The sequence below is a fragment of the Pseudoxanthomonas suwonensis genome, assembly GCF_010093235.1.
Taxonomy (GTDB): Bacteria; Pseudomonadota; Gammaproteobacteria; order Xanthomonadales; family Xanthomonadaceae; genus Pseudoxanthomonas; species Pseudoxanthomonas suwonensis.
The window spans coordinates 1-41,215 of record NZ_PDWP01000029.1 but is presented as its reverse complement, the minus strand read 5'-3'; the positions used below and the strand labels follow the sequence as shown (position 1 = coordinate 41,215).

34 protein-coding genes and 2 tRNA genes are annotated in these 41,215 nt (G+C 69.9%); 4 read left to right on the top strand and 32 right to left on the bottom strand.

Translation table 11 applies throughout. The features are described from left to right. Nucleotides 1-420 precede the first annotated feature (420 nt). Entirely contained in the window at nucleotides 421-1,317 is an 897-nt protein-coding gene (locus CSC68_RS13450; RefSeq protein WP_162204102.1) for a ribose-phosphate pyrophosphokinase, read from the top strand. 48 nt (nucleotides 1,318-1,365) lie between these two features. Further along, on the top strand, nucleotides 1,366-2,886 hold the full coding sequence (locus CSC68_RS13445; protein ID WP_162204101.1) for a thymidine phosphorylase family protein: 1,521 nt from the start codon (nucleotides 1,366-1,368) through the stop codon (nucleotides 2,884-2,886). A gap of 36 nt (nucleotides 2,887-2,922) precedes the next feature. On the opposite strand, the gene CSC68_RS13440 is transcribed toward CSC68_RS13445, so the two are convergent. Next, nucleotides 2,923-4,815, bottom strand: coding sequence for an HAL/PAL/TAL family ammonia-lyase (locus CSC68_RS13440; protein WP_162204099.1), 1,893 nt, complete (start codon nucleotides 4,813-4,815; stop codon nucleotides 2,923-2,925). A gap of 92 nt (nucleotides 4,816-4,907) precedes the next feature. After that, nucleotides 4,908-6,320, bottom strand: a complete 1,413-nt coding sequence (gene hisS, locus CSC68_RS13435; RefSeq protein WP_162204097.1) for a histidine--tRNA ligase — start codon at nucleotides 6,318-6,320, stop codon at nucleotides 4,908-4,910. A gap of 125 nt (nucleotides 6,321-6,445) precedes the next feature. Between hisS and CSC68_RS13430 the strand changes: the two genes are divergently transcribed. Beyond that, nucleotides 6,446-7,189, top strand: a complete 744-nt coding sequence (locus CSC68_RS13430; RefSeq protein WP_425501257.1) for a Crp/Fnr family transcriptional regulator — start codon at nucleotides 6,446-6,448, stop codon at nucleotides 7,187-7,189. Between the two features lie 22 nt (nucleotides 7,190-7,211). Here CSC68_RS13430 and cydC read toward each other — a convergent pair whose 3' ends face one another. The 30 genes from cydC to accD form a co-directional block, all read right to left on the bottom strand. Beyond that, nucleotides 7,212-8,873 carry a thiol reductant ABC exporter subunit CydC gene (cydC, locus tag CSC68_RS13425; protein ID WP_162204094.1) on the bottom strand — a complete coding sequence of 554 codons (1,662 nt, stop codon included), beginning with the start codon at nucleotides 8,871-8,873 and terminating at the stop codon, nucleotides 7,212-7,214. Continuing rightward, nucleotides 8,870-10,654, bottom strand: coding sequence for a thiol reductant ABC exporter subunit CydD (gene cydD, locus CSC68_RS13420; RefSeq protein WP_162204092.1), 1,785 nt, complete (start codon nucleotides 10,652-10,654; stop codon nucleotides 8,870-8,872). Before cydD ends, cydC begins: the two co-directional genes overlap by 4 nt. Before the next feature lie 114 nt (nucleotides 10,655-10,768). Then, nucleotides 10,769-12,874: a polyribonucleotide nucleotidyltransferase gene (gene pnp, locus CSC68_RS13415; RefSeq protein WP_162204090.1), complete on the bottom strand. Its 2,106-nt coding sequence runs from the start codon at nucleotides 12,872-12,874 to the stop codon at nucleotides 10,769-10,771. A gap of 183 nt (nucleotides 12,875-13,057) precedes the next feature. Further along, nucleotides 13,058-13,318 carry a 30S ribosomal protein S15 gene (gene rpsO / locus CSC68_RS13410; RefSeq protein WP_162204088.1) on the bottom strand — a complete coding sequence of 87 codons (261 nt, stop codon included), beginning with the start codon at nucleotides 13,316-13,318 and terminating at the stop codon, nucleotides 13,058-13,060. Between the two features lie 188 nt (nucleotides 13,319-13,506). Beyond that, nucleotides 13,507-14,433 (bottom strand): tRNA pseudouridine(55) synthase TruB, encoded by a 927-nt coding sequence (gene truB / locus CSC68_RS13405; protein WP_162204087.1) that lies wholly within the window; start codon nucleotides 14,431-14,433, stop codon nucleotides 13,507-13,509. A gap of 91 nt (nucleotides 14,434-14,524) precedes the next feature. After that, a complete protein-coding gene (rbfA, locus tag CSC68_RS13400; protein WP_162204085.1) occupies nucleotides 14,525-14,887 on the bottom strand; it encodes a 30S ribosome-binding factor RbfA in 363 nt (120 codons plus the stop codon). 156 nt (nucleotides 14,888-15,043) lie between these two features. Then, nucleotides 15,044-17,656, bottom strand: a complete 2,613-nt coding sequence (gene infB, locus CSC68_RS13395; RefSeq protein ID WP_162204083.1) for a translation initiation factor IF-2 — start codon at nucleotides 17,654-17,656, stop codon at nucleotides 15,044-15,046. Nucleotides 17,657-17,789: 133 nt separating this feature from the next. Next, on the bottom strand, nucleotides 17,790-19,301 hold the full coding sequence (gene nusA, locus CSC68_RS13390) for a transcription termination factor NusA (protein ID WP_162204082.1): 1,512 nt from the start codon (nucleotides 19,299-19,301) through the stop codon (nucleotides 17,790-17,792). Between the two features lie 3 nt (nucleotides 19,302-19,304). Continuing rightward, the gene (rimP, locus tag CSC68_RS13385; protein ID WP_162204080.1) at nucleotides 19,305-19,883 is read right to left on the bottom strand and encodes a ribosome maturation factor RimP; all 579 of its coding nucleotides are present in this window, start codon (nucleotides 19,881-19,883) and stop codon (nucleotides 19,305-19,307) included. Nucleotides 19,884-20,101: 218 nt separating this feature from the next. Next, a tRNA-Met gene (locus tag CSC68_RS13380) sits at nucleotides 20,102-20,178 on the bottom strand. A gap of 253 nt (nucleotides 20,179-20,431) precedes the next feature. Next, entirely contained in the window at nucleotides 20,432-21,880 is a 1,449-nt protein-coding gene (gene nuoN, locus CSC68_RS13375; protein WP_162204078.1) for an NADH-quinone oxidoreductase subunit NuoN, read from the bottom strand. A gap of 13 nt (nucleotides 21,881-21,893) precedes the next feature. Continuing rightward, complete coding sequence (locus tag CSC68_RS13370) at nucleotides 21,894-23,399, bottom strand: NADH-quinone oxidoreductase subunit M (RefSeq protein WP_162204077.1); 1,506 nt, start codon at nucleotides 23,397-23,399, stop codon at nucleotides 21,894-21,896. Between the two features lie 24 nt (nucleotides 23,400-23,423). Next, complete coding sequence (gene nuoL, locus CSC68_RS13365) at nucleotides 23,424-25,571, bottom strand: NADH-quinone oxidoreductase subunit L (protein WP_162204075.1); 2,148 nt, start codon at nucleotides 25,569-25,571, stop codon at nucleotides 23,424-23,426. Between the two features lie 223 nt (nucleotides 25,572-25,794). Further along, nucleotides 25,795-26,100: an NADH-quinone oxidoreductase subunit NuoK gene (nuoK, locus tag CSC68_RS13360; protein ID WP_162204074.1), complete on the bottom strand. Its 306-nt coding sequence runs from the start codon at nucleotides 26,098-26,100 to the stop codon at nucleotides 25,795-25,797. Then, nucleotides 26,097-26,744: an NADH-quinone oxidoreductase subunit J gene (locus CSC68_RS13355; RefSeq protein ID WP_162204072.1), complete on the bottom strand. Its 648-nt coding sequence runs from the start codon at nucleotides 26,742-26,744 to the stop codon at nucleotides 26,097-26,099. Before CSC68_RS13355 ends, nuoK begins: the two co-directional genes overlap by 4 nt. A gap of 7 nt (nucleotides 26,745-26,751) precedes the next feature. Continuing rightward, on the bottom strand, nucleotides 26,752-27,240 hold the full coding sequence (gene nuoI / locus CSC68_RS13350; RefSeq protein ID WP_162204071.1) for an NADH-quinone oxidoreductase subunit NuoI: 489 nt from the start codon (nucleotides 27,238-27,240) through the stop codon (nucleotides 26,752-26,754). Between the two features lie 4 nt (nucleotides 27,241-27,244). After that, complete coding sequence (nuoH, locus tag CSC68_RS13345) at nucleotides 27,245-28,336, bottom strand: NADH-quinone oxidoreductase subunit NuoH (protein WP_162204069.1); 1,092 nt, start codon at nucleotides 28,334-28,336, stop codon at nucleotides 27,245-27,247. Continuing rightward, nucleotides 28,333-30,576 carry an NADH-quinone oxidoreductase subunit NuoG gene (gene nuoG / locus CSC68_RS13340; RefSeq protein ID WP_162204067.1) on the bottom strand — a complete coding sequence of 748 codons (2,244 nt, stop codon included), beginning with the start codon at nucleotides 30,574-30,576 and terminating at the stop codon, nucleotides 28,333-28,335. Before nuoG ends, nuoH begins: the two co-directional genes overlap by 4 nt. Further along, nucleotides 30,573-31,943 carry an NADH-quinone oxidoreductase subunit NuoF gene (nuoF, locus tag CSC68_RS13335; RefSeq protein ID WP_162204066.1) on the bottom strand — a complete coding sequence of 457 codons (1,371 nt, stop codon included), beginning with the start codon at nucleotides 31,941-31,943 and terminating at the stop codon, nucleotides 30,573-30,575. Before nuoF ends, nuoG begins: the two co-directional genes overlap by 4 nt. A gap of 11 nt (nucleotides 31,944-31,954) precedes the next feature. Then, entirely contained in the window at nucleotides 31,955-32,482 is a 528-nt protein-coding gene (gene nuoE / locus CSC68_RS13330; protein WP_162204064.1) for an NADH-quinone oxidoreductase subunit NuoE, read from the bottom strand. Beyond that, on the bottom strand, nucleotides 32,479-33,789 hold the full coding sequence (locus CSC68_RS13325; RefSeq protein ID WP_162204104.1) for an NADH-quinone oxidoreductase subunit D: 1,311 nt from the start codon (nucleotides 33,787-33,789) through the stop codon (nucleotides 32,479-32,481). The genes nuoE and CSC68_RS13325 overlap by 4 nt, the downstream gene beginning before the upstream one ends. Before the next feature lie 8 nt (nucleotides 33,790-33,797). Then, nucleotides 33,798-34,550, bottom strand: a complete 753-nt coding sequence (locus tag CSC68_RS13320; RefSeq protein WP_162204062.1) for an NADH-quinone oxidoreductase subunit C — start codon at nucleotides 34,548-34,550, stop codon at nucleotides 33,798-33,800. Nucleotides 34,551-34,610: 60 nt separating this feature from the next. Then, entirely contained in the window at nucleotides 34,611-35,189 is a 579-nt protein-coding gene (locus CSC68_RS13315) for a NuoB/complex I 20 kDa subunit family protein (protein WP_162204060.1), read from the bottom strand. After that, nucleotides 35,180-35,536, bottom strand: coding sequence for an NADH-quinone oxidoreductase subunit A (locus CSC68_RS13310; RefSeq protein ID WP_162204059.1), 357 nt, complete (start codon nucleotides 35,534-35,536; stop codon nucleotides 35,180-35,182). The genes CSC68_RS13315 and CSC68_RS13310 overlap by 10 nt, the downstream gene beginning before the upstream one ends. 293 nt (nucleotides 35,537-35,829) lie before the next feature. Beyond that, a tRNA-Leu gene (locus CSC68_RS13305) sits at nucleotides 35,830-35,914 on the bottom strand. A 43-nt stretch (nucleotides 35,915-35,957) separates the two neighbouring features. Next, nucleotides 35,958-36,386, bottom strand: a complete 429-nt coding sequence (gene secG, locus CSC68_RS13300) for a preprotein translocase subunit SecG (protein ID WP_162204057.1) — start codon at nucleotides 36,384-36,386, stop codon at nucleotides 35,958-35,960. Between the two features lie 14 nt (nucleotides 36,387-36,400). After that, nucleotides 36,401-37,159 carry a triose-phosphate isomerase gene (gene tpiA, locus CSC68_RS13295; protein WP_162204055.1) on the bottom strand — a complete coding sequence of 253 codons (759 nt, stop codon included), beginning with the start codon at nucleotides 37,157-37,159 and terminating at the stop codon, nucleotides 36,401-36,403. Nucleotides 37,160-37,256: 97 nt separating this feature from the next. Continuing rightward, on the bottom strand, nucleotides 37,257-38,195 hold the full coding sequence (locus tag CSC68_RS13290; RefSeq protein WP_162204053.1) for an isopenicillin N synthase family dioxygenase: 939 nt from the start codon (nucleotides 38,193-38,195) through the stop codon (nucleotides 37,257-37,259). A 65-nt stretch (nucleotides 38,196-38,260) separates the two neighbouring features. After that, on the bottom strand, nucleotides 38,261-39,616 hold the full coding sequence (gene glmM, locus CSC68_RS13285) for a phosphoglucosamine mutase (protein WP_162204052.1): 1,356 nt from the start codon (nucleotides 39,614-39,616) through the stop codon (nucleotides 38,261-38,263). Then, nucleotides 39,613-40,500, bottom strand: coding sequence for an acetyl-CoA carboxylase, carboxyltransferase subunit beta (accD, locus tag CSC68_RS13280; RefSeq protein WP_162204051.1), 888 nt, complete (start codon nucleotides 40,498-40,500; stop codon nucleotides 39,613-39,615). Before accD ends, glmM begins: the two co-directional genes overlap by 4 nt. Nucleotides 40,501-40,647: 147 nt before the next feature. Between accD and CSC68_RS13275 the strand changes: the two genes are divergently transcribed. Continuing rightward, nucleotides 40,648-41,115: a DUF4442 domain-containing protein gene (locus CSC68_RS13275; RefSeq protein ID WP_162204050.1), complete on the top strand. Its 468-nt coding sequence runs from the start codon at nucleotides 40,648-40,650 to the stop codon at nucleotides 41,113-41,115. Nucleotides 41,116-41,215: the final 100 nt, after the last annotated feature.

Here is a 41,215-nt window from a genome sequence, read left to right as displayed (position 1 = left end):
TTTAATGCCCCTCCCTCCCACCATTTCTATATATTATAGCTCGTCGGCCGCGTCAGATGATTCTCATAGACAGTCACGTATCAATGTATTAGCGTGCTAATACATTACGCCGCGACGCAGCATTGGTCAATCATCCGGGCCGGTGCCGGAAGGGCAGCATCGCAGATCGTTCAGCGTGGGCCGCCAGGCCTGGAAGACACCATGGGCGGGTTCCGGAAGACGGATCGGCCAACCGGGACCGCGGCCGCACCTTCATCCGGACCGGGCACCCGGCCGGGCCAGCTGGCGCCCGCTCCTACCCACCCGTCCTGCGCGCAGCGTGCTGCTCCGTCACCGCTCCGGCCCGTTTCCAGCGCACCATTGGCCGGACGGCCTGTCGCCCTTCCCGCGAACACCGAAAACACGTACCCGGATACCTGGATGCAACGCCTGATCATCGCCCTGCCCGGCAACGAAGCCTTCGCCGACCAGCTCGCCGCGGCCTGCGGCGCCGAACGCGGACACCTGGAGACGCGCCGTTTCCCCGATGGCGAGAGCTACGTCCGCCTGCACTCCGACGTCGCCGGCCGGGCGGTGGACCTGGTGTGCACCCTGGCCCGGCCCGACGAACAGCTGGCCATGCTGCTGTTCACCGCCGACTGCGCGCGCGAACTGGGCGCGACCGAGGTCAACCTGGTCGCGCCGTACCTGGCCTACATGCGCCAGGACCAGCGCTTCAATCCGGGCGAGGCGGTCAGTTCGCTCACCTTCGCCAGGGTGCTGTCGGCCCACTTCGACGCGCTGCTGACCGTGGACCCGCACCTCCACCGCTACCCCGCCCTGTCCTCGCTCTACACCATCCCAACCGCCACCCTGCACTCGGCACCGCTGCTGGCCGACTGGATCGCCGCCAATGTCGAGCGCCCGCTGGTGGTCGGCCCCGACGGGGAAAGCGAGCAATGGGCTTCAGCGATCGCCAGCCGCATCGGCGCGCCCTGCGCGGTGCTGCGCAAGACCCGCCACGGTGACCGCGAGGTGGAGATCGAGCAGACCGACCTGGGCGGCTACCGTGACCACACCCCGGTGCTGGTCGACGACATCGCCTCTTCCGGGCGCACCCTGCTGGTCGCGGCACGGCAGATGCTCGCCCAGGGCCTGAGGCGGCCGGAATGCGTGGTGGTCCATGCGCTGCTCGCCGACGAGGCCCATGCAGCGCTGCGGCAGGCATTCGCCCGCGTCACCTCCACCGATGCGGTGGCCCACCCCAGCAACCGCATCGCCCTGGCGCCGCTGTTCGCGCAGGCACTGCTCGAAGGCCGCCGCGATCCGGCGGCCTGACTCGTCCCCTGAAGGCATCCACTGCATGCCATACCGGAGTTGCCCACCTTGAGCGCCACCACGCCCGCGGCCCGGCCGCCTGCCCTTCGTGCCGTCCGCCTCAGGCTGCATGCGCAGCACCAGTCGGTCGCCGTGCTGCGCACCGACTCCCATGTCTGCCGCGCCGAGGGCCTGGCCCCGCGCAGCCAGGTGCTGGTCACCGCCAATGGGCGCGAAATCCACGCCCTCCTGTACCAGACCGACGATCCGCGCGCGCCGATCGACCAGGTGGCGCTGTCCGAGGCGGCGTGGGAGGCGCTGGACATCGAGGAAGGCACCGAGGTCCAGGTCCACCACGCGCCGATGCCGGAATCGCTGGGCGCGGTACGCAAGCGCATCCACGGCCATCGCCTGGATGCCGCCGATTTCCCGGCCATCGTCGGTGACGCGGTGCGCGGCCGCTACAGCGATGTCCAGCTGTCGGCCTTCCTCACCGCCACCGCCACCTTGCCACTGGACGTGGAGGAGACCATCCACCTGACCCGGGCGATGGTGGAGGCCGGCAGGCGGCTGTCGTGGAACTCCGGCGTGGTGGTCGACAAGCATTGCGTCGGCGGCCTGCCGGGCAACCGCACCACGCCGATCGTCGTTGCCATCGCCGCGGCGAACGGACTGGTCATGCCGAAGACGTCCTCGCGCGCGATCACCTCGCCCGCCGGCACCGCCGACACCATGGAAACGCTCGCGCCGGTCGAGCTGGACACCGGGACCCTGCATCGCGTCGTCGGCGAGCACGGCGCCTGCCTGGCCTGGGGCGGCGCCATGCAGCTGTCGCCAGCCGACGACCTGTTCGTACGCATCGAGCGCGAGCTGGACATCGACACCGAAGGGCAGATGATCGCCTCGATCCTGTCCAAGAAGATCGCCGCCGGCGCGACCCACGTGGTCATCGACATCCCGGTCGGACCGACCGCCAAGGTGCGCAGCGACGACGAGGCCCGGCACCTGGCAGGGCGCATGGAACAGGTCGCCGGCGACTTCGGCCTGAAGCTGCGCTGCCTGTTCACCGATGGCACGCAGCCGGTCGGTCGCGGCATCGGTCCGGCGCTGGAAGCCTGGGACGTGCTGGCCGTGCTGCAGGGTGCCGTCGATGCGCCCGACGACCTGCGCGAGCGCGCCATCCTGGTGGCCGGGGCCGTGCTGGAGATCGGCGGCGTCGCACCCGCCGGACAGGGCCAGGAACTCGCCCGCCGCACGCTGGACGACGGCCGCGCATGGACCCGTTTCCGGGCGATCTGCGAGGCCCAGGGCGGCCTGCGCAGGCCACCGCGTGCCGGTCCCGTGCAGGCCGTGGTCGCGCTCGCGGCCGGCACTGTCACCGCCATCGACAACCGCAAGCTGTCGCGGCTGGCCAAGCTGGCGGGCGCGCCGCAGAGCCCGGCGGCGGGCGTCTACCTGCAGGTGCGGCTCGGCGACGTGGTCGAGGCCGGGCAGCCGCTGCTGCAGCTGCATGCGCAGAGCCCCGGCGAACTGGCCTACGCCATGGAGTATTTCCACGGGGCCGGGCCAATCATCAGCGTGGCCAGCTGAGGCCGCGCCCACGTCCCGCGCGGAACGCGGCCGCGATCAGGCCTGCGGCAGCGCTTCCAGCAGGGCGCCGGAGGCGACCAGCTGAACCATGGTGGCGACCTCGCCGTCCATCGCGCGGTCACGGTCCAGGAACGGCACCGCCTCACGGATGCGTGCATGGGCACGCGCCACCGCCTCGCCGGGATGGAACGCATCCGCCTCGGCCAGCTGCGCGCGCAGCTCCTCGACCTCGGCCAGGAAACGCTCGCGCACGGGCGCATCCGGCGCCGGACCGCCCTGCACCTTGCCCGCCAGCGCCTGCGCATCGGCGCGTCGCGCAAGTGCGCGGGCGGCGTTGATCATGTCGCGGCGCAGGTCCAGTGCCTGGGCGGCGGTGTAGAGCTCCAGCGCCAGCACCTTGCCCAGGTCCTCGACCATGGCCAGCACATGGCGCGCCTCGTTGGCGCCCATGGACACGTGGTCCTCGGCATTGGCGCTGGTCGGCACCGAATACACCGAGGCCGGATGCGCGCGGCTGGCCAGGTCGTTGACGATGGCCGCGGCGGTGTACTGCACGATCATGTGGCCGGACTCGGTGCCGTCCTCGTTGCCGATCAGGAACGCCGGCAGGCCGTCGTTGGTGGCCGGATCGACCAGCTTGTTGAGCCGGCGCTCGGAGATCGAGGCAAGGGTCGGGATCGCCGCCTTGAGGTAGCTGAGCGCCAGCGCCAGCGGCATGCCGTGGAAGTGGCCGGCGGAGATCACCTGCTCTTCCACGTGCGCCGCGTCGGCCTTGTCCGGGAACACCAGCGGGTTGTCGGTCACCGCGTTGAGCTCGATCTCCAGCACCCGCGCCGCCTGCGCCGCGGCATCGCGCACCGCGCCGTGGACCTGCGGGATGCAGCGCAGCGAATAGCTGTCCTGCGGCTGGTGCTTCTTGCCGCCACGGAACGGCAGGAAGCGCTGGTAGAACTTCTCGCGGCCATGGCGCTGGTCGGCCGGCACCCAGTCCCAGCCGATGTCGAAGCGCAGCCCGCGCGACTCTTCCGTGTCCCAGCTCGACGGCAGCCACGGCCGGAACCGCGGCACCAGGTGGTACGGGATATCGGCCAGCGTGGAGCCCGACAGAAGCCGGCGCAGGTTGGCGGCGACCTGGACCTGGCCCGGATGCGGACGCAGCGCATGCACTTCCTCGGCGAACGCGCCCAGGCGTCCGGCGAAGGCGTCGATGGTCATGGCCGCGGCCAGGTCGGCCGTGTCCAGCATCTGTTCCAGCCGGTGCAGCGCGAGCACGCCCATGGCCAGCATCTGCGCGGTGCCGTTGTTCAGCGCCAGGCCTTCCTTGTACGACAGCGATACCGGCTCGAGCCCCGCCCGACGCAGGGCTTCGGCGCCCGGCATGCGCTGGCCGTCGACGAAGGCTTCGCCGCCGCCCAGCAGGACGATGGCCAGATGCGACAGCGGCGCCAGGTCGCCGGAGGCGCCGACCGATCCCAGCTGCGGCACCACCGGCACGATGCCGGCGTTGAGCATGGCGGCCATCGCCTCCAGGGTCTGCACGCGGATGCCGGAATGGCCCTTGAGCAGGGTGTTGAGGCGGATGCACAGCATCGCCCGCACCACGTCGGCGGCCATCGGCTCGCCCACGCACACGGCGTGGGTCACGATCAGGTTGCGCTGCAGCTCCTCGTGCAGCGAACGCCCGGAAGGCGCCGCGCCTGGCAGCTCGTCGCGCAGCGGATGCGCGCCCAGCAGCTTGTCGGCGTTGCTGCCGAAGCCGGTGGATACGCCGTAGATCGGCTCCTCGCGGCGGACCTGCTCGGCGAGGAATTCCGCCGCCCGCGCCACCGCCTGCAGCGCCCCGGGGTCCTGCGCGACCTTCGCGCCCTTGGCCACGGCGACCAGCTGGTCGCGCGTCAGGGATTGCCCGTCGAGACGGATCGTCGTCATGCGCCTGCCTGTTGCGTTATGCGATGGAAGGCGCCGGCGTGCCCCGGCGCCGGGATGCGCCGGCCCGCCTCGTGGCGGGCCGGACGGATAGCTCAGCGCCCCGCCAGGGCGCGGGCCTGCTCCAGCTCGACCTTGAGGGTCTCGGCCAGTTCGCCGCGCGGCACGTCGAACTGCTGCTCGCGCACCAGGTCCTTGACCGCGACCACGCCACGGGCCTGCTCGTCCGGGCCGGCCAGCACCACGAAGCGGATGCCGGCACGCGAGGCGTACTGGAACTGCTTGCCGATCTTGCGCGGCTCCATCTGCACCTCGGTGTTGATGCCGCCCAGGCGCAGGTGGCGGGCGATGTCCAGCGCGTCGGCCAGCTGGCTCTCGTCCATCAGCGCGACCATGGCCTGCACGCTGCTCTCGGCGATGCCCTCGATCAGGCCGGCCTCGCGCAGCTGCCAGAACAGGCGGGTCAGGCCGATGGAGATGCCCACGCCCGGCAGCTTCGACTTGGTGTAGTGGCTGGCCAGGTCCTCGTAGCGGCCGCCGGAGCAGATCGAACCGATGCCCGGGTGGTCGACCAGCTGGGTCTCGTAGACGGTGCCGGTGTAGTAGTCCAGGCCACGGGCGATGGAGAAGTTGAGGCAGTAGGCCGATTCCGGCACGCCCAGGGCGCGGACCAGCTCCAGTACCTCGCGCAGCTCGGCGGCGCCGGCGCGCAGCACGTCGCTGGCGCCCTCGCCGGCCTCGGCCAGCACCGCGTCGATCCTGGCCAGCGCATCCGCATGCGATTCCGAACGCACCTCGACGAAGGCCAGGATCCGGTCCACGGCCGCGGCCGGCAGGCCGAAGTCCGGTCCGGTCAGGGTCTCGCGCACGTATTCGGGGCCGCGCTTGTCGAGCTTGTCGACCTCGCGCAGGACCAGCGCCTGCTGCTGCGGGTCGGCCACGCCCTGGGCCTCGAAGAAGCCGCGCATCAGCTTGCGGTTGTTGAGCTGCACGCGGAACGCGCCGATGCCCAGCTCGGAGAACACCGAGTGGATCACCGCCAGCACCTCGGCGTCGTAACGGATGCTCAGCGCGTCCTTGCCGATGACGTCGATGTCGCACTGGTAGAACTCGCGGAAGCGGCCGCGCTGGGCGCGCTCGCCGCGGTACACGCGCTGCATCTGGTAGCGGCGGAACGGGAAGCTCAGTTCGTGCTCGTGCTCGGCCACGTAGCGCGCCAGCGGCACGGTCAGGTCGAAGCGCAGCGCCATCTCCGGCAGGCCGCCGGCCGCGCCCTCGGCCGCGGCATTGGCCAGCGCGCCGGTGGACTGGACGAAATACACCTGCCGCTCGGTCTCGCCGCCGGACTTGGTCAGCAGCACGTCGGACAGTTCGAATACCGGGGTTTCCACCGGCAGGAAGCCGAAGCGTTCGTAGTTGCGGCGGATGACGTCGAGCATGCGCTGGAAGGCGATCTGCTCGCGCGGCAGCAGCTCCATGACGCCGGCCGGGGTACGGGGCCTGATCAAGCGAAAAAACTCCTGTGCCAGGGGGGCACGGACGGGATGCGGGATTCTAACGTGTGGACGCCGCGCTCCGGCACGTGGTGCGCCGGAGGGGTACAATACGCAGCATCCTGCTCAGTGTGCCCGACATGGCTTGGCCCCCGTTCGACAGTCCCTGCCTGACCCCGCCGCCCGACGAGGCAGGACCGCTGGGGCCCTGTGCACACTGCCAGGTGCGCCATCTGGCCGTCTGCTCGGTGCTGAGCCACGAGGAAATGCACGCCCTGGATGCCGAGGCCAGCAGCCAGCTGCTGGGCCCCGGCGCGGTGCTGGCCCGCCAGGGTGACCCGCGCAGGCACGTCTTCACGGTGGTCCGCGGCGCCCTGCGCATGGTGCGCCTGGCCGCCGACGGCCGCCGCCAGGTGGCCGGCTTCGCCCTGCCGGGCGACTTCGTCGGCCTGAGCGGCTCGCCCAACTACAGCCACGACGTCGAGGCACTGGGCGAAACCGAGCTGTGCCGGTTCGGCATCGATGCCATGCAGCGCCTGGGCGCGCGCTACCCGCAGCTGCGCGACAAGCTGCTGGAACGCGCCTGCGTGGAACTGGACTCGGCCCGCGACCAGATGATGGCCCTGGCGCGCATGAACCCGATCGAGCGCATGGCCGACTTCCTGCTGAAGCTGTCCGCGCGCGAGGCCCGCGCCGGAAACCCGGGGCCGACGGTGGCGCTGCCGATGCCGCGCGCCGATATCGCCGACCACCTGGGCCTCACGGTGGAGACCGTCAGCCGCTGCCTCAGCACCCTGCGCGGCAAGGGCCTGATCGCGGTGCCGGAAACCTACCGAATCGAGATCCTGGACTTCGCCGGGCTCGAGACCCTGCGCGCGGCCTGAGCCGGCCGGCGCGGCGCCGCAGTCAGCCTTCCCGCAACCGCCCCTGCTCCAGCCGCAGTCGCCGCCATGGCAGCGTGGCCGGCACGGGAGCGTGCGATACCAGCAGCAGGCCGCGCGCGCCCAGCGCCTGTTCCAGGTCCAGCAGCAGGGCCTCGGCGGCGTCCACGTCCAGGCCCTCGACCGGCTCGTCCAGCAGCACCAGCGGCGCCGGCCGCAGCAGTGCCCGCGCCAGCGCCAGCCTGCGTGCCTCGCCTGCGGACAGCAGCGCCCCGCCCTCGCCCACCTCGCAGTCCAGGCCGCCCGCGGCACGCACCCGCGCATCCAGGCGCATGGCCTCCAGCACAGCCCACAGGGCCTGGTCGCCGGCGCGCGGGTCGCCCATCGCCAGGTTGGCGCGGACGCTGCCTGCGAACACGGGCGCGTCCTGCGGCAGCCAGGCCAGGCGCGAGTGCCAGCACGCCTGGCCAAGGCGGCGCAGGTCGATGCCGGCCCAGGCGACCCTGCCGGCCTGCGGGTCGAGGATGCGCAGCACCAGCGCCAGCAGGGTGCTCTTGCCGCTGCCGCTGTCGCCGGCCACGACCACGCGCGCGCCCGGCTCCAGGCGCAGGCTTGCGTCCCGCAGCAGCGGCCGCCCTCCGGGATGGGCGAAACGCACGCCCTCCAGCTCCAGCGCCCCCTGGTCCGGCACCGGCAGCGGCTGCGGGGGATCGGTTGCCACCGGCGACCGGGCGAGGATCCCGTGCAACCGCCGCTCCGAGGGACGGGCGGCCAGCAGTGCCTGCCAGGCCAGGCCCACGCCGGCCCAGGCCTCCAGCAGGGCCAGGGTCGCGAAGCACAGCGCGGCGGCCGTGGCCGGCGTGATCCGTGCCAGGTGCGCGGCCTGCAGCGAGAGGGCCACCACGGCGACCAGGGCCGCCGCACCGGCAAGGGAAGCTACCAGGGTCGCGAGCGAGCTCCTCCGCAGCCGCTGGCGGCGGCTGCGCGCGACGCGCGCGGCCGCGGCATCCACCCGCGCCGTCCAGGTCGCGCCGGCATCCAGCGCCGCCAGGTCGGCCGCGCCCTCGATGCCCTCGTGCACCCGCACCCGCAGGCGTTCCTGCAGGCGCGCGTCGCGGGACTCGCGCGCCTTCCCCTTCCACAGCACCGGCAGTGCCGCGGCCGGCGCGATGACCGCCATCGCGGCCGCAAGCACCAGTCCAGCCGGCGGCAAGGCCCAGGCCGTCCAGGCCAGCGCCGCCAGCGAGAGCACGGCCAGGGCGAGCAACGGCCCCAGTCCACGCACCAGGCGCGCTTCCACGCGCTCGATATCGTCGAGCAGCCGCGACATCAGCACGCCCGTGCGCGCCCACCCCAGGCGCCCCGGCGCAAGCGGCAGGGCACGCCGGAAGAACCAGGTCCGCACGTCCCGCGCCAGGCGCAGGGTCGCGTCGTGGGCGGCGATCTTCTCGAAATAGCGCGAGGCGATGCGGGCGAAGGTCAGCGCCCGGATGCCCGCCGAGGGCGAAAAGAAGTTGAAGCCGCTGGCCGTGCCGGCCGCCAGCGCGCAGGCGGTGATGAAGCCGCCGGCCACCCCGAGCAGCGCGGTGCCGGCCAGCAGGGTCGCCGCCATCAGCGCCACCACGGCGGCGAACCGCAGGCGCAGGCCGCGCGGGAACGGCCGCGACGGATCGCCCGGCCCGGTCATGGCCGGACCTCCCCTGCAGGCCGCACCTGTCCCGACGGCAGATCCAGCACCCGCCCCGCCCAGCGCATCACCCGCGGGCTGTGCGTCGCCACCAGCACGGCGCAACCTGCTGCATGCCGCGACAGGGCTTCGAGCAGGGCTGCCTCGGTCTGCGGATCGAGGAAGGCGGTGGGCTCGTCGAGCAGGAGCAACCCGGGCCTGCGCAACAGGGCGCGCGCCAGCGCCACGCGCCGGGCTTCGCCGCCGGACAGGCCGAAACCGCGTTCGCCCACGGCAGCATCCAGGCCGCCGGGAAGCTGCCTGGCGAAGCGCATCACCTGCGCGGCTTCGGCCGCCGCGAGCAGGTCGGCTGGCGGACAGTCGCCGGCCAGGCGCAGGTTGTCCGCCAGCGTCCCCTGGAACAGGTGGGGCCTCTGGCCCGCCAGGCCGATGCGCACGCCGCCGGCGACCACGATCTCTCCAGCCAGCGGCGGCACCCAGCCGGCCACGGCCTCCAGCAGCAGGCTCTTGCCGCTGCCGCTGGGCCCGGTCACCGCAAGGCGCTCGCCCGGATGCAGTTCAAGATCCAGTCCCTCCAGCAGCGGCGACGCGCCCGGCGCGGACGCCAGCGACAGCGCCTGCACGCGCAGCACCGGCTGCCCGCGACCTGGCGATGGGCCTGGCATCGGCTGCACCGCATCCGGGATGCCTCGCGCATCGTCCAGCGACCGCGCCTCCGCCCGCGGCGGCGGGGCGTCCGGCGTCCGCTCCGGCAGCAGGCCCAGCACCGATTCGATCCCCGCCGCGGCGGCCAGCGCTGCGGCGCGGTCGTGGTAGCGCGCGCCCAGCCGCCGCATCGGCGCGAAGAACTCCGGCGCCAGCAGCAGGCAGAACAGGCCGGTACCCAGGTCCGGCGCCACGTCCACGGGGAGCATGCCGAGGTAGCCCAGCCCGAAGTACAGCGCCACCAGCGCCACGCTGGCCGATGCGAAGAACTCCAGTACGGCCGCGGACAGGAAGGCGATGCGCAGTACGCGCATGCTGCGTACGCGCAGCCCCTCGGCGGCAAGGGCAATGCCCTCCAGTTCCGCCTCGCCGCGTCCGTACAGCCGGATCAGTCCGAGCCCGCGCAGCCGGTCGGCGAAGCGCCCGCCCATGCGTGCCAGCTCGCCCAGCTGCGCACGGCTGGCCGATTCCGCGCCCCAGCCCACCAGGACCATGGAAACCGGCAGCAGGGGCGCGGCCAGCAGCAGCAGCAGGCCCGGCACGGGATCGGCGAAGAACATCGCCAGCAGCAGCACGGGGGGCACCCAGGCCGTCTCGATCCGGGCGAGCCGGTAGCCGGCGTGGTAGTCGCCGGCCGCTTCGGCATGGGACAGCGGCAGCTCGGCCAGGGCGCCACTGGCGTGCCGGCGCAACCAGCGTGGACCGCCGGCCTGCAGGGCCCGCCACAGGCGCCCGCGGAGTTCCGCGCGCGCCGCCTCGGACACGTCGCCGGCGGCATCGCGGGCGGACCAGGCCAGCAGGGCCCGGGCGGCCAGGCAGCCCCCCAGCACGAGTAGCGGCAGCAGGTGCCCTTCCAACCCGGCGCCGCGTACGAACACCGCATCCAGCAGGGCCGCCAGGGCCCAGGCCTGCGGCACCAGCAGCCATCCCGCGGCGACGCTGGCGGCCACCGTCACGCGCCAGCGCGATGCCGCCGTCCCCGCCAGGCCCGCCAGCCAGCGCTCGCGGCGGCGACGTTCGTCGCGCTCGCGCTGGAGCGCGGCGTCGTTTCCGGCTGGATCGGCGGTCGCGGCCAACGGCGGTCCCTCGCACCGGGGAATGCCGGCAGTCTAGGCAGGATCGCGTGACCACAAACGCAAAGAGCGGGCCGAAGCCCGCTCTTTGCTGGTTCCAGCGTTGGCCGTGGCGGATTACTCCGTCACGCCCTCGCCTTCCTCGACGGCCTTGATCGACAGGCGGATACGGCCCTGCTTGTCGACCTCCAGCACCTTGACCTTGACCACGTCGCCTTCCTTGAGCTTGTCGGAGACCTTCTCCACGCGCTCGCTGGAGATCTGCGAGACGTGGACCAGGCCGTCCTTGCCCGGCAGGATGGTCACGAACGCGCCGAAGTCCATGATCTTGGCGACCTTGCCCTCGTAGATCCGGCCCGGCTCGACGTCCGAGGTGATCTGCTCGATGCGGGCCTTGGCGGCCTGGGCAGCGGCGGCGTTGACCGAAGCGATGACGATGGTGCCGTCGTCCTGGATGTCGATCTGGGTGCCGGTTTCCTTGGTGATGCCCTGGATGGTGGCGCCACCCTTGCCGATCACCTCGCGGATCTTGTCCGGGTGGATCTTGATGGTCAGCAGGCGCGGGGCGTACTCGGACAGCTCCGCACGCGGGGCGGTCAGGGCCTTGGCCATCTCGCCGAGGATGTGCAGTCGGCCGGCCTTCGCCTGCTCCAGCGCCTGCTTCATGATCTCCTCGGTGATGCCCTCGATCTTGATGTCCATCTGCAGGGCGGACACGCCGTCGGCGGTGCCGGCGACCTTGAAGTCCATGTCGCCCAGGTGGTCTTCGTCACCCAGGATGTCGGACAGGACGACGAAGCGGTCGTCTTCCTTCACCAGGCCCATGGCGATGCCCGCCACCGGGGCCTTCACCGGCACGCCGGCATCCATCAGCGCCAGCGAGCTGCCGCAGACCGAGGCCATGGACGAGGAGCCGTTGGACTCGGTGATCTCCGAGACCACGCGCACGGTATACGGGAACTCCTCGATGCTCGGCATCACCGCCAGCACGCCGCGCTTGGCGAGGCGGCCGTGGCCGATCTCGCGGCGCTTCGGCGCGCCGAAGCGGCCGCACTCGCCCACCGAGTACGGGGGGAAGTTGTAGTGGAACAGGAAGTTTTCCTTGTACTCACCGGAGACGGCATCGATGATCTGGCCGTCGCGGGTGGTGCCCAGGGTGGTGACCACGATGGCCTGGGTCTCGCCGCGGGTGAACATCGCCGAGCCGTGGGTACGCGGCAGCACGCCGGTCTTCACGCTGATCGGGCGGACGGTGTCCAGGGCGCGGCCGTCGATGCGGACCTTGGTCTCCAGCACCGAGTCGCGCATGGTGCGGTACTCGAGCTCGCCGAATTCCTTCGACAGCTCGGCCGGGTTCCAGCCCTCCTCGGCGACGCGGCCGGCCAGCTGCTCGGCCACGTCCTTCTTGATCGCGGCGATGGCGTCGCGGCGCTGCAGCTTGTCGCGGATCTGGAAGGCCTCGGCCAGGCGGTTGCCCACGGCTTCCTTCAGCGCCGCGATCAGGGCCTCGTTCTTCGGCGGCGGCGCCCAGTCGCTCGGCTTGGTGCCGGCTTCGACGGTCAGCTCGTTGATCGCGTTGATGACCTTCTGCATCTCGCGATGGCCGAAGGTGACCGCGCCCAGCATCACTTCCTCGGACAGCAGCTGCGCCTCGGACTCGACCATCAGCACGGCGTTGGCGGTACCGGCGACCACCAGCTCCAGCTTGGACTCGGCCAGCTCGGAGGCGGTCGGGTTGAGGATGTACTGGCCATCCTTGTAACCGACCTTGGCGGCGCCGATCGGGCCCTTGAACGGGGTGCCGGCCAGCGACAGGGCGGCCGAGGCACCGATCAGGGCCGGGATGTCGCCGTCGATTTCGGGGTTCAGCGACATCACCGTGGCGATGATCTGGACCTCGTTCTTGTAGTCCTCCGGGAACAGCGGACGGATCGGACGGTCGATCAGGCGCGAAATCAGCGTTTCCTTCTCGGTCGGGCGGCCCTCGCGCTTGAAGAAGCCGCCGGGGATGCGGCCGCCGGCGTAGAACTTCTCCTGGTAGTCCACGGTGAGCGGGAAGAAGTCCTGGCCCTCACGCGCGCTCTTGGCGGCGACGGCGGTGACCAGCAGTACGGTGTCGTCCATCTTGACGATGACGGAGCCACTGGCCTGGCGGGCGACCTCGCCCGTTTCCAGGGTCACGGTGTGCTTGCCGTACTGGAAGGTTTTGGTGATTTTTGCCACGTCGGTTCCTTGGAATCTGCTTGCGATTGACCGGTGACGGCCCTTGCCGGCAACGGGTGGCCGGAAAAGCCCGGCCGCTTGCGGGTGTTGCGCCCCGGTTACCCGGGGAGGAGCGCCGACGATGGATTGCCGGGGCCCAAATGCAAACCGCGGCGCATTTCTGCGCCGCGGCGGGAGGGTACGTCAGCGACGCAGGCCAAGCTTCTCGATCAGGCTCTTGTAGCGCTCGTTGTCCTTGCGCTTGAGGTAGTCGAGCAGGCTGCGGCGGCGGTTGACCAGCTGCAGCAGGCCGCGGCGGCTGTGGTGGTCCTTCTTGTGGACCTTGAAGTGCTCGGTCAGCTGCTCGATGCGGGCGGTCAGGAGGGCGACCTGGACTTCCGGGGAGCCGGTGTCGTTGGTGCCGCGCGCGTTGTCGGCAATGATCTTCTGGGTGTCGATGGACATGGTTTTTCTCTTGGATGCGAGGCTGGCAGGAACGCGCTGGTGCGCACCGCCTGGCCCGCCGCTTGCGGGAAGCCGCCCGTGGAACCGGCGGAAAGGAATGCCTGGGAAAAAGGCGCGCGAATTGTACCCCCCGCTGCCGGGCCGAACAAGGCGATGCGACGGGCGGATGGCGGCGGCCGGCTGCCCGCTCAGGAAGCCGCCGCGTACCTGAACAACCGTTGCGGCGAGAGCCGCCCGTCGGCATCCACCCGCGCCAACCCCAACGCCCGGCCATCGGGTCCGTGCACCGCCACCGGATCGGCGGCCGCCCAGGGGCCGCGCAGGCGCTGGCCCTGGGCCACCCGGGCCGCCTGCGCGGCATCGAGGTCGATACGCGGGAAAGCGGCCAGTCCCGCCTCCAGCGGCAGCAGGCAGGCATCGAGCGCGGCCTCGCCGCCCTCCCCGGCCAGCGCCTGCAACTGTTCGAGGGTGAACATGGCCGGCTTCGTGAAGGGTTCGACCCATAGCCGCCGCAGGCTGGCGATGTGCGCGCCACAACCCAGCGCCTCGCCCAGGTCGCGGGCCAGGCTGCGGATGTAGGTGCCCGAGCCGCAGGTCACGCGGATGTCCAGCCGCGGCGGCGCCAGCGACAGCAGCTCGATGGCATGGACCCGGACCTCGCGCACGGGGGCCTCGATGGCCTCGCCGCGACGTGCGCGGGCATACAGCGGCTCGCCGCCCTGCTTGAGCGCCGAATACACCGGCGCCCGCTGCTGCAGGGTGCCGGTGAAGCCGGCCAGCGCGGACTCGACCGCGGCGCGGTCCAGCGCCGGTAGCGGGCGCTGCAGCAGTACCTGGCCGTCGGCGTCGTCCGTATCGGTGGTGGTGCCGAGCACGATGCCGGCCTCGTACGCCTTGTCCGAACCCAGCAGCAGGCCGGCCAGCTTGGTCGCCTCGCCGAAGCACAGCGGCAACAGGCCGGTGGCCAGCGGATCCAGGCTGCCGGTATGGCCGCCCTTCTCGGCGCGGAACAGGCGACGCGCCGCCTGCAGGGCGGCGTTGGAACTCATGCCCGCGGGCTTGTCCAGCAGCAGGATGCCGTCGAGCGGGCGGAACTTGGTCTTGGGGCGGCTCATCGGATCGGAAACGTCCAGCGGCTGGCAGTGCAGCCCGCAACGGGAATGCCGGCGCCACCGGCATCCCGGGGACGGTCGCCGGCTGGCGGCGTCAGTCGTCCGAAGGGACCGGCGGGTTCTGCTTCAGCAGGGTCTCGATGCGCTCGCCGCGGTCGACCGAATCGTCGTAATGGAAGTGCAGCTCGGGCACGTGGCGCATCTTGATCCGGCGCGCCAGCTCCATGCGCAGCTGGTAGGCCAGCTCCTTGAGCGCCTTGACCGCCTCGGCGGAGCGCTCCGGCATCAGCGCGGTCACGAACACCTTGGCATGGGCCAGGTCGCGGGTGACCTCCACGTCGGACACGCTGACCGACGGCAGCCCGTGCTCGCGCACGGCCTCGTGCACCAGGGTGCCCAGTTCGCGGCGCAGCTGCGCCGAAACGCGGTCGGTTCGATGGAAGGACTTGGTCGGCATCTGCTGGTTCCTTGCCGGGCCCGGCCCGGTCTTGCTCCGCGGGCCCTGCCCGCCACTACGGGCCGCCGGTGGCGGTCCGGAAACGGCGGGACGGCCGCGCGGGCCGTCCCGTCGTCGCGGGCGCCGGCAGGCCCGGGGCCGCCGGCGCCGCGCAGGTCACAGCGTGCGCTGGACCTCGATGCGCTCGAAGCACTCGATCTGATCGCCCGGCTTGACGTCGTTGTACTCCTTCACGCCAATGCCGCACTCGGTGCCGTTGCGCACTTCGTCCACGTTCTCCTTGAAGCGGCGCAGCGATTCCAGCTCGCCCTCGAAGATGACCGTGTTGTCGCGCAGGACTCGGATCGGCTTGTTCCGCTTGACCACGCCCTCGACGACCATGCAGCCGGCGACCGCGCCGAACTTGGAGCTGCGGAAGACCTCGCGCACCTCGGCGGTACCGATGATCTCCTCGCGGATCTCCACGCCCAGCAGGCCCGAAGCCACCTGCTTCACCTGGTCGATCACGTCATAGATGATCGAGAAGTAGCGCAGGTCGACGCCGTTGGCCTCGATGATCTTGCGGGCCGAGGCGTCGGCACGGACGTTGAAGCCGATCACGGTGGCCTTGGTGGTCACGGCGATGTTGGCGTCGGACTCGGTGATGCCGCCCACGCCGGAGCTGATCACGTTGATCCGGATCTCGTCGTTGGACAGCGCGGTGAGCGACTGCTTGAGCGCCTCCACCGAGCCCTGGACGTCGGCCTTGACCAGCAGGTTGAGGACCTGCTGGCCCTCGCCCTTGCCCATCTGGGCCATGATGTCTTCCATGCGGTTGCCCGCGGCCTGGACCAGGCGCGACTCGCGGCGCTTGGCGTCGCGCTGCTGCGCGACGTCCTTGGCCAGGCGCTCGTCCTTGACCACCACGAAGTCGTCGCCGGCGTCCGGCACGCCGGACAGGCCCAGGACCTGCACCGGGATCGAGGGGCCGGCCGAGTTCGGCTGGCCGCCGGTCTCGTCGAACAGGGCGCGGACGCGGCCGTAGTGCACGCCGCAGACCAGGTAGTCGCCCTTCTTGAGCGTGCCCTGCTGGACCAGCACGGTGGCAACCGGGCCGCGGCCCTTGTCCAGCGCCGACTCGATGACCACGCCGCTGGCGGTGCCTTCCGGCACGGCCTTCAGCTCGAGCACCTCGGACTGCAGGATGATCGCGTCGAGCAGGTCGTCCACGCCCAGGCCGGTCTTGGCCGACAGCTCCACCATCTGGGTGTCGCCGCCGAACTCCTCGGCCACGACCTGCTCGTTGAGCAGCTCGCTCTTGACCCGCGACGGGTCGGCGGTGGACTTGTCGATCTTGTTGATCGCCACGATCAGCGGCACGCCGGCCGCCTTCGCGTGCTGGATCGCTTCCTTGGTCTGCGGCATGACGCCGTCGTCGGCCGCCACCACCAGGACCACGATGTCGGTGATCTTGGCGCCGCGGGCACGCATCGAGGTGAACGCGGCGTGGCCCGGGGTATCCAGGAAGCTGATCACGCCCTTGGGCGTTTCGACGTGGTAGGCGCCGATGTGCTGGGTGATGCCGCCGGCCTCGCCGGTGGCGACCTTGGTGCGGCGGATGTAGTCCAGCAGCGAGGTCTTGCCGTGGTCGACGTGGCCCATGATGGTGACCACCGGCGGACGCGGGGCGAGCTCGCCCTGCGCGCGCTCGACGTGCGCCATCAGCTCGGTCTCGGCGTCGTCGCTCGCGGCGCGCACCGGCTTGTGGCCGAGTTCCTCGGTGACCAGCGCGGCGGTGTCGTGGTCGATGGTCTGGGTGATGGTCGCCATCACGCCCATCTTGAACAGTGCCTTGACCACGTCGCCGCCCTTGAGGGCCAGCTTCTGGGCCAGGTCGGCCACGGTGATCGAATCGCCGATGGCGACCTCGCGCACGACCGGCGCGGTCGGGCGCTCGAAACCACCGACGCCACCGTTGCCGCTGCCGCCACGGGATTCCTGGCGACGCTGCGGCTTGCCGCGGCCGCCACCCGGGCGTGCGCTGGAACGGCGCGCGCGGTCGGCGGCGGACAGGTGCAGCTGGCCGGCGAAACGGCCGGCAGCCTCGTCGTCGTCGGAGGCCATGGAGTGCGAACCACGGGCCTTGTGCTTGGAGGCGCCGCGGCCGTCGTCGGCGGCGCGGGCGGCCGGACGCGCCGGGCGCGGGGCGACCGGCCCGGCCGGGGTCTCCGGCTCGGGCTCGCTGGCGCGGGCGGCCTCCTCGGCGGCCTTGCGCTCATCTTCCTGGCGCTTGCGCTCGGCCTCTTCCTCCTGGCGCTTGCGCTCGGCCTCCTCGGCGCGCTGGCGGTCGATCTCGGCCAGGCGCTGCTGCTCGGCCAGGTTGCGCTGGCGGGACTCCTCCAGCTTGCGCAGCACCTCGGCGCGCTCATCGTCCACCGGGCCGGCGGAGGCCTCGGGGGCCGGCGCGTCGGCCTTGTTGATGTAGGTGCGCTTCTGGCGGACCTCGACGGCGACGGTGGTCTTGCTGCGGCCGCCGCCGACGGTCAGTTCCTGCACCTTGCGCCGCGCCAGGGTGATCTTCTTCGGCGCAGCGATCTCCTCGGCCGGAGCCGTCGAGCCCTTGCCGTGGGTGCGGCGCAGGAAGCCGAGGAGCTTGATCTTCTCGGCACTGGTCACGACCTGGTCAGGGCCACTGAACTTCATGCCGGCCTCGGCCAGCTGCTCCAGCAGCTTCTCGACCGGGGTGTTGACCAGCTCGGCGAGCTTGCGAATGGTGGTTTGCTGCGACATTCGGATCCTATGCTCTGTTTGGCGCCCCCTCGCCAGAAAGAGCAAGGGAAACGCGGATTCTAAGCCCTGGCGGGTGCAGGGCGGTGTTCATCGCCGGCTCATGCCCGGCGCTCCGGAGGGGTGCGCATGGCGATCATCCACCACGCTCCAGGCGGGCGATCTCCTCGGCGCGGGCGGCCAGGATCAGCGCCGCGGCGCGGGCCTCGTCCAGGCCCTCGATGCCGAACTCGGCCACTTCGTCGGCGGCCAGGTCGGACAGGTCCTCGGAGGTACGGACGCCATGGGCCGCCAGCGCGAACGCGGTTTCCTCGTCCATGCCTTCCAGCGCCAGCAGGTCCTCGGCCGGGGCGCCCTCGTCTTCCTGCTCCTCGACCGCCAGGGCGTCGTTGAGCAGGGCGTCGCGGGCGCGGGCGCGCAGCTCCTCGACGATGTCCTCGTCGAAGCCCTCCACCGCCAGCAGCTCGCCGACCGGCACGTAGGCGATTTCCTCGACCGTGCTGAAACCCTCGGACACCAGGATGCCGGCGATCTCCTCGTCGACCTCCAGCTTGTCCATGAACAGCTGGCGGGCCACGGCCTGCTCGGCCTCGGACTTGGCCGCGACCTGGTCCTGGGTCATGACGTTGAGCTGCCAGCCAGTCAGGCGGCTGGCCAGGCGCACGTTCTGGCCGCCCTTGCCGATCGCCTGGGCCAGCCGGTCCTCGGCCACGGCCAGGTCCATCGAATGCTTCTCTTCGTCGACGATGATCGACTGCACCTCGGCCGGCGCCATCGCGTTGATGACGAAGTTGGCCGGGTTCTCGTTCCACAGCACGATGTCCACGCGCTCGCCGTTGAGCTCGTTGCTCACCGCCTGCACGCGCGAACCGCGCATGCCGATGCAGGCGCCGATCGGATCGGTGCGGTTGTCGTGGGCGATCACGGCGATCTTGGCGCGGTCGCCCGGGTCGCGTGCGCAGGCCTTGATCTCGACCAGGCCCTGGCCGACTTCCGGCACCTCGAGCTTGAACAGCTCGATCATGAACTCCGGCGCGGCGCGGCTGATGAACAGCTGCGGGCCGCGGGGTTCGCTGCGGACCTCGTACAGGTAGCCGCGCACGCGGTCGCCGGCGCGCAGCACGTCGCGCGGGATGCCCTTGTCCTTCGGGATGAAGGCTTCGGCATTACCGCCCAGGTCCACGTAGATGTTGCCGCGCTCCACGCGCTTGACCACGCCGGTGACCAGCTCGCCCACGCGGTCCTTCCACGCGTCCACGACCTGCTGGCGCTCGGCCTCGCGCACGCGCTGGACGATGACCTGCTTGGCGGCCTGGGCGGCGATCCGGCCGAACTCGGGGTTCTCGATCTGCTCCTCGATGTAGTCGCCGACCTCGACGCCATCGGCCTCGTCCACGGCGTCCATCAGGCGGATCTGCCGGTCGGGCGACTCCATCACGACGTCGTCGGCCACCACTTCCCAGCGGCGGAAGGTCTCGTAGCTGCCGTCCTTGCGGTCGATCGAGACGCGCGTCAGCACGTCCTGGTCGACGTAGCGCTTCTTGGCGGCCGAAGCCAGGGCGGCTTCCAGCGCCTCGAAGATCACCTCGCGCGGCACGCCCTTCTCGTTGGCGACCGCGTCAACTACCAGCAGAAGTTCCTTGCTCATCTTTTACTCCGCGTGCGGCTTGCCGGCCGCCGGCTTGTTGGAGGGTTGCTTGCCCGAATTGCTGCCCTTGCCGGGCTTTTTCCCTGGCGCCAGGCCCAGTGCCTCCCAGTCGGGCACCAGGCGCGCCTTGTCGATATTTTCCAGCGCCACCACGAACTCGGCGTTGTCGAGCGCGAAGGTCACTTCGCCGTTGTCCACGCGCAGGATCCGCCCCTGCAGGCGGCGGCGCCCGTCCTGCGGCAGTTTCAGCCCGACCTTGGCCTGCTCGCCGACGAAGCGCGCGAAATGCGCGGCCGTGAACAGCGGACGGTCCATGCCGGGCGACGACACCTCCAGGGTGTAGTTCCCGGCGATCGGGTCGGCCACGTCGAGCTGGGCCGAGACCTCGCGGCTGACCGCTTCGCAGTCCTCGATGGTCACGGTGCGCCCGGGCTCGCCGCCCTCGCCCGCCGGCACGTCGATGTACAGGCGCAGGGTAGCGCCACCGGGCGCAGGAAGATATTCCACGCCCAGCAGCTCAAGCCCCAGCGACTCGACGGTCGGGGCGAGCAACTGGACGATTTCGCTGGTCTTTTCGCTCATCTTCGGCGGCAACTCCAACGCGGTGTGGCGGGGCGCGGCCTGCCGGCCGCATAAACGACAAGAGGCCCTTGCGGGCCTCTTGTGCTCGAGAGCCCTGTCGGGCTTCTCATCCGATGGTGCTGGAATCGGCGCAACGGCGGGAACATGCGCCGTCGCAAGCCCAGTCTTGAGGATCCCGCAGCCCTGGACGCCCAGGAACACCGCACAACCTCGAAACATGGTAGCGGGGGCAGGATTTGAACCTGCGACCTTCGGGTTATGAGCCCGACGAGCTGCCAGACTGCTCCACCCCGCATCAGAAGCGGAATTATGCCGGTTGTCGCATCGTGATGCAAGACCCTCCGGCATCCTTCCGGGCCTGCCCCGTGCCGGGGGCCTGCCCGCCGAAGCCGCCAGTGGCCGCTCCGGAACGGCGGGAATGATACAGGAATCGACCTGTCGGCTGCACGCCCGGCCGGACCGCGTACCGCGCGACATCGCACCGTCGCGCCGGAAACGCGAAGCCCCCGGCTTGCGGGGGCTTCGCGGATGGCTTCGGTAGGCGACGCTTACATGAAAGCGCGCTGGCACCACACCATGATCGGGTTCCAGGCCAGGCCCAGGGCCAGCAGGCCCAGGGCGTTGACGCCCAGCACCACGCCCAGCACGCGGTCGTTGTGCGGCGCCAGCGGCGCGCCGGCCGGCTCGTCGAAGAACATCACCTTCAGCACGCGCAGGTAGTAGAACGCACCAACCACCGCGGCGATCACGCCCAGCAGCGCCAGCCACAGCATGCCGCCGGACAGCGCCGCGCGCAGGACCGCGAGCTTGGCCCAGAAGCCCAGCAGCGGCGGAACGCCGGCCAGCGAGGCCATCACCACCAGCATCAGCCACGCGATCGCCGGACTGCGGGCGTACAGGCCCTTGAAGTCGTCGATGTTCTCGGCCTCGAAGCCATTGCGCGACAGCGCGATGATCACGCCGAAGGAGGCCGCGGACATGATCGCGTAGCCGATCGCATAGAACAGCGCGGCGGCATAGCCGGACGGATCGCCACCGGCCAGGCCCATCAGCAGGAAGCCGATGTGCGAGACGGTCGAGTACGCCAGCATGCGCTTGATGTTGGTCTGGGCCAGCGCCATCAGGTTGCCGATCACCAGCGACACCGCGGACAGGCCGGCCAGCAGCCACTTCCACTCTTCCGCCAGCGGGCCCACGCCTCCCTCCAGCAGGCGCCAGGCCATGCCGAAGGCGGCCAGCTTGGGCGCGGTGCTGATGAACAGGGCGACCGGGGCGGTGGCGCCCTGGTACACGTCCGGCAGCCACATGTGGAACGGGGCGGCGCCCAGCTTGAAGGCCACGCCGGCGACCATGAAGGCGGTACCAGTCAGCAGCAGCATGCGCTCGTCGCTGCCATCGATGGCGGCGTGGATCGCATCCAGCTGCAGGGTGCCGGTGGCGCCATAGACCAGCGACATGCCGTACAGCAGCAGGCCCGAGGCCAGCGAGCCGAGCACGATGTACTTCATCGCCGCCTCGGTGGCGCGCGGGTTGTCGCGGTCGGCGGCCACCAGCGCGTACGAGCTCAGCGCCAGCAGTTCCAGGCCCAGGTACACCATCACCAGGCTGCCGGCCGAGACCAGCATCATCATGCCGGCGGTCGCGAACAGCACCAGCACCGGCAGCTCGCCCTGGTACAGGTTGCGCTCGCGCAGGTAGCTCCAGCCGTAGATGAGGGTCAGGCCGCTCATCAGCACGATGGCGATCTTCATGACGTCGGCGGCGGTGTCGCGCACGAACATGCCCGACAGGACTTCGCCCTGCCCGCCCACGCCGGTGGCCAGCATCGCCAGCACCACGGCCAGCACCAGCACCGACAGGAAGTGCGTCCACACCTTGTGGCGCGCATTGATGAACCGGTCGACGATCAACAGGGCGAAGGCACCGCCAATCAGCACCAGCTCGGGCAGCAACGGCACCAGCTCGGCGGCGGACGGCATCGCGAGGGACGTGGTCATCTTCGGGGAATCCTTACAGCTTGCTGGTGGCGATCTGGCTCGCCAGGTGCGCGATCGACGGTTCCATCAGGTCGGTCAGCGGCTTGGGCCACAGGCCGAACAGCAGGGTGCCGGCGGCGAACACGCCCAGCACCAGCACTTCGCGTGCGTTGATGTCCTTCAGTTCGGCGACGTGGGCGTTGGCCACCTCGCCGAAGAACACGCGGCGGTACAGCCACAGGGTGTACGCGGCGGCGGTGATCAGGGTGGTCGCCGCCAGCACCGCGATCACCGGGTGCTTCTGGAAGCTGGCCAGCACGACCATGAATTCGCCGACGAAACCGCTGGTGCCCGGCAGGCCCGCGTTGGCCATGAAGAACAGCATCGAGAAGGTGGCGAACCACGGCATCACGTTGGCCACGCCGCCGTAGTCGGCGATGCGGCGGGTGTGCATGCGGTCGTACAGCACGCCGATGCAGGAGAACATCGCGCCGGACACGAAGCCGTGCGAGATCATCTGCACCATCGCGCCCTGCAGGCCCAGGCGGGCGGCATCGACCGAGCCGTAGTCGCGCACCAGGGTGAAGGCGATGAAGCTGCCCAGGGTGACGAAGCCCATGTGCGCGACCGAGGAGTACGCCACCAGCTTCTTCATGTCGTCCTGGACCAGGGCGACCAGGCCGACGTAGATCACCGCGATCAGCGACAGGGCGATGATCAGCCAGGCCCACTCGTGGCCGGCGTCCGGGGTGATCGGCAGGTTGAAGCGCAGGAAGCCGTAGCCACCGATCTTCAGCGCGATCGCCGCCAGGATCACCGAACCGGCGGTCGGCGCCTCCACGTGCGCATCCGGCAGCCAGGTGTGCACCGGGAACATCGGCACCTTCACCGCGAAGGCGACGGCGAAGGCGAAGAAGATCCAGGTCTGCTCCTTCGCGCTCAGCGGCAACGCGTACAGGTCGGCCAGCTGGAAGCTGCCGCCCTTCAGGTACAGGTAGATCAGCGCCACCAGCATCAGCACCGAGCCGAGGAAGGTGTACAGGAAGAACTTCATCGCCGCGTAGATGCGGCGCGGGCCGCCCCAGATGCCGATGATCAGGAACATCGGGATCAGCATGGCCTCGAAGAACACGTAGAACAGGATCGCGTCGGTGGCGGCGAAGATGCCCACCGTCACGCCTTCCAGGATCAGGAACGCGGCCACGTACTGGTTGACCCGCTTCTGGATCGACTCCCACGCGCCGATCAGGGCCAGCGGGGTGACGATGGTCGTCAGCAGGATCAGGGCGACGGCGATGCCGTCGGCTCCCAGGTTGTAGTGGATGTCGTAGGCCGGGATCCAGGCGCGGGTCTCGACGAACTGCAGCCCGGGGGCGGCATAGTCGAACCCGGTCACCAGGCCCACGCTCAGGACCAGGGTCAGCAGGGCCACGCCCAGCGCGGACCAGCGTGCGGCCGCGGGCCGGTCGCCCAGCGCCAGCACCAGCGCGCCACCGATGATCGGCAGCCAGATCAGGACACTCAACAGGTGGTTCGCCACGTCGTGTTCTTCCGTGCAGTCAGTTCATTGCCAGTAACGCATGAGCACGGCCAGCAGTGCGATGAGGCCGATGATCATGGCGAAGGCATAGTGGTAGAGGTAACCGGACTGGGTGCGGCGCAGGAGCGCAGCGGCCAGGCCGATGACGCGGGCGCTGCCGTTGACGAACACGCCGTCCACGATATTGGTGTCGATCCAGCGCGAGATCCGGCCAAGCACCAGGCCGCCGCCGGCGAAGCCCTTGATCCACAGGTGGTCGAAGCCGTACTTCTCCTCCAGCACGCGGACCACCGGGTGCAGCGACTTGCGCAGGCGGCCCGGGACGTCCGGCTTCCACAGGTACAGCACGGCGGCCAGCAGGAAGCCGGCCAGGGTCAGCCAGAACGCCGGCATGAGCATGCCGTGCAGCGCGTAGGCCACCGGGCCGTGCCAGTACTCGCGGCCGACCGCGGCGACGGTGTCGCGCGCCGGATCCAGGAAGTCGATCACGCCGGTGAAGAAGCCCACCGCCTGCCCCGGGACCAGGGCGTCGGCGTGGTGGCCGCGCCAGTCGGTGCCGAACAGCATCGGGCCGATGGTGAAGAAGCCGATCAGGATCGACGGGATCGCCAGCAGGATCAGCGGCACCGTCACCACCCACGGCGACTCGTGCGGCTCGTGCGCGCCGTGGTGGCCATGGTCGTCGTGGCCATGGTCGGCGTGCGCATCGTCGTGCCCGCCCTGGGCCTCGGCATCGGTATGGGCCGCCGCGCCATGGGCATGCTCGTCGTGGTGGGCGACGGCGTTGCGGAAGCGCTCCTCGCCGTGGAAGGCCAGGAACAGCAGGCGGAAGCTGTAGAAGCTGGTCACGATCACGCCACCCAGCACCGCCCAGTAGCCGTAGGTGGCCACCCAGCTGCTGCTCTCGTGGGCGTGGTGAGCCGCGGCCTCGATGATGGTGTCCTTCGAGTAGAAACCCGAGAAGAACGGGGTGCCGACCAGGGCCAGGGTGCCGATCACGCTGGTCCAGTAGGTGATCGGCATGTACTTGCGCAGGCCGCCCATCTTGCGCATGTCCTGCTCGTGGTGCATGCCGATGATCACCGAGCCGGCGGCCAGGAACAGCAGCGCCTTGAAGAAGGCGTGGGTCATCAGGTGGAACACCGCCGCCGAGTAGGCCGACACGCCCAGGGCGACGGTCATGTAGCCCAGCTGGGACAGGGTCGAGTACGCCACCACGCGCTTGATGTCATTCTGCACGATGCCGATCAGGCCGGTGAAGAACGCGGTGGTGGCGCCGATGAACAGGACGAAGTCCAGCGTGGCCTGGGTCAGCTCGAACAGCGGCGACATGCGCGCCACCATGAAGATGCCCGCGGTCACCATGGTCGCGGCGTGGATCAGGGCCGAGATCGGGGTCGGGCCCTCCATCGAGTCGGGCAGCCACACGTGCAGCGGGACCTGGGCGGACTTGCCCATGGCGCCGATGAACAGGCACACGCAGATGATGGTGGCGACCTGCCAGGAGTGGCCCTCGAAGATCTGCACCTCGGCGCCCTGCAGCAACGGCGCGTTGGCGAACACGGTGGCGTAGTCCAGGGTGCCGAACCACAGCAGCACGCCGGCGATGCCCAGCAGGAATCCGAAGTCGCCGACGCGGTTGACGATGAACGCCTTCATGTTGGCGAACACCGCGCTCGGGCGCTTGAACCAGAAGCCGATCAGCAGGTACGACACCAGGCCCACCGCTTCCCAGCCGAAGAACAGCTGCAGGAAGTTGTTGCTCATGACCAGCATGAGCATCGAGAAGGTGAACAGCGAGATGTAGCTGAAGAAGCGTTGGTAGCCCGGGTCCTCGGCCATGTAGCCGATGGTGTAGACATGGACCAGCAGCGACACGAAGGTGACGACCACCATCATCATCGCCGTCAGGCGGTCGATCATGAAGCCGACGTGGGCCGAATACCCGCCGACGTCGAAGAAGGTGTAGACGTTCTCGTTGAACGGCGCGGCGCCGCCGGCGACCAGCTGGTACAGGACCCAGCACGAGAGCGCACAGCTGACCGCCACGCCCAGGATGGTCGCCCACTGCGCGCCCCTGCGGCCGACCTGGCGCCCGAACAGACCCGCGATGATGCTGCCCAGCAACGGGGCCAGGACGATCAGCAGCAGGTGGGTTTTGGAGATGATCATGGTTGCCGTCTAAGTTCCAGTACGTGCCGTTCGTGCCGTGATGCCGGAGGATCCAACCACCGGCCGCGCATGCCGCCACTTCCAATTCCGCCCGGCCGGGGCCGGGTCGGGCGCCGTCGCGGCGGCGCCCTGCGTGTGTTGCCCGCCGCGACGCGGCGTCCCTCTCCGCCCCGGGAGCGGCCAGCCTCGCGGCCCGACCGCATCCGGGACGTGCCCGCGGGCATCAGCCCTTGAGCGAATCCACCTCGCCGACGTTGATGGTGCCGCGGGTACGGAACAGCGCCACCAGGATCGCCAAGCCGATCGCCGCCTCCGCGGCCGCGACCGTCAGGATGAAGAACACGAACAGCTGGCCAGCCGCATCACCCAGCTCGCGCGAGAAGGCGATGAAGTTGATGTTGACCGAAAGCAGCATCAGCTCGATCGACATCAGCAGGACGATGACGTTCTTGCGGTTGAGGAAGATGCCCGCGAGGCTGATGCAGAACAGCACCGCGCCCAGCGCCAGCATGTGTCCAAGGGTGATCATGCCTGGCCCTCCCCTTCGGCCTTCGGTGCAAGCGGCGCGGGCTTCTCGGCCGGCATGGAAACCATGCGCAGGCGGTCGGCCGCCTTGACCCGCGACTGCTCTGCCGCGTTCTGGGTCTTGATGCCGGTGCGCTTGCGCAGGGTGATCATCACCGCCGCGATCACCGCCACGGTCAGGATCACCGCCGCGAACTCGAACGGCAGGATGTACTGCGTGAACAGCGTCTCCGCCAGCCAGCGGGTGTTGGAGGTGTCGGCCGCCAGCGCCGCGGCGTTGTCTGCCGGGAACGGGGTCGCCGTGCGCGACTTGACGCCGATCAGCGTCAGCACCTGCACCAGCATCACCACCGCGACCACCAGGCCTACCGGCAGGAACCTGACCCAGCCCTCGCGGATCGCGGCCACGTCGATGTCCAGCATCATCACCACGAACAGGAACAGCACCATCACCGCGCCGACGTACACCAGGACAAGGGCGACGCCGAGGAACTCGGCGCCGACCAGCAGCCAGGTGCAGGCCACGGAGAAGAAGGTGAGGATCAGGCACAGCACGGCGTTGACCGGGTTGCGCACGCTGATCACGGCGCCGGCCGAGGCGACGGCCACGGCGGCGAAGGCATAGAAGGCGATCTTGATCCAGTCCATCGTGGCCTCAGCGGTAGGCGGCGTCGGCGGCGCGACGCTCGGCGATTTCCGCCTCGAGGCGGTCACCGAGGGCGAGCAGCTGCGGCTTGGTGACGATGTTCTCGCCGCGCTTCTCGAAGTGGTACTCCATCACGTGCGTCTCCACGATCGAATCCACCGGGCAGCTTTCCTCGCAGAAGCCGCAGTAGATGCACTTGAACAGGTCGATGTCGTAGCGCGTGGTGCGGCGGGTGCCGTCCTCGCGCCGCGCGGAGTCGATGGTGATGGCCAGCGCCGGGCACACCGCCTCGCACAGCTTGCACGCGATGCAGCGCTCCTCGCCGTTCGGGTAGCGGCGCAGCGCATGCAGGCCGCGGAAACGCGGCGACTGCGGGAACTTCTCCATCGGGTACATCATCGTGTACTTGGGACGGAACAGGTACCGCAGGGTCAGGCCCAGCCCCTGGATCAGCTCCAGCAGCATCAGGCTCTTGAAATAGTGGACGACTTTGTTCATCGGATCAGGCGCCCTTCTCGAACACGCCAAAGAACACCAGCAGAGCGGTCACCGCGATCCAGAAGATCGTGAGCGGGATGAAGACCTTCCAGCCCAGACGCATGATCTGGTCGTAGCGGTAGCGCGGGAAGCTGGCGCGGAACCAGATGTATGCGCTGGCGAAGAACACCACCTTGGCCAGCAGCCACGGCCAGCCGCCCTTCCAGACCCAGTCGATCCACGGCGAGACGTCCGCCGTGACCCAGCCCTGGATCGGGCTCAGCCAGCCGCCGAGGAAGAAGATCGAGATCAGGAAGCTGACCAGGATCATGTTGGCGTACTCGGCCAGGAAGAACAGCGCGAACGCCGAACCCGAGTACTCGACCATGTGGCCGGCCACGATCTCCGACTCGCCTTCCACCACGTCGAACGGCGCGCGGTTGGTCTCGGCGACGCCGGACACCCAGTACACGATGAACAGCGGCAGCAGCGGCAGCCAGAACCACTCGAAGAAGCCGGCATCGCCCGACTGGGCCATCACGATGTCGGTCAGGTTCAGGCTGCCGGCGGCGATCAGCACGCCGACCAGCGCGAAACCCATCGCGATCTCGTAGCTGACCACCTGCGCGGCCGAACGCATCGCGCCGAGGAAGGCGTACTTCGAGTTGGAGGCCCAGCCGGCGATGATCACGCCGTACACGCCCAGCGAGGTCATCGCCAGCAGGTACAGCAGGCCGGCGTTGGCGTTGGACAGCACGAGCTGGTAGTCGAACGGCACCACCGCCCACGCCGCAAACGCCGGCGCCAGCACGATCAGCGGGGCCAGCACGTACATGACCTTGTGCGCGTTGGCCGGCTGGATGACTTCCTTGAACAGCAGCTTGAAGACGTCCGCGAACGCCTGGAAGATGCCCATGCCCACGTACATGGGCCCGTGGCGCACGTGCATCCAGCCGATGAGCTTGCGCTCCCAGACCACGTAGAACGCCACGGCGATGATCACCGGCATGGCGATGGTCAGGATCTTCAGCACGATCCACAGCGCCGGGCCCAGTTCGCCCAGGCCGTAGAACCACTCGCGCAGCGGTCCGACCGCGTTGATCAGCAGTTCGTTCATGCCTTCACCACCTCGACCCGGCCAGCGCCCAGCGGCGCGGTGGCGCCGTGGCCACCTTCGATCCATGCCGCACCGGCGGCGACCCGCGCATCCAGCTCGACCGGCAGGGTGGCCGTGCCGTGCGCGCCCTTGACCTTGACCACCGCGCCGGACCCGATGCCCGCCGCGTCGGCCGGATTGAGCACGATGCGCGGGGCGACGTTGAGCGGATGCGCCTGCAGCGCGGCCGCACGACGGACCACCGCGTCGGTGCGGTAGATCGCCGGGACCAGGGCCAGCTCCAGGCCGCCCTCGCCCGCCGCGCCGGCGGCACCGGCGCGGACCTGCACCGCGCGACCGCCTTCCAGCATCGCGCGCGCGCCGGCCAGGTCGGTGAACTCGAAGCCGGCCAGGCCCAGCTCGCCACCCAGCGCACGCAGCACGCGCCAGCCCTCGCGGGCCTGGCCCGGCAGGCGGCCGGCGGCGTGCGCCGACTGCTCGATGCCGTTGAGGTTGGTCAGCGTGGCCTCGATCTCGGGCAGCGCGCCGATCGGCAGGATCACGTCGGCCACCGCGCGGGTGGACTCGCAGGCGAAGTGGCTGAAGGCCACGACCCTGGCGCCGTTGAGCGCCTTCAGCGCGGCGGCGGTGTCGGCGAAGTCCAGGCCCGGCTCGATGCCGTACAGCACATAGGCGCGGCGCGGCTCGGCGAACATGGCGGCGACGTCGCGGCCGGCCGGCAGCACGCCGGCGCGGGCCAGGCCAACGGCGTTGGCGCCCTGCGGGATGCGGCACAGCGAGGCGCCGGTGGCGATCGCGAAGTCGCGCGCGGCAGCGCGGATCGCGGCGGCCTGCGGATGGTTCTCGGCAATCGCGCCGACGATCACCACCGGACGGGTCGCGCCCTGCAGCGCACCGCGCAGCTCGGCCCCGCCCAGCACGCCGGCGAAGCCCGACGGCGGCACGATGTGCTTGCCGGCGGCGGCGAAGGTGAAGTCGAAGTCGACCGGGTTGACCACGTGGATGCGCGCGCCGTGCTTGGTCTGCGCCTTGCGCAGGCGGGCGTGCAGCAACGGCAGCTCGTGGCGGATGTTGCTGCCGACCACGACGATGGCGTCGGCCTGCTCGATCTCGGAGACCGGCAGCGCGAACGGCTCGGCGACCGCGGCGTCGGAGAAGTCGCGGTTGGCGATGCGGTGGTCGATGTTGCCGGTGCCCAGCGCGGCCGCCAGCGCGGCCAGCAGGCCGCCCTCCTCGTTCGAGGTGGCCGGGTGCGCCAGCACGCCCAGGTCGTCGCCCTTGTTGTCGCGCAGGATCGCGGCGGCGGCGGACAGGGCCTCGGCCCAGGTCGCCTCCTTCCACTCCCCGCCCGCCTTGACCAGCGGCACGGTGGCGCGGTCGGCGGCATCCAGGCCCTGGTGCGAGTAGCGGTCGCGGTCGGACAGCCAGCACTCGTTGACCAGCTCGTTCTCGCGCGGCACGGCGCGCAGCACTTCGCCGCGGCGGCTGTGCAGGAACAGGTTCGAGCCCAGGGCGTCGTGGTAGCCCAGCGACTCCTTGGCGATCAGCTCCCACGGACGGGCGCGGAACTGGAACACCTTGTTGGTCAGCGCGCCGACCGGGCACACGTCGATGACGTTGCCGGACAGCTCGGTGGTCAGTGGCTTGCCGTCATAGGTGCCGATCTGCAGGTTCTCGCCGCGGTACATGCCGCCCAGCTCGTACGTACCGGCGATCTCGCCGGGGAAACGCACGCAGCGGGTGCACTGGATGCAGCGGGTCATCTCGGTGGCGACCAGCGGACCGATGTCCTCGTCCGGCACCACGCGCTTGCGCTCGACGAAGCGGCTGACCGAGCGGCCGTAGCCCAGCGACAGGTCCTGCAGCTCGCACTCGCCGCCCTGGTCGCAGACCGGGCAGTCCAGCGGGTGGTTGATCAGCAGGAACTCGAGCACGTTGCGCTGCGACTTGAGGGCCTTCTCGTTGCGGGTGAAGACCTTCATGCCGTCCATCACCGGCGTGGCGCAGGCCGGCGACGGCTTCGGCGCGGCGCGGCCGCCGACCTCGGTGTCGACCAGGCACATGCGGCAGTTCGCGGCGATGGCCAGCTTGTCGTGGTAGCAGAAACGCGGGATCGGGATGCCGGCCTTGTCGGCAACCTGGATGATCATCGATCCCTTGGGCGCGGCCAGTTCGACGCCGTCGATGAAGACGGTGACGTGGTCCGGCGGAAGGTTCGGGTTCACGGGCTGCGCACTCACGCGGCCACCTCCACGTTGGAGCGGACCACCGTCCCGTCGCGCTCGTCGTCGACGAGGAAGCGCTTGTTGACGATGGCGTACTCAAATTCATGCCAGAAGTGGCGCAGGAAGCCCTGCACCGGCCACGCGGCGGCTTCGCCGAACGCGCAGATGGTGTGGCCTTCGATCTGCCCCGCCGCGGTGCGCAGCATGTGCAGGTCGTCCAGCGTCGCCTCCAGGTTGGCGATGCGGGTCAGCATGCGGTACATCCAGCCGGTGCCCTCGCGGCACGGCGTGCACTGGCCGCAGCTTTCCTTGTAGTAGAAGCGCGCGATGCGCTGGCAGGCGCGCACCATGCAGGTGGTGTGGTCCATGACGATGACCGCGCCCGAACCCAGGCCCGAACCGGCCTTCTGGATCGAGTCGTAGTCCATGGTCAGGCCCATCATCACCTCGCCCGGCAGCACCGGCATCGAGGAACCGCCCGGGATTACCGCCTTGATGCGGTTGCCGTTGCGGATGCCGCCGCACATGTCCAGCAGCTCGGAGAACGGGGTGCCCAGGCGGATCTCGTGGTTGCCGGGGCGCGCGACGTGGCCGGAGACCGAGAAGATCTTGCAGCCGCCGTTGTTGGGCTTGCCCAGGTTCATGAACCACTCGGCGCCGTTGCGCACGATCGCCGGCACCGAGGCGTAGGTCTCGGTGTTGTTGATCGTGGTCGGCTTGCCGTACAGGCCGAAGTTGGCCGGGAACGGCGGCTTGAAGCGCGGCTGGCCCTTCTTGCCTTCCAGCGACTCCATCAGCGCGGTCTCTTCGCCGCAGATGTAGGCGCCGGCGCCGAGGGCGTTGTAGATGTCGATGTCCACGCCCGAGCCGAGGATGTTCTTGCCCAGCCAGCCGTGCTTGTAGGCCTCGGCCAGGGCTTCCTCCAGGTGCTCGAAGGGCTCGTGGTGGAACTCGCCGCGCAGGTAGTTGTAGCCCACGGTCGAGCCGGTGGCGTAGCAGGCGATGGCCATGCCTTCGATCACCGCGTGCGGGTTGAAGCGCAGGATGTCGCGGTCCTTGCAGGTGCCCGGCTCGGACTCGTCCGAGTTGCAGAGGATGTACTTCTGCATGTCGCCCTTGGGCATGAAGCTCCACTTCAGGCCGGTCGGGAAGCCTGCGCCGCCGCGGCCGCGCAGGCCGGACTGCTTGACCATCTCGATGACGTCGGCCGGCGGGACTTTCTCGGTCAGGATCTTGCGCAGCGCCTGGTAGCCGCCGGTCTTGAGGTAGTTCTCGTACGACCACGGCTTGTCGAAGTGCAGCGTCGTGTAGACCGCCTGGTGCTCCTTCGGCGCCGGGCCGACCGGGCCGTAGCCCTCGGAAATCTTCGGGTGGTGTGCCATCTGCGCCGCCCTCACTTCAGTCCGTCGAGCAGCTCGTCCACCTTCTCGGTGGTGAGCTTCTCGTGGTAATGGCCGTTGATCACGACCACCGGGGCGCCGCAGCACGCGGCCACGCACTCTTCCTCGCGCTTGAGGTAGACGCGGCCGTCGGCGGTGGACTCGCCCAGCTTGCAGCCCAGCTTCTTCTCGGCATGCTCGACCAGCTCCTGGGCCCCGTTGAGCCAGCAGCTGATGTTGGTGCAGAACGCAACGTTGTTGCGGCCCACCGGCTGGGTCTCGAACATCGAGTAGAAGGTGGCGACCTCGTAGGCCCACACCGGCGGGATGTCCAGGTACTTGGCAACGGCGGCGATCAGCTCGTCGCTCAGCCAGCCCCCGTTCTGTTCCTGCGCCGCGTGCAGGCCCTGCAGCACCGCCGACCGCTTGCGGTCCGGCGGGAACTTGGTCAGCCAGTGGTCGATGTGCGCGCGGGTGGCGTCGCTCAGCACGACCATCGGGTCGACGTTGCGCGCGTTCTCGAAATTACCGGTGGCCTTCATCGATCCACCTCACCAAACACAAGGTCATAAGTACCGATCATGGCCACGACGTCGGCCAGCATGTGGCCGCGCACGATCTCGTCGATCGACGACAGGTGCGCGAAGCCCGGGGCGCGCAGGTGCACGCGGAACGGCTTGTTGGCGCCGTCGGAAACCAGGTAGCAGCCGAACTCGCCCTTGGGCGCCTCGACCGCGGCGTAGGTCTCGCCGGCCGGCACGCAGTAGCCCTCGGAGAACAGCTTGAAGTGGTGGATCAGGGCTTCCATGTCGTCCTTCATCTCCTCCCGCTTGGGAGGGGCGACCTTGAAGTTCCTGACCATCACCGGGCCGGGGTTTTCCTTCAGCCACTTCACGCACTGGGCGATGATGCGGTTCGACTCGCGCATCTCGGCGATGCGGACCAGGTAGCGGTCGTAGCAGTCGCCGTTGACGCCGACCGGGATGTCGAAGTCCACCGCGTCGTACTTGGCGTACGGCTGCTTCTTGCGCAGGTCCCAGGCGATGCCCGAACCGCGCAGCATCGGGCCGGTCATGCCCCAGGCATGGGCCTGCTCGGGGGTGACCACGCCGATGCCGACGGTGCGCTGCTTCCAGATGCGGTTGTCCGTCAGCAGCGTCTCGTACTCGTCGACGCGCTTGGGGAACTCGCGGGTGAAGTGCTCGATGTAGTCCAGGAGCGAACCCTCGCGCGCCTCGTTGAAGCGCTTGAGCTTGGCGCCCTTGTGCCAGGGCGACTCCTTGTACTTCGGCATGTGGTCCGGCAGGTCGCGGTAGACGCCGCCCGGGCGGTAGTAGGCCGCGTGCATGCGCGCGCCGCTGACCGCCTCGTAGACGTCCATCAGCTCCTCGCGCTCGCGGAACGCGTACAGGAACACCGCCATCGCGCCCAGGTCCAGCGCGTTGGAACCGACCCACATCAGGTGGTTCAGGATGCGGGTGATCTCGTCGAACATCGTGCGGATGTACTGGGCGCGCTCCGGCGCCTCGATCCCCAGCAGGGTCTCGATCGCGCGCACGTAGGCGTGCTCGTTGCACATCATCGACACGTAGTCCAGGCGGTCCATGTACGGGATCGACTGGTTGAACGGCTTGGACTCGGCCAGCTTCTCGGTGCCGCGGTGGAGCAGGCCCACGTGCGGGTCGGCGCGGACGATGGTCTCGCCGTCCATCTCCAGGATCAGGCGCAGCACGCCGTGCGCGGCCGGATGCTGCGGGCCGAAGTTCATCGTGTAGTTGCGGATCTCCTGCCGCGGAACGGCGGAGCCGCCGGCCGGCTGGCCCGGCTGGCTGTGGTTGTCAGTAAGCATCTGGGCGCTCACTTGGCGGCCTCCCGTTGTGCGGCTTCGCCCGCGGCGGTCTGGTAGCGGGCGTCGTCGCGGATCACGCGCGGCACGCCGACGCGCGGCTCGACCGAGGTCACCGGCTCGTAGACCACGCGCTTGCGCTCTTCGTCGTAGCGGACCTCGACGTTGCCGATCAGCGGGAAGTCCTTGCGGAACGGATGGCCGACGAAACCGTAGTCCGTCATGATCCGGCGCAGGTCCGGATGGCCTTCGAAGATAATGCCGTACAGGTCGAACGCCTCGCGCTCGAACCAGTTGGCGCCGCGCCAGACCGGGGTCAGCGACGGCACGACCGGCAGGGAGTCGTCCTGGGCGAAGCAGCGCACGCGCAGGCGGCGGTTGTTCGAATACGAGATCAGGTGGACGACCGCGGCGAAGCGGCGCTCCGGCACCAGCACCGGCTCGATGCCGGCCTCGCCCTGCTCGCTGGGCCTCTCGCCCCAGCCGAAGCGGCCCGGGCCCTTGCCCTCGACGCCGCGGCTGAAGCCGGTGGAGGACACGTCGTCGGTGTCCCACTCGTCGCTTCCGTAGCCCATGTAGTCGATGCCGCACAGATCGGTGAGCTGCTCGAAGCCGAACTCGTCGCGCAGGGCGACGCAGGTGGCGAGCAGGTCCTGGGCGGAGGCCTCGAGGGTGACTTCACCACGGGGCTCGGCCACGGTGACCGTGGCGCCGGGGAATCGGTCGCGCAGTCGCTGGGCGAAGGTGGCAGCTGGCTCGGCCATGGGGCTTGGCGTTTCCGTCGTTCGTGCGCGCAGGGCGCGCGGTGGATCTTGGAGGGAGGATCAGCGGGCGATGGTGTTGTTCTTCTTCGCCGCCACCGTCTGCGTGCGCCAGATCTTCTTCTGCAGCTGCAGGATGCCGTAGACCAGCGCTTCGGCCGTCGGCGGGCAGCCGGGCACGTAGATGTCCACCGGCACGATGCGGTCGCAGCCGCGCACCACCGAGTACGAGTAGTGGTAGTAGCCGCCGCCGTTGGCGCAGCTGCCCATGGAGATGACCCACTTCGGGTCGGGCATCTGGTCGTAGACCTTGCGCAGCGCCGGGGCCATCTTGTTGACCAGGGTGCCGGCCACGATCATCACGTCCGACTGGCGCGGCGACGGGCGGAACACCACGCCGTAGCGGTCCAGGTCCAGGCGCGCGGCGCCGGCGTGCATCATCTCGACCGCGCAGCAGGCCAGGCCGAAGGTCATCGGCCACATCGAGCCGGTGCGCGCCCAGTTGACCAGCGCGTCGACGCTGGTGGTGACGTAACCCTTCTCCAGCAGCGGGTTCTCGCCGGCGGGCCGCAGGATGTCCTCAACCCGCGCCTCGGGCATCGGGTTGGTCATCAGGCGGTCGATGGTTTGGATCACTCCCATTCGAGCGCTCCCTTCTTCCAGACGTAGACGAAGCCGAGGAAGAGCATCCCCACGAACAGGCCCATGGTGACCAGCGCGCGCGGCCCCAGGTCCTGGAACACGAGGGTCCACGGCACGATGAAGATGATTTCCAGGTCGAAGACGATGAACTGGATCGCGATCAGGTAGTAGCGCACGTCGAACTTCATGCGCGCGTCCTCGAACGCCTCGAAGCCGCACTCGTAGGGCGACAGCTTCCGGGCGTCCGGACTGCGGGGTCCGAGCACGCGGCCGACGATGATCAGCGCAACGCCGATCCCGGTGGCCACGATCAGGAACAGCAGGGTCGGCAGGTATTGGGCCAGCACGTGTGGTTCTCTCTTGCCTCTGCCCGGGAGCGGGCTTGGGTGGGCGACGGGACCGCACGCGCGGCACTCCCCTCGCCTGTCCTGCCGCGGCCTGGCCGCGGTACTCGCCAATGCGCCGCGCGGCACGGGAAGACCCGGCCGCGCGGTTGTGCATAGCAGCGGAATTGTAGCCTCCGCGAAGACAAGGGTAAACGCTTTGCCCCCTTTATCGACGCTTCCTCAACTTTCCGCGGAAACAAAGAAGCCCGCCGAAGCGGGCCTTCTTCGCCCGGCATACACGCCGGGCCGTGTTTTGGTGCCCAAGAGGGGACTCGAACCCCTACGACTCTCGTCGCTACCACCTCAAGGTAGTGCGTCTACCAATTCCGCCACCTGGGCTGAAACTCTCGCGCCGGCTGCGGCGCGCGGCGCATTGTACGCGTTACTCGGCCGGAGTAGCAGCCTCTTGCGCATTTTCCTGCTGCGCCGGCGCCGGGACCTCGCTGGCGGCCGGCGCGGCGGCCGGCACCTCGGAGGCGGCAGGCGGCGGCGGCAGCTCGCCGGGCGCCACGGACGGAGCCGCCGGGACTTCCAGCTGGCCCATCACGCCCAGGTCCTGGTCCACCACCGGGCGCGCGCCGTGGGTGGCGTACCAGGCCATGAACAGGCTGATGCCGAAGAACACCACGGCCAGCCACTTGGTGCTCTTGGACAGGAAGTTGGACGCGCCGCGCGCGCCGAACACCGTGCCGGAGGCGCCCGCGCCGAAGCCGGAGCCGGCGGCCGCGCCGGCGCCGCGCTGCAGCAGGATCAGCACGATCATGGCGATCGCCACCAGCACGTACACCACGTTGAGGATCAGCATCAGCATTGTCAGGGTCTCGCTTACCGGGCCGCCGCAGCGGCCCGGGCAATGGCCAGGAAATCCGCGGCCACCAGGGAGGCGCCGCCGATCAGCCCGCCGTCCACGTCCGGCTGCGCGCACAGCGCGCCGGCGTTGTCGGGCTTCACGCTGCCCCCGTAAAGGATGGGCAGCGAATCGGCGATTCTAGCATCGTGCGCGGCGATCTGGCGACGGATGAATGCGTGCATCTCCTGGGCCTGCTCCGGGCTGGCGGTCCGGCCGGTGCCGATGGCCCAGCATGGCTCGTAGGCGACCACCGCGCCGGCCAAGCCCCCCACCCCGCCCCGGTCCAGCACCGGCTGCAGCTGCCCGGCGATGACCTCCTCGGCGCGGCCGGCCTCGCGGTCCTCCAGGTGCTCGCCCAGGCACAGGATCGGCACCAGGCCGGCCTCCAGGGCCGCCTGCACCTTGCGCGCGACCAGCTCGCTGGATTCGGCGTGGTAGCGGCGGCGCTCGGAATGGCCGCACAGCGTGTAGCGCGCGCCGACGTCGGCCACCATGCGGGCGGAGACCTCGCCCGTGTAGGCGCCCTCGCCGTGCGGACTGACGTCCTGGGCACCGAACTGCAGGGCCGAACCCTCGAAGTCCTCGATCAGGTCGCCCAGGTAGGGCATCGGCGGCAGGACCACCAGCTCGACGCCGGGGATCGGGGCCTGCGCCGCGACCTCGGCGACCAGCGAGGTCGCGAAGTCCCGCGTGCCATACAGTTTCCAGTTGCCCGCGACGATCCTGCGACGCATGCCCGCTCCCGTAAGTACGTAACCGCGCGGAAGGATACCGTGCGGTACGGGAAAGCGCGCCCTGACAACGCAGGACAGGACGCGCTTTCCGTGGCGCTTACTTCAGCTTGATCTCGCGCAGGCGCTGCTCGAGGAACCCCTGGGCGGTGATCGGCTCCGGATAGCGGCTCGGGTTGTCCGCGCTCACGCACGACGGCAGCACGTCGATCAGGAAATCCGGGTTCGGGTGCAGGAAGAACGGCACCGAGTAGCGCGGCTTGCGCGCCTCCTCGCCCGGGGGGTTGACCACGCGGTGGATGGTCGACGGGTACACGTGGTTGGTCAGGCGCTCGAGCATGTCGCCGATGTTGACCACGATGGTGTCGCCCTCGGAAGTGAACGGCACCCACTCGCCCTCGTGCGAGCGCACTTCCAGGCCCGCGGCGCTGGCGCCGACCAGCAGGGTGATGAAGTTGATGTCGCCGTGGGCGCCGGCGCGCACGTTGGGGATGTCGTCGGCGGTGATCGGCGGGTAGTGGATCGGGCGCAGGATCGAGTTGCCGAAGTTGGTCTTGTCCGCGAAGAAGTCCTCCGGCAGGCCGATGTGCAGCGCCAGCGCGCTCAGCACGCGCGACCCAAGCGAATCCAGCGCCTGGTACAGGGCGTAGCCGTACTCGCGGAACTCCGGCACTTCCTCCGGCCACAGGTTCGGCGCCATGAACTGGCGGTACTTGGAATCGTCCGGGATCTCGCGGCCGATGTGCCAGAACTCCTTCAGGTCGAAGTGCTTGCTGCCCTTGGCGGTCTCCACCCCGAACGGGGTGTAGCCGCGGGCGCCGCCGCCGCCGGGCACGTGGTACTTCTTCTTCACCTCCTCCGGGAGGGCGAAGAACTTCTTGAAGGCGGCGTAGGCGTTGTCGATCAGTTCCGGCGAAATGCCATGGTTGCTGATGCCGGCAAAGCCCCACTCGCGGTAGGCCGCACCGAGCTCGGCCACGAAGGCCTCGCGGTCGGTGTCGTAGCGTGTGATGTCGAAGGTGGGGATACGGGCGGACATGAGGGGAAATACTCCGGGGTGATGCGGCGCCGGCCGCGCGGCCGGCGCCTGGGACTTTGCCGGCTTCAGCCGGCGGCCTGGCGCACGGCCGAGGCAAGGGTGTCGAGGGTGGCCTGCATCAGCGCGGCATCGTCGGCTTCCACCGTGACCCGCACCACCGGCTCGGTACCGGACGGCCGCAGGAAGGCGCGGCCGCGGCCCTGCACGGCCGACTGCGCCTGCCGCAGCGCCTCGCGCACGCCATCGGCAGCGACGACGTCGGCCGCCTTCGCGCCATCCAGGCGCACGTTGACCGTGGCCTGCGGCACGACCGCCAGGCCTTCCAGGGCCTGGTCCAGGCGCTGGCCGGCGCGGCGCAGGACGTCGAGCACCTGCAGCGCGCTGACGATGGCGTCGCCGGTGGTGGCGCGATCCAGGCACAGCAGGTGGCCGGAAGCCTCGCCGCCGAGCACGCCGCCGCCCTCGACCAGGGCCTGGTGCACGTAGCGGTCGCCGACCTTGGCCCGCTGGAACGGGATACCGGCCTGCTCCAGCGCGCGCTCCAGGCCGTAGTTGGTCATCAGCGTGCCGACCACCGGGCCGCGCAGGCGGCCGCTGGCCTGCCAGTCGCGGGCCAGCACGTACAGCAGGCCGTCGCCGTCCACGGTGCGCCCCTGGGCGTCGACCATCAGCACGCGGTCGCCGTCGCCGTCGAAGGCGATGCCCAGGTCGGCGCCGGCCTCCACGACCTTGGCCGCGAGGTTGCCGATATGCATGGAGCCGACGCCGGCGTTGATGTTCACGCCGTCCGGCGCGGCGCCGATGGCGGTCACCTCCGCGCCCAGTTCGCGGAACATCAGCGGGGCGATGTGGTAGGTGGCGCCGTGGGCGCAGTCGAGCACGACCTTCAGCCCGCGCAGGTCGAAGCCGCGCGGCACCGAGGCCTTGCAGAACTCGATGTAGCGGCCGACGGCGTCGCGCGCGCGCGCGACCTTGCCCAGCTGGCCGGATTCGACCGTCGAGAACGGCTCGTCCCGCGCGGCCCCGATCGCCCGGTCGGTGGGGTCGGCGAGCTTCTCGCCTTCGGCCGAGAAGAACTTGATGCCGTTGTCGTAGTGCGGGTTGTGCGAGGCGCTGATGACGATGCCGGCGTCGGCGCCCAGGGTGCGGGTCAGGAAGGCCACGGCGGGCGTGGGCATCGGGCCCAGCATCTGCACGTTGGCGCCGGCCGCGACCAGGCCGGCCTCCAGGGCCGACTCGAACATGTAGCCGGAGATGCGCGTGTCCTTGCCGATCACCACCGTGGGGCGGGCCTGCCCGCTGTCCGCCAGCACCCGCCCCAGCGCATTGCCGAGGCGGAGCACGAAATCGGCCGAAATCGGTCCCTGACCGACCCGGCCGCGGATGCCGTCGGTGCCGAAGTAGCGGCGGGAACTGCTCATGCTGCGTCCAGGGCGTCGTCGGGCTTGGGCTGGCGCATCATCATCGCCAGCAGGGTGGCCAGGCGGTCGCGCAACTCGCGGCGGTCGCAGATCTGGTCGATGGCGCCGTGCTCGAGCAGGAACTCCGAGCGCTGGAAGCCCTCGGGCAGCTTCTCGCGCACGGTCTGCTCGATCACGCGCGGACCGGCGAAGCCGATCAGCGCCTCCGGCTCGGCGATGTTGAGGTCGCCCAGCATCGCGAACGAGGCCGAGACGCCGCCGGTGGTCGGATGGGTCAGCACCGAGATATAGGGGATGCCGGCCGCGCGCAGGCGCCCCAGCGCCGCCGAGGTCTTGGCCATCTGCATCAGGGAGAACAGGCTCTCCTGCATGCGCGCGCCGCCGGAGGCGGAGAAGTTGACGAACGGGGCGCCGATCTCCAGCGCGCGCTCGGCCGCCAGGGTGAACTTCTCGCCCACCACCGAGCCCATCGAGCCGCCCATGTAGGCGAAGTCGAACGAGCTGGCCACCAGCGGACGGCCCTTGAGCGTGCCCTCCATCGCGATCAGGGCGTCGTACTCGCCGGTGGCCTTCTGGGTGGACTTGATGCGGTCGGCGTAGCGCTTCTGGTCGCGGAACTTCAGCACGTCGGTCGGCGCCAGCCTGGCGGCGATCTCGGTGGTGGAGCCGGGGTCGAACAGCGAGGCCAGGCGCGCGCGGGCACGGATGGGCATGTGGAAGGCGCACTTGGGGCACACCTCCAGGTTCTCCTCCAGCTCCGGGCGGTACAGCGCGGCGCCGCAGCGGTCGCACTTCTCCCACAGCCCCTCGGGGACGCTGCGCTTGCGGTTGGAGGCGCTTTCGGTGCGGATGCCGGAGGGCATCAGTTTGCTGAGCCAGCTCATGCGGGGCGGTCGGTTCCGTTCAGCGGCCGGGACGGCCGGTAAAGGCGCACAGTCTAGCCCAGCGCCCCCTCGGCCCGCGCATGAAACCATTTCCGTACCAACACGTATGGTACGCTGCGCGCCCCCGTCGTTCCAGCCCGACCCACGATGTCGCCAGCATTGATGCGCCACTTGATGAACCTGTGGCCCCCGTTCCTGTTCACCGGCATCCATGTGGCCGCACTGTCCCCGGACTGGCGCCAGGCCCGGGTGGAACTGCGCCTGCGCCCGTGGAACCGCAACTACGTCGGCACCCACTTCGGCGGCAGCCTGTTCGCCATGACCGACCCGTTCTGGATGCTGCTGCTGATGCACTGCCTGGGCCGGGACTACTGGGTCTGGGACCGCGAGGGACGGATCGAATTCCTGCGCCCGGGGCGCACCAGGGTGTCCACCACCTTCCGGGTCGACGACGCGGTGCTGGAGCAGATCCGCCAGGCCACCGCCGGCGGCGACAAGTACCTGCACTGGTTCGAGAACGACGTGGTCGACGCCAACGGCGAGGTCGTGGCCCGGGTGCACAAGCAGGTCTACATCCGGCGCAAGCCGGACCGGCGCCCGGCCCAGGACGCCTGAGTCCGGGGGCGGGCCGCGCCACCAACGGATGGCGGCAGGCCCGCCTGCCCCACCTCCCCGGCCTGCGCCGGGAGCCGGCGCTACAATCCGCGCCATGACC

What these genes read in the sequence shown, in the direction of transcription:
- CSC68_RS13450 (WP_162204102.1), top strand. Translation starts at nt 421, where the DNA reads ATGCAACGCCTGATCATCGCCCTGCCCGGCAACGAAGCCTTCGCCGAC.
- CSC68_RS13440 (WP_162204099.1), bottom strand. Translation starts at nt 4,815, where the DNA reads ATGACGACGATCCGTCTCGACGGGCAATCCCTGACGCGCGACCAGCTG.
- CSC68_RS13430 (WP_425501257.1), top strand. Translation starts at nt 6,446, where the DNA reads ATGGCTTGGCCCCCGTTCGACAGTCCCTGCCTGACCCCGCCGCCCGAC.
- cydC (WP_162204094.1), bottom strand. Translation starts at nt 8,873, where the DNA reads ATGACCGGGCCGGGCGATCCGTCGCGGCCGTTCCCGCGCGGCCTGCGC.
- rpsO (WP_162204088.1), bottom strand. Translation starts at nt 13,318, where the DNA reads ATGTCCATCGACACCCAGAAGATCATTGCCGACAACGCGCGCGGCACC.
- truB (WP_162204087.1), bottom strand. Translation starts at nt 14,433, where the DNA reads ATGAGCCGCCCCAAGACCAAGTTCCGCCCGCTCGACGGCATCCTGCTG.
- rbfA (WP_162204085.1), bottom strand. Translation starts at nt 14,887, where the DNA reads ATGCCGACCAAGTCCTTCCATCGAACCGACCGCGTTTCGGCGCAGCTG.
- infB (WP_162204083.1), bottom strand. Translation starts at nt 17,656, where the DNA reads ATGTCGCAGCAAACCACCATTCGCAAGCTCGCCGAGCTGGTCAACACC.
- nusA (WP_162204082.1), bottom strand. Translation starts at nt 19,301, where the DNA reads ATGAGCAAGGAACTTCTGCTGGTAGTTGACGCGGTCGCCAACGAGAAG.
- rimP (WP_162204080.1), bottom strand. Translation starts at nt 19,883, where the DNA reads ATGAGCGAAAAGACCAGCGAAATCGTCCAGTTGCTCGCCCCGACCGTC.
- nuoN (WP_162204078.1), bottom strand. Translation starts at nt 21,880, where the DNA reads ATGACCACGTCCCTCGCGATGCCGTCCGCCGCCGAGCTGGTGCCGTTG.
- nuoL (WP_162204075.1), bottom strand. Translation starts at nt 25,571, where the DNA reads ATGATCATCTCCAAAACCCACCTGCTGCTGATCGTCCTGGCCCCGTTG.
- nuoK (WP_162204074.1), bottom strand. Translation starts at nt 26,100, where the DNA reads ATGATCACCCTTGGACACATGCTGGCGCTGGGCGCGGTGCTGTTCTGC.
- CSC68_RS13355 (WP_162204072.1), bottom strand. Translation starts at nt 26,744, where the DNA reads ATGGACTGGATCAAGATCGCCTTCTATGCCTTCGCCGCCGTGGCCGTC.
- nuoI (WP_162204071.1), bottom strand. Translation starts at nt 27,240, where the DNA reads ATGAACAAAGTCGTCCACTATTTCAAGAGCCTGATGCTGCTGGAGCTG.
- nuoH (WP_162204069.1), bottom strand. Translation starts at nt 28,336, where the DNA reads ATGAACGAACTGCTGATCAACGCGGTCGGACCGCTGCGCGAGTGGTTC.
- nuoF (WP_162204066.1), bottom strand. Translation starts at nt 31,943, where the DNA reads ATGGCACACCACCCGAAGATTTCCGAGGGCTACGGCCCGGTCGGCCCG.
- nuoE (WP_162204064.1), bottom strand. Translation starts at nt 32,482, where the DNA reads ATGAAGGCCACCGGTAATTTCGAGAACGCGCGCAACGTCGACCCGATG.
- CSC68_RS13325 (WP_162204104.1), bottom strand. Translation starts at nt 33,789, where the DNA reads ATGCTTACTGACAACCACAGCCAGCCGGGCCAGCCGGCCGGCGGCTCC.
- CSC68_RS13320 (WP_162204062.1), bottom strand. Translation starts at nt 34,550, where the DNA reads ATGGCCGAGCCAGCTGCCACCTTCGCCCAGCGACTGCGCGACCGATTC.
- CSC68_RS13315 (WP_162204060.1), bottom strand. Translation starts at nt 35,189, where the DNA reads ATGGGAGTGATCCAAACCATCGACCGCCTGATGACCAACCCGATGCCC.
- secG (WP_162204057.1), bottom strand. Translation starts at nt 36,386, where the DNA reads ATGCTGATGCTGATCCTCAACGTGGTGTACGTGCTGGTGGCGATCGCC.
- tpiA (WP_162204055.1), bottom strand. Translation starts at nt 37,159, where the DNA reads ATGCGTCGCAGGATCGTCGCGGGCAACTGGAAACTGTATGGCACGCGG.
- CSC68_RS13290 (WP_162204053.1), bottom strand. Translation starts at nt 38,195, where the DNA reads ATGTCCGCCCGTATCCCCACCTTCGACATCACACGCTACGACACCGAC.
- glmM (WP_162204052.1), bottom strand. Translation starts at nt 39,616, where the DNA reads ATGAGCAGTTCCCGCCGCTACTTCGGCACCGACGGCATCCGCGGCCGG.
- accD (WP_162204051.1), bottom strand. Translation starts at nt 40,500, where the DNA reads ATGAGCTGGCTCAGCAAACTGATGCCCTCCGGCATCCGCACCGAAAGC.
- CSC68_RS13275 (WP_162204050.1), top strand. Translation starts at nt 40,648, where the DNA reads ATGTCGCCAGCATTGATGCGCCACTTGATGAACCTGTGGCCCCCGTTC.